The organism is Grimontia indica (assembly GCF_000333895.2).
GTDB lineage: Bacteria > Pseudomonadota > Gammaproteobacteria > Enterobacterales > Vibrionaceae > Enterovibrio > Enterovibrio indicus.
The window spans coordinates 1-57,671 of the sequence record NZ_ANFM02000003.1; the positions used below are offsets into that span (position 1 = coordinate 1).

At 47.8% G+C, this 57,671-nt stretch carries 51 protein-coding genes and 1 tRNA gene (1 of these 52 running past the window's edge); 17 read left to right on the plus strand and 35 right to left on the minus strand.

What is annotated here, in order from left to right; genetic code table 11:
* From dnaX to D515_RS01765, 3 genes are all read right to left on the minus strand, one after another.
* Positions 1 to 1,269 (minus strand): DNA polymerase III subunit gamma/tau (gene dnaX, locus D515_RS01755; RefSeq protein ID WP_152442337.1); only part of this gene is annotated, 1,269 nt, incomplete at its 3' end.
* 105 nt (positions 1,270 to 1,374) lie between these two features.
* Positions 1,375 to 1,920: an adenine phosphoribosyltransferase gene (apt, locus tag D515_RS01760; protein ID WP_002535513.1), complete on the minus strand. Its 546-nt coding sequence runs from the start codon at positions 1,918 to 1,920 to the stop codon at positions 1,375 to 1,377.
* Positions 1,921 to 2,022: 102 nt separating this feature from the next.
* Entirely contained in the window at positions 2,023 to 2,421 is a 399-nt protein-coding gene (locus D515_RS01765) for a YbaN family protein (RefSeq protein WP_039849478.1), read from the minus strand.
* Between the two features lie 335 nt (positions 2,422 to 2,756).
* On the opposite strand from D515_RS01765, the gene D515_RS01775 reads away from it, so the two are divergent.
* The gene (locus D515_RS01775; protein WP_039849479.1) at positions 2,757 to 3,104 is read left to right on the plus strand and encodes an RNA polymerase-binding protein DksA; all 348 of its coding nucleotides are present in this window, start codon (positions 2,757 to 2,759) and stop codon (positions 3,102 to 3,104) included.
* Positions 3,105 to 3,125: 21 nt separating this feature from the next.
* Here the strand turns inward: D515_RS01775 and D515_RS01780 are convergent, their stop codons facing one another.
* Complete coding sequence (locus tag D515_RS01780; protein ID WP_039849480.1) at positions 3,126 to 3,761, minus strand: YccT family protein; 636 nt, start codon at positions 3,759 to 3,761, stop codon at positions 3,126 to 3,128.
* Between the two features lie 78 nt (positions 3,762 to 3,839).
* Positions 3,840 to 4,880, minus strand: a complete 1,041-nt coding sequence (locus D515_RS01785; protein WP_039849481.1) for a porin — start codon at positions 4,878 to 4,880, stop codon at positions 3,840 to 3,842.
* 517 nt (positions 4,881 to 5,397) lie between these two features.
* On the opposite strand from D515_RS01785, the gene dinG reads away from it, so the two are divergent.
* The 6 genes from dinG (at position 5,398) to D515_RS01815 (ending at position 11,748) form a co-directional block, all read left to right on the plus strand.
* A complete protein-coding gene (gene dinG, locus D515_RS01790; protein ID WP_002535521.1) occupies positions 5,398 to 7,473 on the plus strand; it encodes an ATP-dependent DNA helicase DinG in 2,076 nt (691 codons plus the stop codon).
* An 11-nt stretch (positions 7,474 to 7,484) separates the two neighbouring features.
* The gene (locus tag D515_RS01795) at positions 7,485 to 8,258 is read left to right on the plus strand and encodes a sulfite exporter TauE/SafE family protein (protein WP_002535522.1); all 774 of its coding nucleotides are present in this window, start codon (positions 7,485 to 7,487) and stop codon (positions 8,256 to 8,258) included.
* A gap of 21 nt (positions 8,259 to 8,279) precedes the next feature.
* Positions 8,280 to 8,828, plus strand: coding sequence for a primosomal replication protein PriC (gene priC, locus D515_RS01800; protein WP_002535524.1), 549 nt, complete (start codon positions 8,280 to 8,282; stop codon positions 8,826 to 8,828).
* Between the two features lie 7 nt (positions 8,829 to 8,835).
* On the plus strand, positions 8,836 to 9,756 hold the full coding sequence (locus tag D515_RS01805; protein WP_002535525.1) for a histone deacetylase family protein: 921 nt from the start codon (positions 8,836 to 8,838) through the stop codon (positions 9,754 to 9,756).
* Positions 9,753 to 9,914 carry a pleiotropic regulatory protein RsmS gene (gene rsmS / locus D515_RS01810; protein ID WP_002535526.1) on the plus strand — a complete coding sequence of 54 codons (162 nt, stop codon included), beginning with the start codon at positions 9,753 to 9,755 and terminating at the stop codon, positions 9,912 to 9,914. Before D515_RS01805 ends, rsmS begins: the two co-directional genes overlap by 4 nt.
* A 415-nt stretch (positions 9,915 to 10,329) precedes the next feature.
* Positions 10,330 to 11,748 carry an alanine/glycine:cation symporter family protein gene (locus tag D515_RS01815; RefSeq protein ID WP_002535528.1) on the plus strand — a complete coding sequence of 473 codons (1,419 nt, stop codon included), beginning with the start codon at positions 10,330 to 10,332 and terminating at the stop codon, positions 11,746 to 11,748.
* A 76-nt stretch (positions 11,749 to 11,824) separates the two neighbouring features.
* On the opposite strand, the gene D515_RS01820 is transcribed toward D515_RS01815, so the two are convergent.
* The 3 genes from D515_RS01820 to D515_RS01830 form a co-directional block, all read right to left on the minus strand.
* Positions 11,825 to 12,067 carry a TIGR02647 family protein gene (locus tag D515_RS01820; RefSeq protein WP_002535529.1) on the minus strand — a complete coding sequence of 81 codons (243 nt, stop codon included), beginning with the start codon at positions 12,065 to 12,067 and terminating at the stop codon, positions 11,825 to 11,827.
* A 130-nt stretch (positions 12,068 to 12,197) separates the two neighbouring features.
* Complete coding sequence (locus tag D515_RS01825; RefSeq protein WP_338035026.1) at positions 12,198 to 13,385, minus strand: MFS transporter; 1,188 nt, start codon at positions 13,383 to 13,385, stop codon at positions 12,198 to 12,200.
* A gap of 159 nt (positions 13,386 to 13,544) precedes the next feature.
* Entirely contained in the window at positions 13,545 to 14,438 is an 894-nt protein-coding gene (locus D515_RS01830; RefSeq protein ID WP_002535532.1) for a Tim44 domain-containing protein, read from the minus strand.
* Between the two features lie 279 nt (positions 14,439 to 14,717).
* Here D515_RS01830 and D515_RS01835 point away from each other — a divergent pair, with 279 nt between their 5' ends.
* From D515_RS01835 to D515_RS01845, 3 genes are all read left to right on the plus strand, one after another.
* A complete protein-coding gene (locus D515_RS01835) occupies positions 14,718 to 15,113 on the plus strand; it encodes an NINE protein (RefSeq protein ID WP_039849496.1) in 396 nt (131 codons plus the stop codon).
* Positions 15,114 to 15,234: 121 nt separating this feature from the next.
* A complete protein-coding gene (locus D515_RS01840) occupies positions 15,235 to 15,834 on the plus strand; it encodes a TetR/AcrR family transcriptional regulator (protein WP_002535534.1) in 600 nt (199 codons plus the stop codon).
* A gap of 17 nt (positions 15,835 to 15,851) precedes the next feature.
* Positions 15,852 to 17,717 carry an MFS transporter gene (locus D515_RS01845; RefSeq protein ID WP_002535535.1) on the plus strand — a complete coding sequence of 622 codons (1,866 nt, stop codon included), beginning with the start codon at positions 15,852 to 15,854 and terminating at the stop codon, positions 17,715 to 17,717.
* Here the strand turns inward: D515_RS01845 and menE are convergent.
* The 6 genes from menE to D515_RS01875 are packed head-to-tail and all read right to left on the minus strand — an operon-like array spanning position 17,708 to position 24,720.
* Positions 17,708 to 19,057, minus strand: coding sequence for an o-succinylbenzoate--CoA ligase (gene menE, locus D515_RS01850; protein ID WP_002535537.1), 1,350 nt, complete (start codon positions 19,055 to 19,057; stop codon positions 17,708 to 17,710). The two genes, D515_RS01845 and menE, sit on opposite strands and share 10 nt — an antisense overlap.
* Positions 19,039 to 20,019, minus strand: a complete 981-nt coding sequence (gene menC, locus D515_RS01855) for an o-succinylbenzoate synthase (RefSeq protein WP_002535538.1) — start codon at positions 20,017 to 20,019, stop codon at positions 19,039 to 19,041. The genes menE and menC overlap by 19 nt, the downstream gene beginning before the upstream one ends.
* A 12-nt stretch (positions 20,020 to 20,031) precedes the next feature.
* Positions 20,032 to 20,898, minus strand: a complete 867-nt coding sequence (gene menB, locus D515_RS01860; protein ID WP_002535540.1) for a 1,4-dihydroxy-2-naphthoyl-CoA synthase — start codon at positions 20,896 to 20,898, stop codon at positions 20,032 to 20,034.
* Positions 20,899 to 20,922: 24 nt separating this feature from the next.
* Positions 20,923 to 21,717 carry a 2-succinyl-6-hydroxy-2,4-cyclohexadiene-1-carboxylate synthase gene (gene menH / locus D515_RS01865; protein WP_002535542.1) on the minus strand — a complete coding sequence of 265 codons (795 nt, stop codon included), beginning with the start codon at positions 21,715 to 21,717 and terminating at the stop codon, positions 20,923 to 20,925.
* Positions 21,701 to 23,407: a 2-succinyl-5-enolpyruvyl-6-hydroxy-3-cyclohexene-1-carboxylic-acid synthase gene (gene menD / locus D515_RS01870; RefSeq protein ID WP_002535543.1), complete on the minus strand. Its 1,707-nt coding sequence runs from the start codon at positions 23,405 to 23,407 to the stop codon at positions 21,701 to 21,703. The genes menH and menD overlap by 17 nt, the downstream gene beginning before the upstream one ends.
* Positions 23,404 to 24,720, minus strand: coding sequence for an isochorismate synthase (locus D515_RS01875; RefSeq protein ID WP_002535544.1), 1,317 nt, complete (start codon positions 24,718 to 24,720; stop codon positions 23,404 to 23,406). Before D515_RS01875 ends, menD begins: the two co-directional genes overlap by 4 nt.
* Positions 24,721 to 25,109: 389 nt before the next feature.
* Here D515_RS01875 and D515_RS01880 point away from each other — a divergent pair, with 389 nt between their 5' ends.
* On the plus strand, positions 25,110 to 26,324 hold the full coding sequence (locus tag D515_RS01880) for a pyridoxal phosphate-dependent aminotransferase (RefSeq protein ID WP_002535545.1): 1,215 nt from the start codon (positions 25,110 to 25,112) through the stop codon (positions 26,322 to 26,324).
* A gap of 107 nt (positions 26,325 to 26,431) precedes the next feature.
* Here the strand turns inward: D515_RS01880 and rrtA are convergent, their stop codons facing one another.
* Positions 26,432 to 26,989: a rhombosortase gene (gene rrtA / locus D515_RS01885; RefSeq protein ID WP_002535547.1), complete on the minus strand. Its 558-nt coding sequence runs from the start codon at positions 26,987 to 26,989 to the stop codon at positions 26,432 to 26,434.
* A gap of 49 nt (positions 26,990 to 27,038) precedes the next feature.
* On the opposite strand from rrtA, the gene D515_RS01890 reads away from it, so the two are divergent.
* The gene (locus tag D515_RS01890) at positions 27,039 to 27,665 is read left to right on the plus strand and encodes a tRNA-uridine aminocarboxypropyltransferase (protein WP_039849482.1); all 627 of its coding nucleotides are present in this window, start codon (positions 27,039 to 27,041) and stop codon (positions 27,663 to 27,665) included.
* A 175-nt stretch (positions 27,666 to 27,840) separates the two neighbouring features.
* Here the strand turns inward: D515_RS01890 and D515_RS01895 are convergent, their stop codons facing one another.
* The 10 genes from D515_RS01895 to D515_RS01940 all read right to left on the minus strand — a co-directional run bounded on the left by D515_RS01895 (position 27,841) and on the right by D515_RS01940 (position 39,859).
* Positions 27,841 to 29,196 carry an anti-phage deoxyguanosine triphosphatase gene (locus D515_RS01895; protein ID WP_002535551.1) on the minus strand — a complete coding sequence of 452 codons (1,356 nt, stop codon included), beginning with the start codon at positions 29,194 to 29,196 and terminating at the stop codon, positions 27,841 to 27,843.
* Positions 29,189 to 29,785: a 5'-deoxynucleotidase gene (gene yfbR / locus D515_RS01900; RefSeq protein WP_002535553.1), complete on the minus strand. Its 597-nt coding sequence runs from the start codon at positions 29,783 to 29,785 to the stop codon at positions 29,189 to 29,191. The genes D515_RS01895 and yfbR overlap by 8 nt, the downstream gene beginning before the upstream one ends.
* Positions 29,786 to 29,931: 146 nt before the next feature.
* A complete protein-coding gene (locus tag D515_RS01905; RefSeq protein ID WP_002535554.1) occupies positions 29,932 to 30,216 on the minus strand; it encodes a ComEA family DNA-binding protein in 285 nt (94 codons plus the stop codon).
* A 319-nt stretch (positions 30,217 to 30,535) separates the two neighbouring features.
* Positions 30,536 to 32,428: a peptidylprolyl isomerase gene (gene ppiD / locus D515_RS01910; RefSeq protein ID WP_002535555.1), complete on the minus strand. Its 1,893-nt coding sequence runs from the start codon at positions 32,426 to 32,428 to the stop codon at positions 30,536 to 30,538.
* A 250-nt stretch (positions 32,429 to 32,678) separates the two neighbouring features.
* Complete coding sequence (gene hupB, locus D515_RS01915) at positions 32,679 to 32,951, minus strand: nucleoid-associated protein HU-beta (protein ID WP_002535556.1); 273 nt, start codon at positions 32,949 to 32,951, stop codon at positions 32,679 to 32,681.
* A gap of 197 nt (positions 32,952 to 33,148) precedes the next feature.
* Positions 33,149 to 35,521: an endopeptidase La gene (gene lon / locus D515_RS01920; RefSeq protein WP_002535557.1), complete on the minus strand. Its 2,373-nt coding sequence runs from the start codon at positions 35,519 to 35,521 to the stop codon at positions 33,149 to 33,151.
* A 159-nt stretch (positions 35,522 to 35,680) separates the two neighbouring features.
* A complete protein-coding gene (clpX, locus tag D515_RS01925; protein WP_002535559.1) occupies positions 35,681 to 36,961 on the minus strand; it encodes an ATP-dependent protease ATP-binding subunit ClpX in 1,281 nt (426 codons plus the stop codon).
* Positions 36,962 to 37,100: 139 nt separating this feature from the next.
* Entirely contained in the window at positions 37,101 to 37,724 is a 624-nt protein-coding gene (gene clpP, locus D515_RS01930; RefSeq protein ID WP_002535561.1) for an ATP-dependent Clp endopeptidase proteolytic subunit ClpP, read from the minus strand.
* A 107-nt stretch (positions 37,725 to 37,831) separates the two neighbouring features.
* Positions 37,832 to 39,133 carry a trigger factor gene (gene tig, locus D515_RS01935; protein ID WP_002535563.1) on the minus strand — a complete coding sequence of 434 codons (1,302 nt, stop codon included), beginning with the start codon at positions 39,131 to 39,133 and terminating at the stop codon, positions 37,832 to 37,834.
* A gap of 649 nt (positions 39,134 to 39,782) precedes the next feature.
* Positions 39,783 to 39,859 (minus strand) — tRNA-Arg (locus tag D515_RS01940).
* A 309-nt stretch (positions 39,860 to 40,168) separates the two neighbouring features.
* On the opposite strand from D515_RS01940, the gene D515_RS01945 reads away from it, so the two are divergent.
* The 4 genes from D515_RS01945 (at position 40,169) to folD (ending at position 44,283) form a co-directional block, all read left to right on the plus strand.
* Positions 40,169 to 40,666 carry an MgtC/SapB family protein gene (locus D515_RS01945; RefSeq protein ID WP_002535565.1) on the plus strand — a complete coding sequence of 166 codons (498 nt, stop codon included), beginning with the start codon at positions 40,169 to 40,171 and terminating at the stop codon, positions 40,664 to 40,666.
* Between the two features lie 181 nt (positions 40,667 to 40,847).
* Entirely contained in the window at positions 40,848 to 42,035 is a 1,188-nt protein-coding gene (locus D515_RS01950; protein ID WP_002535566.1) for an MFS transporter, read from the plus strand.
* A 544-nt stretch (positions 42,036 to 42,579) separates the two neighbouring features.
* Complete coding sequence (locus tag D515_RS01955) at positions 42,580 to 43,290, plus strand: trypsin-like peptidase domain-containing protein (RefSeq protein WP_002535567.1); 711 nt, start codon at positions 42,580 to 42,582, stop codon at positions 43,288 to 43,290.
* 138 nt (positions 43,291 to 43,428) lie between these two features.
* Complete coding sequence (gene folD, locus D515_RS01960) at positions 43,429 to 44,283, plus strand: bifunctional methylenetetrahydrofolate dehydrogenase/methenyltetrahydrofolate cyclohydrolase FolD (RefSeq protein ID WP_002535569.1); 855 nt, start codon at positions 43,429 to 43,431, stop codon at positions 44,281 to 44,283.
* Between the two features lie 56 nt (positions 44,284 to 44,339).
* Here folD and cpsG read toward each other — a convergent pair whose 3' ends face one another.
* From cpsG to rfbB, 4 genes are all read right to left on the minus strand, one after another.
* Positions 44,340 to 45,704 carry a phosphomannomutase CpsG gene (cpsG, locus tag D515_RS01965; protein ID WP_002535570.1) on the minus strand — a complete coding sequence of 455 codons (1,365 nt, stop codon included), beginning with the start codon at positions 45,702 to 45,704 and terminating at the stop codon, positions 44,340 to 44,342.
* Positions 45,705 to 45,709: 5 nt separating this feature from the next.
* The gene (locus D515_RS01970; RefSeq protein ID WP_002535572.1) at positions 45,710 to 47,131 is read right to left on the minus strand and encodes a mannose-1-phosphate guanylyltransferase/mannose-6-phosphate isomerase; all 1,422 of its coding nucleotides are present in this window, start codon (positions 47,129 to 47,131) and stop codon (positions 45,710 to 45,712) included.
* 154 nt (positions 47,132 to 47,285) lie between these two features.
* Positions 47,286 to 48,185, minus strand: a complete 900-nt coding sequence (gene rfbA, locus D515_RS01975; RefSeq protein WP_002535574.1) for a glucose-1-phosphate thymidylyltransferase RfbA — start codon at positions 48,183 to 48,185, stop codon at positions 47,286 to 47,288.
* Between the two features lie 20 nt (positions 48,186 to 48,205).
* Positions 48,206 to 49,267: a dTDP-glucose 4,6-dehydratase gene (gene rfbB / locus D515_RS01980; RefSeq protein ID WP_039849485.1), complete on the minus strand. Its 1,062-nt coding sequence runs from the start codon at positions 49,265 to 49,267 to the stop codon at positions 48,206 to 48,208.
* A gap of 494 nt (positions 49,268 to 49,761) precedes the next feature.
* Between rfbB and wecA (D515_RS01985) the strand changes: the two genes are divergently transcribed.
* A complete protein-coding gene (gene wecA, locus D515_RS01985) occupies positions 49,762 to 50,838 on the plus strand; it encodes a UDP-N-acetylglucosamine--undecaprenyl-phosphate N-acetylglucosaminephosphotransferase (RefSeq protein WP_039849487.1) in 1,077 nt (358 codons plus the stop codon).
* 2 nt (positions 50,839 to 50,840) lie between these two features.
* Here the strand turns inward: wecA (D515_RS01985) and D515_RS01990 are convergent, their stop codons facing one another.
* The 6 genes from D515_RS01990 to D515_RS02015 form a co-directional block, all read right to left on the minus strand.
* Positions 50,841 to 52,007 carry a nucleotide sugar dehydrogenase gene (locus D515_RS01990; protein WP_002535577.1) on the minus strand — a complete coding sequence of 389 codons (1,167 nt, stop codon included), beginning with the start codon at positions 52,005 to 52,007 and terminating at the stop codon, positions 50,841 to 50,843.
* Between the two features lie 85 nt (positions 52,008 to 52,092).
* Positions 52,093 to 52,485, minus strand: coding sequence for a hypothetical protein (locus tag D515_RS01995; RefSeq protein ID WP_039849490.1), 393 nt, complete (start codon positions 52,483 to 52,485; stop codon positions 52,093 to 52,095).
* A gap of 209 nt (positions 52,486 to 52,694) precedes the next feature.
* Entirely contained in the window at positions 52,695 to 53,774 is a 1,080-nt protein-coding gene (wecA, locus tag D515_RS02000; RefSeq protein ID WP_002535579.1) for a UDP-N-acetylglucosamine--undecaprenyl-phosphate N-acetylglucosaminephosphotransferase, read from the minus strand.
* A 307-nt stretch (positions 53,775 to 54,081) separates the two neighbouring features.
* A complete protein-coding gene (galU, locus tag D515_RS02005) occupies positions 54,082 to 54,906 on the minus strand; it encodes a UTP--glucose-1-phosphate uridylyltransferase GalU (protein WP_002535580.1) in 825 nt (274 codons plus the stop codon).
* 103 nt (positions 54,907 to 55,009) lie between these two features.
* Entirely contained in the window at positions 55,010 to 56,440 is a 1,431-nt protein-coding gene (locus D515_RS02010) for a phosphomannomutase (protein ID WP_002535582.1), read from the minus strand.
* 10 nt (positions 56,441 to 56,450) lie between these two features.
* Positions 56,451 to 57,671, minus strand: partial view of a mannose-1-phosphate guanylyltransferase/mannose-6-phosphate isomerase gene (locus tag D515_RS02015; protein ID WP_002535583.1) — the 3' portion only. Its footprint extends 207 nt past the window's final position; only the last 1,221 of its 1,428 coding nucleotides appear in the window; its start codon lies off the right edge, out of view; its stop codon occupies positions 56,451 to 56,453.

Here is a 57,671-nt window from a genome sequence, read left to right on the forward strand (position 1 = left end):
AGGAGCAGGAGCAGGAGCAGGAGCAGGAGCAGGAGCAGGAGCAGCCTTACTCACTGTACGACTAGCTTCAACCTGTGCTTTTAACGTTTCAAGCCTGGAGTTGGACTGAGGTGCAGACACCGCTGGTGCTTTCCCTACTTCATTCGTAGGGACGCTAACCACAGAAGGCTGATATTGCTGAGACGTGACTGGCCTAAATGCCAGCATTCGCAGCAACACCATCTCAAGACCTGCACGCCCATCCGGTGCATAAGGCAAATCCTGACGTCCCTGCAACGCAATCTGGTAGTAAAGTTGTACATCTTGCGGAGAGATGGATTGACCCAGCATCAAAATACGTTCTGCATCCGGAGATGAAGCATAAACAGACTCAGGTAAGGCTTGCGCCATGGCCACGCGATGCAATTGCCCCGCTATTTCTTTTAATAGTCCATCCCACTCAACACCCACTTCGGCTAAGTGCGTCAAGCACTGCATCACATGGTTTGCATGGCCTTCTGCCAACGCTTCCAGCAGTAAGATCGCCTGATCGGTGCTCAAAGTGCCCAGCATTTCTGTTACTTGGCCTTCGAGAACACTGCCATTACCTAAAGCAATCGCTTGATCAGTCAGCGATAGCGCATCACGCATACTGCCTTCAGCCGCACGTGCGATAAAGGACAGTGCTCTAGGCTCTGCTGAAACCGTTTCTTGCTCGAGAACGTGTGACAATTGATCTTTTATCTGCGTGGCGTCCAAATGCTTCAAATGGAATTGCAGACAACGCGACAGAATGGTGACTGGCAGCTTTTGTGGATCAGTGGTCGCTAGCAGAAATTTTACGTACTCAGGCGGCTCTTCGAGTGTTTTGAGTAACGCGTTAAAGCTGTGGCGCGAGAGCATGTGCACTTCATCTATCAGATAGACTTTGTAGCGACCACGAGCGGGTTTGTACTGAACGTTGTCTAGAAGGTCACGCGTGTCTTCTACTTTGGTGCGAGATGCCGCATCAATCTCCAACAGGTCAACAAACCTGCCCTGATCGATTTCCTGACAGGTTGAGCACACACCACAAGGCGTTGAAGTCACACCTTGCTCACAATTCAAGCCTTTGGCAAAGATGCGGGCAATAGTGGTCTTACCCACACCGCGTGTGCCGCTGAACAGATAGGCGTGATGCAAACGATTGTGATCGAGCGCATTCGCTAAAGCGGTCAATACATGGGATTGGCCAACCACATCTTGGAACTGGTGTGGTCGCCATTTTCTGGCTAGTACCTGATAACTCATGCGTTATAAATTCTTCCAATAGTCTGCTGCCATGCTAGCACAGACGTAAAAAGAGCGCGATCTTGACGATCACGCTCTTCTCGCTCCAACGGTTTGAACGCTCGATTAATGACCGTCAAATTGGCAGATGCTGTAAACGTCAATGCCATTCTCTTGAAGACGTTTTTCTCCGCCAATTTCTGGCAGATTGATGATAAATGCAGCATGGGCGACATTACCACCCAAACGGCGGATTAGTTTAGTGGTTGCTTCAATCGTACCGCCAGTCGCAAGCAGGTCATCAACCATCAGTACTTTGTCGCCTTCAACGATAGCATCCGTGTGAATTTCGAGCTTGTCTGTGCCGTATTCCAGTTCATAGCTTTCGCTGATCACTTCACGTGGCAGCTTTCCTGGTTTACGAACAGGAACAAAACCGACGCCTAATTCCAGTGCCAATGGTGCTCCGAACAGAAAGCCACGAGACTCAGTACCCACAATTTTTGTGAAGCCCTGATCTTTGTATTTTTCCACAAGCAAACCAATGGTCGCTCGATAGGCTTCTGCGTTTTCCATCAGACTAGTGATGTCGCGGAACATAATGCCTGGTTTTGGATAGTCAGGAATGGTTTTAATGCTGTCTTTGATAAATGCGATTTTGTCTTGGCTCATAATGACTCACCACGGTATGTGGCTTCCGGTAATGCTGGAAGTAAATGACCCCATTTACGCCCGCTTTCAATAGCCAGCCGATGGGGAGACGAAGCGCTCATGTTATGTATTTTCTGAGGCTCCGGCAACAGGTTCGATTTCACGCAAACGGTTAAACCAAAATAAAAGTGCGACACACATGGTCACTAGCATGACCTTGTGCCAAAGCTCGGGAACAATCGCGATAGAGAGTGAGAAGCTGAGCACGATAAAGACAGTTGCCCGTCGCTTAATTTTCTTATCAATAGCCCGGTGCTCATTCCAGTTATTGATGGCCGGACCAAAGGTTGGATGGTTATGGAGCCAGTGAGCGATACGGGGAGAGCCACGCATGAAACATGCGCTCGCAAGAAGCATAAAGGGGGTTGTTGGTAATAATGGAAGGAAGATGCCAATCACACCTAACAGTACACAGACCCATCCGATACTCAGAAGCAGTATGCGTTTAATCGATTCTTGCACTCTTCCTCCCAAACAAGGTTTTATCTGCTTAGCATGCCAATCCAGGTCAAGGTGGCTGGCAGCGTAGGAATGAGCAGTACAGCAATCATTCCCAAGAAATAAGCAAAGTTAAACGGGTCTTTAAAGTTAGTGTCCATCTCGTACATCCTTTTTGTTCTGACTTTTGTTGAGCAGGTTGCAAATATAACCGTTTAGCGTACGGCTAAATACCGACAAACTGCAGGGTCAATATACGCATTGCTCAAACCTAACTCGTTTTGTCTTGATATATATCAGAACAAATAAGGCTGGTATCACTACACTGATCCGGTTACAACGCGCACCGAGAGATCACAATGATTGATACAGAAACTGTAGCACAGCTACAACAAAAGCTCGCGAATGAGAAGGAAGCGGTACGCAGCAGATTGGAAGATGCACTGATCACATTGACGGGGTTAGACGTGTCCAATGTCCCAACAGCGCATCTGATTAAGTTATGTAGAAGGGAAAAAAGCACAAAATTACATGACGATGGCTTACGACTAGAGAAAATCGATGCCGCACTTTGTGCTATTCATACTGGCCTATTTGGGCTGTGTGCAGATTGTGAAGAAGAGGTTGAAGTCGAGGATATTCTTTCTGACCCTGCTGAATCACGCTGTCGAGCTTGCAGAGAACACAGTCGATATCATCACACATAAAAAACGCCTTTCGGCGTTTTTTTACTCTTGGTCAATCACCCACTTACGGAAGGCTTTACGCTCTTCTTTTGACGCTTTTGTGTACCAGAGCTTGAGCTGTGCTAGCGCGTCGCCTGTCAGTTCTACTTTGCCAGTTTCAGAAACAGCGACGACAACCTCTTCATTAAGATCTTTAATTTCCTGACCTTCAAAGTAGATACCGTTTTTCTTGTTATACGCTGTTACTGCTTTAGGAAGATCCGCATAAGGGAGAAAGCCTGGGTTGCCGGGAAGCTCATCGAACTGGAAAGAGACCTTTTTATCCGCACTATCTTTAATGAACCACTCTACAGTTCCTTTCTTAAATGCTTTCTCAGCCTGGATATGTTTCCGGAAACGCTCAATAGATATAGAGAGATCTTGTCCCATATTGGTAAATTGAAACACATAAGGTTTAGATTCAAAGAACTTAGTGTTTGAACCATCGTTTAGAATGGATTTGTAACGGACAACCAATTGATTGCTTCCATCAACTAAATTGAGCCTATCACCACTACTAGCATCCACTTCCTTTCCGTTTAAAACATACGCTTGTAGATCTGTACCAATTTCAATTTCAGTCGCCGCAACGACAGAAGTACAAACTAATAAGGCACTATATACGGCTAACAGTCTCATTAACTTCCCTTATCCTGATAAAAAAAGAGCTGCCACATAAGGGCAGCTCCGGCAATATTTTCAAAGTTAGAAGTTATATTAGAATTTAACTTCCATACCTACTAAGAAACCAGTCGCATCGCCGAAATCCTTAGTATTGGTGTTTCCGCTTGCGTCCTTTTTCTCAGCCCAGCCCAGTTCTACATAGGTTTTAACATTGCTGTGCATCTTATAAGTAGCATTTGCGTAGACGTTGCTACCTTCAGAGTTATCGTCGTTCTCGCCGAAATTATAACCCAAGTAGTATTGGAAATCGCCAACGCCATAACCAGCAAGCAGCTCTACATAATGACCAGAATGCGCTTTGTTCTGAGCGCCGCCAATTTTCTCTTCAAAGTCAGTGTAAGAAGCGCCTACAGTGAACGCATCAAAATTGTATACTGCGCTAACTTGGAATGCGTCTGACTTGACTTTGCTACCTTTAGTACCGTTAGTAGTATCAGTCTTCTCAGCAGCCAAGAAATATGCTGACAGATCAACACCAGCGAAAGACGCACCTACGCCTGCATCAGTGTGTGATGCTTCAGTGACTTTTACGTCACGCACCAGAGTGCCGCTTACGTCTTTGAAAGTTTCTTCTTCAGCACCGCTTTGCTTGAGGTTGTGTGAAACACCAAACCAAAACGCATCGCCATCATAGCGATACTTGATTACGTCGTTACCGCTAGCTGGAAGGCTACCGTTTACACCCTCGAGACCAAGCTCGATATCTTCGTTGATATTTGTATCATCCCAAAAAGTGTACATACGACCAGCAGTCAACTGACCGAAATCGCCTTTAAAGCCAGCCCACAGTTCGGTGTTCTTTACAGAACCGCCTTCGTTTTCGAAGTCAAAGTAGCCAAGTGCTGTGAGGCTTTCGCTAACTGCTACATCGATGCCAAAGTTCAGCTCGCCATCGTCAAGACGTACATCCAAATCGACGTCTTGCTGATTAAACTCATATTCTTGAATGATCTGTACTTCAGCAGCACCGCCGATAGTTACAGTTACACCGTCTTGATCGTAAACGGTTGCTGCATTTACTGCACCAGCAGCCAGCAGAGCTGGTACTGCCATCGCTAGGATAGTCTTTTTCATGTTAATCCACTGCCTTTTCTTTATTAGATTGGAATTCCTGTTCCAGGATCCCTTTTATGTTTGTACATGTCACAACGTCACTAAAACACCACAACAAGTACGCTTAAACTTCGAAACTTAGAGTGCAGAGAAATCTAAAATCTGTCAAATCAACCAAAATCAATATCAAAAAACAAAAATACTCTTTAAATACATAAGGATAGAAGCACCCCTTCGATAGGGGTCACGGAAACGAAACCACATTGTCAAAATTCTGTAAAGTTGTTTGCAAAGCTTTATCAGAGTATTAGTCTGATAAAAACAATAATGCACCCGTAAATCAGGATTATATTCTACATGTAAGCAATTTGTGCAGTGAATGGCATTCCCTTTGGATTTCATAGTGATAGCTAATATTAGTTCAATTGATATTCGTGATCTAAATCGCATAAATTGGAATAAATGATCGAATACTTGAACTCTTTCACATTCTCCGAGCGTGATATACTGCGGCCCTACCACTCAGATTGTGACAAACATGCTTAGCCCATCAACCAAAAAAGACATCCGCTCCAGCTACGAGAATTTGAGAGCCCAACTACAGAATTTTATTCCAAGGAAAGCCCAAAACTACCTCGTTGCTGAAATTGCAAAAACACTCGCGGGGGAATACAACCCTAAAAGACGAATTTTGGTAGCGGAAGCGGGAACGGGTATCGGTAAGTCAATGGCTTACCTGATGGGCTCCATTTGTTTCGCCCTCAACAACAATAAAAAGGTGGTGGTTTCCACTGCCACAGTCGCTCTGCAAGAACAGTTAATAGAAAAAGACCTGCCTCTGTTTCGCCGAGTGGTTTCCCGGGAGTTCAGCTTTGTGCTGGCAAAAGGTCGTCAGCGCTATTGTTGTGGGGAGAAGCTCGCAGCCGCTGCCAGCGCTGAAGGACATGGGCAGCAAGCCTTGTTTACAGAGAAACCTAAAAAGGCAGATATCGACATGGTTAACACCATGTATAGCGCTTACTCCCGCGGAAAATGGAATGGTGACAGGGATGCTTGGCCTAAGAGTATTCCTGATCACCTGTGGCAAACCATTGTTTCAGATAAGCACACATGCCATTCAGGATTAGCCGCTCACCGCAACTGCCCTTTTGCAAAAGCCCGCGAACATCTGGATAAAGCGGATGTCGTTGTTGCTAATCACAGTTTATTGATGGCGGATTTAGAACTTGGCGGGGGGGTTATCCTGCCTGAGCCAGAGCATGCCCTTTATATGGTCGACGAAGCGCACCACTTGCCCACGGTAGCGCGAGATTTCTCCGCTGCATCTGCAAGCTTAGTTGGCGCTGCTTCCTGGCTGGAAAAACTCAATCAAAGCGCATCCAAGATTGCCAATGGCGGCGACATCAAACGCAGTGGGCGTTTTTTAGATGCGTTGCAGTCAGGAATCCAAGTGCTTATTCCCGGGCTTCGAGGCATCCGCGACATGCTGATTGATTTCCCTCTTAATAATGATGGCGTCTATCGTTTTACTGATGGTGAGTTGCCAGAAACCTTGCATTTAGAATCTAAAGAAATGCAAAAAGCAGCAAAAAAAGCTAATCAGTCGCTCGCAAAACTCCACGACCTTATCTCAGAGCGCGTAAAAGACGGTGAACTGGCCTCAAGGCTTGCCGACCCACTTCTTGCTGAATCCGCCTTTTTCTTACAGCGCTTAGAGAATCTCGAAAAAGTGTGGACGCTGATGGCGCAACCTAATTCAGATAAAGGTGCGCCACTGGCTAGGTGGATTCAAAAATGTCCCGAGCGCGAATCTGACTTTATTGTTCATGTATCACCGTTAGAAATCGGTTGGCGGCTGGACCAACTGCTTTGGTCTCGCGCTGCAGGAGTGTGCCTTCTTTCAGCCACATTACGTGCCCTAAACTCATTCACATACTTTTGTCGCCAGGTGGGATTGGACGAAAACGATGGCACACGTTTTCTTGCTTTGCCGTCACCGTTTGATTATCAGGAAAACGCGCGTCTGGTCGTCCCAGCTATGCCTTGCGAACCGCAAGACGAAAAGTTCACCAGCCACCTTCCCGATATCTTGATGGAATACCTCGAAGGTGAAACTGCCAGCTTGGTACTTTTTTCCTCTTACTGGCAGATGAATCAGGTCGCTGAAAAGATGCGCGCCGATATCAAAAAACTTGGCTGGCACCTTCATGTGCAGGGAGAAGCATCACGCACCTCTATATTGGATGCGCACCGCAAGTGTTGTGAAAAAGGCCAGATCAGCATCCTTTTCGGAACGGGCAGCTTTTCTGAAGGTCTCGATTTGCCCGGAGAACAGCTGACCAACCTTATCATCACCAAAATTCCGTTTGCGGTACCCACCTCTCCGGTGGAAGAAGCTCATGCTGAGTATCTAGAGCGAAAAGGCGGTAATGCATTCCTCCAGATCTCCGTGCCGGAAGCCAGTAAAAAGCTTGTTCAATCAGCAGGTAGACTGCTGCGCAAAGAACAGGACTCTGGTAGAGTCGTTTTGCTAGACAGACGAGTTGTTACAAGGCGTTATGGAAAAGCCTTGTTGGATTCATTGCCTCCCTTTAAGCGTGTTATCGAACACTAAGAAAAATAAAAATGCTCGAACTTCTGGATCCAAATACCCTCATTATTTTGGGAATGGTCGCACTTGCGGCAGGTTTTATCGATGCTGTTGCTGGTGGTGGTGGCATGTTAATGGTTCCTGCGTTGCTTTCCATTGGCTTACCGCCGCATATCGCATTAGGTACCAATAAGCTGTCAGCAACGTTTGCCTCCTCGACGGCTGCGTTTACCTATTACCGGAAAAAGCTGTTTTCGCCTTCATTTTGGATTCATGCCTTTGTCGCCACTTTCATTGGCGCAATTTTGGGTACCTTGGTCGTGGACTATATTTCCACCGAGTGGCTGGAAAAAGCCCTGCCGCTAGTGGTGCTGGCAACCGCCGCCTACACCATCTGGCATCGCCAACCAAAAGCAGAGAATCACAATCTGCCGAAGGATGAGCCTCACCTAAAAGAAAAGCAGTGGGCTCAAGGGCTCACCTTAGGATTCTATGACGGGGTTGCAGGGCCGGGAACCGGCGCATTCTGGACCGTGTCTTCGATGTCGATGTATAAAATGAATATTCTGCTTTCGTCAGGTTTGGCCAAAGCGATGAATTTCGTCAGCAACATTACATCACTCGTTACCTTTATCATTTTGGGTCATGTGAACTGGGCGCTTGGGCTGACTATGGGTGTCTGCCTGATGGTAGGTGCTTACATCGGCGCACATTCTGCTATTAAGTTTGGCGCTAAGTTTATTCGCCCTGTGTTTGTTACTGTGGTTGTGGTGCTATCCGTTAAACTGGCCATCGACGCTTGGCTTTAAGCCCAATAGGTATTAAGAGCTATGGATTTATCATCCCTCAGAACCGAGCTTCAAACGCTGGCAAACCGCGCAGCGGAGATTGACCGAAAGCGCGGTGAGAGTGCAAAGCCGTTGTTCGATGAACGCCTGTTCTCTTGCCTAGCAAGGCTGCTTACGCCTTGTGTGTCTGAAGCAAAAAGTGTCGTTGATACCATTGAACGCGAGCAGGCAAGCGGGCGCCTTTCAGCAATGCGTGCCGAGCATCTATGCGAAAAACTGGTGAATCAAATCGGTGCGCTTCAGCGTGAAATGGCAACTCTGGCTATTCGACAGCAAGAAAAAGCCATGGCTCCGAAAACCGGCGCTTCCATCAGCCAGCTCTATCAGGATCTCGCACAGCACCAAGGGTGGGAAAGAAGGCTGGAGGATATGGTTCGCGATGCGGAGGCCAAGATGGGGCAATACGCCAGCTTTGCGGAACAGCAGCAAGCCCAGAAGCAGCTACTGGCGCTGGAAAAGCGTTTATCACGCTGTCGTGAAGCCAGACAAAAAATCGAATCCCGTATCTCTTTCCGTGAGCGCAAAGGCTAAAGCTCTGATGTTGCCGATTATTTATCATCCGATCTATTCTGACTTTCCATTGCCTGAAGGTCACAGGTATCCGCTACAAAAGTACCGGCTGCTCAAAGAACACATTGATGAAATGGGCTGGCCCGTAACAACGTTTCAGCCAACACGTCTTGATCATCAACATCTAAAGCGTTTCCATGACAATGACTATGTCGATGCTTTGGTGAGCGGCTCCTTACCTCTGGTAAAAATGCGACGTATTGGCTTTCCCTGGAGTGAAGCACTGATACAACGCAGCCTCACATCACTGGGAGGAACCACTCTCACCGTCGATAAAGCGATTGAACATGGTGTCGCTGTTCACCTTACCGGTGGATACCATCACTCGCATAAAGACTTTGGCAGTGGTTTTTGCCTATTCAATGATTTGATTCTCGCAGCCGACCACGCGCTTTCCTATCCGAATATAGACAAGGTACTTATCGTCGATTGCGATGTTCATCATGGCGATGGCACAGCGACACTCGCTCAAAAGAGGGAAGATATCATTACCCTTTCGGTGCACTGTGACAAAAACTTCCCATCACGAAAGCCAGACTCAGATATTGATATCCCGATGCCTATAGGAGTCGAATCAGACACTTACCTCTCCGAGTTTGTGCCAGTCCTAACCCTTGCTATCGCCCAGCACCAACCGGATATGGTCATCTATGACGCAGGTGTTGATATTCACGTCGACGACGAGCTTGGTTATATGAATGTTTGTCAGCGCGGTATCGCCGATAGAGATAAAGCCGTCATGGAAACTTGTCATCAAAATGGTATTCCTGTCGCCGCGGTTATCGGCGGCGGATATCGCACCGAACAGAGCGCTTTGGTTCCGCTTCATGCCGAATTGATAAAAGCAGCATTCAAAATCTATTTCCCAAATAGGAGTAAAGAATCATGAGTCAATCAGGACTGGATAGTGCCCCTGATGAAATCAAACTTGCTGTTGATTTAATCTACCTTTTGGAAAGCAATGAGGTCGACCCTGAAACCGCGTTAAAAGCGCTGGAGATCGTCAGATCTGACCTTGAACGAAAAGTGTCGAAAGCAAACGATTAACTCTCCGTAACGTCTTCTAACTCCCTCGATTGAGCGACCAGATCCCCCCTTTAAAAATGTTAACTTTGATAGTAAATAATGTTGTAAAAACATCCTTTTATTAAACTATTTGCCTAACATTTAATCTTTTAGTGAAATTTACAGATGCCAGAAGATCAAATTTGGAGTATTATCCCGCCGCTTTATTTGCTTATCTTGACGTCAAGTGAGCAAAAAACGGCCACAGATCATGCTCAAATGGATTTGTAAGTAGCGCAATCGACGCGCAAATCTGCTGGCTGGAATCTCTGCACGGAAGCGTCGCCAGGACAAGTTATTTGTCCGGGGCAGAGAGCTGAAAAGGAAGTTTCAGATCCCTTGTCTCCTCCTTCTCACTCAACTGCCATTTTAAATTTGACGACAGTAGAGTTTGTATATGACGGAACTAAAAGAACTATTCGTTTCCTTTGTCGACGCCGGGAATGGCTTGTTGTGGGGAAGCGTGCTTATTTACCTTTTGATCGGCGCTGGTCTTTACTTCACTTTCCGCACCGGTTTCCTCCAATTCCGCTCTTTCGGGCACATGTTTGAGCTCATCAAAGGTAGCCGTGAAGGCGCCGACGGTGGTATCTCATCATTCCAGGCATTCAGCACCAGTCTCGCAGCCCGCGTAGGCACAGGTAACATGGCAGGTGTTGCTGTGGCGATTTACCTTGGCGGTCCTGGCGCAGTGTTCTGGATGTGGATTACTGCACTGGTCGGTATGTCTACCAGCTTTGTAGAATCGACACTGGCACAGGCATACAAAATCAATCACAAAGACAACACCTTCCGCGGTGGTCCGGCTTACTACATTGAAAAGGGTCTGGGTCAACGCTGGTTAGGTATCGCCTTTGCTATCTGTTTGATCATCGCGTTTGGTCTGGCATTCAACGGCGTACAGTCAAATTCTATCGCTGCGGCGATGAACACCGCTTTCGGCACTGATAACACTTGGGTAGGTGTAATTCTGGCGCTGGCAACGGCACCTATCATCTTTGGTGGTATGCGTTCTGTCGCCAAAGTGGCCGAGCTGATTGTTCCGTTTATGGCGATTGGTTACCTCGTTGTGGCCTTCTACGTTATCGGTATCAACATCACGCTGCTTCCAGACGTTTTCGGCACCATCATCGGCAGTGCGCTTGGCTTTGAGCAAGCAGCAGGCGGTGCGATTGGTGCAGCCATGATGCAAGGTATCAAACGTGGTCTGTTCTCAAACGAAGCAGGTATGGGTTCTGCGCCTAACGCAGCAGCAACAGCAACCACCCGCCCTAACCACCCAGTGGCACAAGGCTATGTACAAATGCTGGGTGTGTTTATCGACACCATCGTTATCTGTACCGCAACCGCATCTATCATCCTGCTATCAGGCATGCTGGACACTGACAGCGGTGTCACCGGCATTGCGCTGACTCAAGCGGCTCTGGTCGAAGAAGTGGGCGCATGGGGTGCAGGCTTTATTGCTATCGCCATTCTGCTGTTTGCATTCACCTCATTGATTGCCAACTACTCATACGGTGAATCAAACATCGAGTACATCTTCAAAAGCAAAAAGGCCATCAATGTCTACCGTGTTGCTGTTCTGGCAATGGTAGTGATCGGCGCTGTTGTTGACTTACCGACGGTTTGGGCATTTGCAGACCTTTCTATGGGTATGATGGCCCTCATCAACCTTGTGGCAATTCTTGCGCTGTCTGGCATCGTGTTTGCGCTGCTTAAAGACTATGAAACCCAGCGTAAAGAAGGCAAAAAGCCGACGTTCGATCGCACCAAGTTCCCGAAGCTGGACAAGCAGATCGACAAAGACGTTTGGTAAAAAACACCTAAAACACACAACATCAAAAAGGGAGCCGATGGGCTCCCTTTCCTTTTCTTTTTAGGTACATTCCGGTTTATTCAGGGTGTGACCTTAATATGCGCAGCGCTTCTTTTGCATGCTCAACCGCATCTCGACCAATCGAAGTTAAGTAACCACCGTCTTTTGCTGTGATCAGCTTTTTGTCATAAAGGCGTTCTGTTGCAGCCACAAGATCAGGGTCCGCATCACTGTGGACCTTGATACCCATGAGATCAGAAGAACGAGAAAACTTCACCAGGACGTTCATTTCGTCAACCAGTTCAGACGTAAATGGCATAGCGCCTCCAACATTTATCCGTGTTTCGTTACCCTTGAATATAGTTGGTCGTGCCACATAGAATTTGTGCCGAGATCAAGAACTGATCGATAAGCACAATCAAGCAGCTACAAATAGACAGAAGTTTGAATCACGCCACATCCTGAGCACGTTTTCGACCTAAGAAACTGACTTCATTACCGGATTCTGGTGCCAAAGGCACCATTCTAGACAAAGTCAGCGACCCCAAAGCAAGGCCAGTGCCGACTAAGAAGACTGTTGTTGGTGAGTACAACCACACCACACCCAAAGCAGCAGGAATCACTACTGCCGCAATGTGATTGATGGTAAAGCTCACACCCGCCGTAGATGCAATGTCTTCCGGATCGGCAATCTTCTGGAAGTAGGTTTTAATCGCGATCGCCATGGCGAAGAAAAGATGGTCCACCACGTATAACACACCCGCCATCGTTGCACTTTCCACAAAGGCATAGCCGGTAAACACACATGCCAGCCCAACATACTCCACGGTCAGGGCGCGTCGCTCACCCACTCTGCCAATCCAAGCACCAATTTTGGCCGCAAACAGCATGTTGAAGAGGTAGTTAATGATAAACAGCAGACTGACATCACCCACGGAATACCCAAACTTCTCAACCATCATGAAGCCGGCAAAAACAATGAAGATCTGACGACGGGCACCACTGAGGAAAGTCAGGCCGTAATAAAGCCAATATCTTTTGCGAAGGATCAGCTTTCGAGTCTGAACGTGTGGGCTTTCAAAGGAAGGAAATATTGCCCACAGCGCAAGTACCGCCACCAAACTGACAAAGCCAAACAGCATATACACGATGTTATAGCTGACCTCCATCCACTCCATTAACAGCCAAACGGCAGCGTAAGCGATAAGGCTTGCTGCGCCCTTCCAGGCAAGAACCTGTCCCATAAAGTGTGCGCTTTTATCTTTATCTATCCACTGTAAAGTCAGAGACTGATTAACGGTTTCAAAATAGTGAAAGCCAATCGACATCACAATCGTGGTTAAATACAGCCCCCATACCGTTGGAAACCAACCTGTCACCGCAACACCGAGACACATCACAGCCAGAAACAGCAAGGCAAAGCGCTGCTCTTTGATAAACAACAAGAGATAAATCGCTGTAAACGCCAGGAAGCCAGGGACTTCACGCAAACTCTGCAACATGCCGATTTCTTTACCGGTAAACGCGGCTTTTTCTACCACAAAGTTGTTGAGTAATACGTTCCAGACAGAAAACGCCATGGCCATGATAAAAGCCATCGCGATAAGAAGATGGGCGGGAGTTCTAAAGCGTTCCACGTTGTTGTTTCTCGATATTTATTTGAAGTTGTTTCCGCCAATGTAACTGCGAATCAACAAATAAGCTAACGGGAATCGTTGAAGTCATTGTTCAAAAATCATGAACAAAAAAAGAGCAGCCACTTGGGCTGCTCTTTTCAGGGGGAATAATTCTAGTGATTAAGCTTGAATACCAACAATCAACCAAGGTGCATTTGGTTGTGTCATATCACGCTCAAGGTGCCAGATATCAGTAATGTCTTCTTCAACACCTTCCTGACGGTCAGTGTAGCGGCCGCTGAACTGCAGACTCAGTTGAGCAAGTTTGCCGTCGTAATCAGCACGGACGATTTCCGCATCGACATACATGACTTCTGTGTGCTGCTCGCCTTCCAGCTTACGACGCTCTTCAGCCAGGTCGTTATATAGCTCAGGCGTCACGTATTCCTGAATAGTTTCAAGCTGGTTGTGGTTCCATGCACCTTGCAGAATACGGTAATGCTCACGCGCACCGTTTACAAAACCAGCCATATCGAAGTTCGGCGGGAAGTTAAACGGTACATCGTTATTTACTGCACCAAAACCTCCTGTCGAAGATGTCGCCGCTGACTCACGGAACTGAGGCTGTTGTTGCTCGTGGTAGTAACCTTTGTTTTGCGGCTCTTGGCCACCGGCGTAAGCCTGTTGATGCGGTCGGTTCATCGAACCGTTCTTCGCCGCCATCAGGCTCTTGAAGATCTTAAACAGCACGAATGCGATCAGTGCGATGATCAGGAAATCCATGATTTGGAAGCCTTCAAATGCACCACCCATCATGGCTGCGATCAGACCACCAGCTAGCAGTCCGCCCAGCAAACCACCCATCAAGCCTTTCTTAGAAGACGACTTCGCTGCAGCCGCAGGATCGTTTTGCTTATTGATTGAGTTGGTGTTGGTCGGTTGTGATTTTGGTGCTGGCGCCGTCTTAAAGCTTTTGCCGAAAGACTTACCGCCACCAAACTTCTTCGCCTCAGCGTGTGGTGCAGATACCACCATCACGAACATCAGCGCGAATAGAGTAAAAAAGCGTTTCATTGCAAACCTTTTGTTTCAATGTCAAATAACGCAACAAGCGTAAGGTACTTTCATGCTATGTCAGCGGCACGGAAAGTCAAACCCTGTTACGGCCGAATATGTTACCAATCGTTTAAATTTTGCTTAAACAGCAATACATAACTGCGAGCAAGATTTCTCCTTTTGGCGACTTTTTAATAAAAATGCGGTAAACCGTTGAGGAGATAGAGCTCTTAATGGAACGACTGCCTTACAATGCAGTCCATATTCACAGAGAGAAAACAATTAAAGGTTGATGCGATGAACGATACACACAGTAAAACCGTCGGGTACATTTTATGGATCTTCGGTTTTCTCGGTGCACACCGTTTTTATTATGGTAAGCCTGTGACAGGAACCATCTGGCTGTTCACATTCGGACTTTTGGGGATTGGTTGGTTGATTGACCTGTTTCTGATCCCATCCATGGATCGCGAAGCAGACCTCCGCTTTAACAGCGGACAAGTCGATTACTCTGTCGCTTGGATATTGCTGACCTTCCTAGGCATCTTCGGTATTCACCGTATGTATATGGGTAAATGGGTGACTGGCATCATCTATCTCTTTACTGGCGGATTCTTCATTGTTGGTGTTATTTATGATTTTTGGACACTGAACGATCAGGTTTCGATTAAAAACGCCGAACGTTTCAGCTAAGCTTTTGCTTTCAAAGCCTCTCAGTTGTTGGCATTTAGCTAAACTGAGAGGCTCGTAACTTGCCCTTTCCCGACCCCACTCCTAAAATATCGAACATTGTTCACTATTTGCAGCAGAAGTAATGGCACGCAGGAACGACCACAGCCGCGAAGAGCTGGTAGAAATGACGCTTAACTGCGTTGAAAAGTATTTAGACACCCAGCCTTACCATGCCCTGAGCTTGCGAAAAATCGCTGCTGAAATCGGGTATGTCCCAAGTACCTTGGTCAATGTCTTTGGCAGTTATAACATTCTGCTACTACATGTTGTCGCTCGGACACTGGACGATCTGCGTCATCAGGCCCAACAAAAGCTGACCGACACATCAAACTGCCGTGAAGCCCTGTTTACACTCGCGCATCTTTACCTCGAGTTCGCATCGAAAAACCCTTACCGTTGGCAACTGGTGTTTGAGCACAGCATGAAAGGCGACAAGCTTCCTGATTGGCAAAGTGACCGAATCCAGAGTATGACGGGCATGCTGGAACGCCTGCTTAAGCAACTTTCTCCCACCAAAAACGATGAGGAAGTGGTAGAGGCAAGCCGCGTACTCTGGGCAGGAGTTCATGGCATCACGCTGCTCGCAGTTGACGACAAGTTCTTCACCTCAGTGCCAGTCAATGGCGCAGAGCTTATCGATAACCTGCTGACAGGCTACCTTAAGAGCTGGATTGACGCTTAGGAGCCGGGAAGGAAAGGATGACAAGCCAAACCGGGCTCCTGAAACAGCGACGTTTTCTGCCTTATTTTATCACCCAAGCACTCGGCGCGTTTAACGACAACGTCTACAAGAATGTCCTGTTGATCCTCGTTGCCTTTGCTGGTCCCGGCGTCATCGGGATAAGTACCGACCTTTTCATCAACCTCGCTGCTGGCCTGTTTATTCTCCCCTTTTTTCTGTTCTCAGCTTTCGCCGGTGAGCTCGCGGATAAATTCGAGAAATCCCAATTTATCCGCGGCGTGAAGTTACTGGAAATCGGCATTATGAGTCTCGCTGCCATTGCTTTTATCTACGAAAGCTACATGGCGCTTTTAGTTCTTCTTTTCTTGATGGGTACGCAATCTGCTTTCTTTGGCCCTGTGAAATACGCATTACTGCCTCAAACCCTAAAACCTCAGGAACTGGTTTCGGGCAATGCTTTGGTTGAAACCGGTACATTCCTAGCGATTTTACTTGGCACCATGGTGGCCGGGGTTATCGCGAATATGGATGGAGCGCGAGATATTGCTGCTATCTCTGTGGTGATGTTTGCTGTGCTCGGTTATTTGAGCGCCCGTTCTATTCCTGAGGTAGCTGCCGGAAACCCTTCTCTCAAAATCCGTTTTTCTCCTATCCGACAGATGAAGACCACGCTGGCGATTGCCCGAAAAGATAAAGTCGTGCTGCAGTCAATTCTCGGGATCAGTTGGTTTTGGTTTCTCGGTGCCAGTTATCTCACGCAATTCCCCAATTACGCCAAGCTTCATCTTGGTGGCAATGAAGCGACCGTTTCGTTTCTACTGACGCTTTTCTCCGTCGGTATTGCCATTGGCTCTTTGCTTTGTGACAAGCTTTCCGGCCATCGTATTGAGCCTGGCATTGTGCCAATTGGTGCACTGGGATTGACTATTTTCGGCATTCACCTGATGTTCTCGACACCTGCAATGCCTTCAACTGCTGCAAACTTTGTAGAATTTATTGCCGACCCGTCACTGTGGTGGGTGTTTGTCGATTTACTCTTGATTGGCATATTCGGAGGAATTTTCATTGTTCCTCTGTATTCCATGATGCAGGCACGTTCAGAAGATAGTGAGCGCTCACAGGTCATTGCCGCCAATAACATTTATAACGCTCTCTTCATGGTGACCAGCGCCATTCTCGCCATGATTCTTCTTGGTGCCATGGGCATCAGCATCCCTGAATTTTTCCTTATACTCGCCCTGCTGAATCTTGTTGTCACCCTCTATGTCGGCAAGCAGGTTCCACTCTTCGCGTTGCGCTTTGTTATTTGGTTCTTGAGCCACAGCTTCTATCGCGTGACCCACAAGAATCTCCAAAACATTCCAAAAGAAGGCGGCGCATTGCTGGTATGTAACCATGTCAGCTATGTCGATGCCTTGATTCTGGCAGGTGCTTGTCCGCGCCCCATTCGTTTTGTGATGGACGAAGATTACTACCACCTACCCGTGCTGAATTATTTCTTCCGAGCCAGTCGCGTCATTCCTATCAAGCTCACCAGCGGCTCCATCCGCTGTGCACTCAAGGAAGTAAAAAAGCAACTGAATGACGGCGAGATTGTCTGTATTTTCCCTGAAGGCCAGCTCACTTCTGATGGTGACATGCAGCCTTTCAAACGTGGCATAGACCTAATTCTGAAGCAGTCACCGGTTCCCGTAATACCTATGGCATTGAAAGGTTTATGGGGAAGTTATTTCAGCCGTGAAGGTGGCCGTGCCCTGCTCAAATTACCCAAGCGGTTTTGGTCAAAAGTGGAAGTCGAGGCAGGAAGTCCGGTTCAGCCAGAAGATGCAAGATGCGACCGATTATTTAGTGATGTGAAAACGTTAAGAGGCGATTATCGTTGAACCAGCTTTTCGTTAGCCAGCCAATCAGCTAACGCGCGGCGGGAGATTTTTATCCCGCCATCCAGCAAATGCTTCGGAATCGAGTATGCGGCTTTAGGCACCTGGTGGGACGGCAGCAACGACTTGGCGTAAGCCAGAAAGTCACCTTGATTGACATTGCCCATCACCAACGCAACAGGAACCTGTCCCCACTTGGCATCCACTACGGGCAAAATAAACAATTGCTCAATCCCTTCAAAGCCTGAAAGCACCCTTTCAATACTTTCCGGCTGCACATTTTCCCCGCCACAGATAAACATGTTATCTAAGCGGCCAAGAATCTGAAGTTCGCCCTCTACCCATTCACCTTTATCTTTAGTCGCAAACCATCCGTCCGACAAAGGCTCCAACTTTCCGCCAATGAGGTAACCCGATGAAAGCGTGTCTCCTTTCACCATGATTTCCCCAAGGCTGGAAAGCATAAGTTCCCGATGCGGAAGCGGACGACCTACTGAGAAGCATCCATCCACCCGTTTTGCCGTGATGGTCGATGCCATTTCTGTCATCCCATAACCGCACCAACAACCAATACCTTTTGCTTCAGCTTCATCCACCAGCGCTTGCGGAATCACTGCACCGCCTAAAAGTACGGATGTTAACGAAGAAGGAAACTCCACCTTTAGCAATCGCTGCAATTGCGTTGGTACCAAGGAAGCGTGTGTTACACCTTCTAGAGCCGAGTGTAATGCGTCACCTTTCGTCTCTGCAATCTTCAGAGTCGCCCCGCATTGTAACCACCGCCAGACAATGGCAAGACCGGAAACATGAAATAACGGCAAGGAAAGAAGCCAGCAATCACTTTCACCAAAAGGCATCAGTGAAAACAATCCGCTGGCGCTAGCTAAATGAGCGTTAGCATTGTGAGTGGCCGCTTTGGGTGTCCCCGTCGAGCCGGAAGTCAGCACGAGGGTCAGGATGTCATTGGTATCAAATGGCACCACATCAGACTGCTGCCATTTACTAGAAGAAAATGCGGTATGCGGGTCGATAACCATCTCAATCCCCGCGTTCTCGAGCACTTCTTTTTGGAGTGCTGGAGAGAAAGCCGGATTGATCAGCAGCGTTTTCAAGCCTTGTTGCCAGGCAGCAAGGATAACTAAAAGGGTTTGGTAATCATTTTGAGAGGAGATGGCTACATAGCGATTATGCGGTTTGGGCAGCAACGGCATACTGCCTATATCTGAAACAAGGCGCTGCCAACTAATAGCCTCGCCTTCCAGATATAAAGCAGTATGCTGGGGTTTTACCTCACCCCAGTAAAGCCAAGGCCAAGTATCAAAACTTATGGGTGCGCCTGCCATACCACTTCACAGTCAGTCAGCGTTTTCAGTGGTAACTCACAGCCAGGCCACGCTTGCTCTAGCTGCTCACCAAACAATGAGACCGTATCAAGCCCCGGTAAGGTTTCCGGCGTTAGCCAGTGGGCGATGCGCGCCAATGTATTGAGGCCAAAACTGGATTCAATACTGGAGCTGATCACCACTTCCATCCCCATGGTATGGGCATGCTCAACCAGTGATTTCACTGTTTGAAGTGAGCCCACCAAAGTGGGTTTAATCACGATCGCAGACAATCCGGTTTTGTATTCTAGCGAAAAGCCTTCATCGCGCAGGGTTTCATCCCATGCAATGGCAATTCCGGTTTCTTCACTGAATGCGAGGCTTTGCTCGGGCGTCTGACAAGGCTCTTCTAAAAAGGCGATGCGGGAACGGAAAGCGGGATTCACATAATTGGCAAACTGCGCTGCTTTTGCCGGCGTCCACTGGCGGTTGGCATCCAGTCGAAGGCGCAAATCTGGAAGGATTTCCAGAAACATGTTCACCACCATGCCGTCGCGAATAGGCTCGTAGAGGCCCACTTTAATTTTCGCGACTTTCTCGCCCGGCAATTCAGCGAGCTTTTCAACCAGCTCATCTGGATCGCCGCTACACAACGGCGCAGCGAGGAAATTACCTTCAGCCGGGATTTCACCATCAAGTTCCGCAAGTGCAACGGACAAACCAAAAGCGACGGATGGATAGAGCGTGTCCCAATCTATTTCGTCGCCTTCCAGCCACTGCGCTAAACAAAGCTCAATCTGAGTTTGTGCTTGCTCGATGGTTTCAGCACTGAACTCTGGCAAAGGTGCAATTTCGCCTCTGCCAGATTTCTCACCATCTTTAAGTTCGACAATCAAGCCATCTCGCTGTGCCAGACGGGTGTGACGCAAAATCACACCACTGTCCATCGGCAACGAATAACGGTAAAGCGTTGCGTGCTTCATCTTCCCACCCTGCTATGGGTTACGTGGGAATTTGTCGAAGTCTGGGCGACGTTTTTCATTGAAAGCGTTGCGGCCTTCCTGACCTTCTTCGGTCATGTAGAACAACATGGTGGCGTTACCCGCCAGCTCTTGCAGACCCGCCTGACCATCACAGTCAGCATTCAGAGCCGCTTTCAGGCAGCGCAGCGCCATTGGGCTATGCTGTAGCACTTCACGACACCAACGTGCAGTTTCACGCTCAAGCTCCGCGTAAGGCACTACGTGGTTAACCAGACCCATATCCACCGCTTCTTGCGCATCGTAGAAGCGGCAAAGGAACCAGATCTCTCGGGCTTTTTTCTGACCCACGATACGTGCCATGTAAGACGCGCCCCAACCGCCGTCGAAAGAACCAACTTTCGGGCCAGTCTGACCAAATTGCGCGTTGTCTGCTGCGATCGTCAAGTCACACATCATGTGAAGCACATGACCACCACCCACAGCGTAGCCCGCTACAGAGGCAATCACAGGCTTAGGACAGGTACGGATTTGGCGTTGGAAGTCCAGCACGTTCAAGTGGTGTGTACCTTCGTCATCACGGTAGCCGCCGTAGTCGCCACGGATCTTCTGGTCACCACCGGAACAGAACGCATGCTCACCCTGGCCACGCAGCACAATCACACCCACTTTTTCGTCGTAGCGTGCATCGGCCAGCGCTTTGATCATCTCTTTCACTGTTTGAGGGCGGAATGCATTGCGGACTTCAGGACGGTTGATAGTGATTCGCGCGATACCGTCTTCCGATTTTTCAAAAAGGATATCTTCATAGCCTTCAGAGCAATCATTCCACACCACTGGTGCATACAGTTCCTGTTCGGTTAAACCTGTTGTTCTAGCCATAGCATTACCATCTAAATCATTAAGTTAATTAGGTTCAATCAGCCGCTTAATCGACTGGCAATACAGCAAAGGCTGCTCTGCATGAATGTTGTGGCCGGCGTCTGGGACAATGGAATAAGACAGTCCCGAATGCATCGCCAATGCCAGAAACTTATTGTCCTTCTCACCACATAGGTAATGCACCTTTGCTGGCAACATTCTGAGCAAATCGCCCAGAAAATCCTGTTGGGATAAGGATGTAGCACGCAGCATACTTGCCACTTTTGTACCGAGGTTATCACTGCGCTTAACGATCAAACTTTGTCTTTGCGCATGATTTAGTGAGGAAAATACAGGTTGTTGGTACCAATCTTGAAGCACATCAACAATGGGCTCATTTTCAAAACGCACCGCCCATTTTTCATCATGTTCACGCCTTGCCGCTCTCTCGGGTTCAGGTAAACCTGGATGCCCATTTTCGATAATAAGCCCAGCGAAAGGAGCACAGATTACCCTCAGAGAGCTTGAATAGTGGGTGGCGAGATACATAGCAATGCGTGCGCCCAGCGAATAGCCGACAAGCCAAAAAGGTGAAGACAATGTCTCGCTGATCGTTGCTATTACTTTGATGCAGGTATCTTCAAAGCCGACCGCTTCAATATGTTGGCTACCACCGTGTCCCGGCAAATCGATAGCCAGGCACAGATACTCTTTGGAAAGCTCATCAATGACAGGTTGCCAATCCCTATGATCGCCAAGCAGGCCATGAAGGAAAACAAGGGCAGGTTTGTCCGCCTGCCCTTGGAGGGAATAATTCAATCTTTCAGAGCAGTTCTGCATTGGCAATTTCACCAAACATCGCTTTAAGTGCCTTGCCGCACTCGCCCGCCCCAACCTTGAGTTCAATCACCGTAGTTCCCGGCGTAGACTGCGCATCAATGCATTGTGCTCGCGCGGTTTCCAGCGATGAAGGGCAACCATAGTTGAACCCGAACATCGCCGCCGCGTGTGAGAAATCAGTGCCATGCGGCATGCGATAGAAGGTTTCTTTGTTCGCATCCGGCACCGGTAACATATCGAAAATGCCGCCGCCATCATTGTTAATAATGATCAGCGCAAATGGCTGCGGATTGTTTGCCAGTAACGAAAGGCTGTTGAGGTCATAAAGCGCGGAAGTGTCGCCCATCAGCATCACCATCGGACGCTGTCTTGCACGCTGAACGCCAGAAGCCGTGGCAATCAGACCATCGATACCCGATGCACCGCGATTGGCAAACACGGCTTTTTCTGGCAGGTGACTGCACATATCCAACAGACGGATTGCCATGCTGTTTCCAATAAAGAGGTCGCTCTCTTTCGAAAGCCAATGGCTGAAGTCAGCAGCTAAGGAGACTTCTGACAGCGATTCATCAGACGCCGCCAATCGCTCAAAATATTGTTGGCTTGCCACAACCAACGCATCAGCCCAACGTGCGTGTTCGTTATCACGAGTGATTTCCGTCATGGCCAACGCCACATTTGCCAGTGGCGCATTGATGCGCAACCCCTGTTTATGACTTGGGTCCAGCCTTCCTGGATGTTTCTCTACCAACCAGTACGTCCCCTCAAACTGGTTGATAAACTGGCTGAGGCGCTTTGACACCAAACGGCTGCCAAATTGAACGATAATATCAGCTTGGTTCAGCACTTCAGCACACGCAGGGTTTTGTAGCCAAACATCAAAACCTGCGAATGCAGAGCCTTGGCTCGCTTGCGGGTCGCAGAGAAGAGGCCAGTGAAGTTTCTGAGCCAGCGCATCAATAGCTCGGCGCTCTCGTAAAGAGGCCTTACCCACCACCAACACACCTTTTTGTTGCTGGAGCTGAGCCCAATCGCGCAAAGGCTGGCTTAAATCTGCGCGTGAAGGCGTGAAGGACAAGTAAGGCTCATCACTCTCCAGCCAGGTTCGTACTGGCTCAAGGTATACCGAAGCGTCTTCCATTTCCCCGTATAAAGGTTCAGGGAACGGACAGTTGATATGATAACTCCCGCCCAGTTCTGACTGACAATGCAGCCCCTCTGACACTGTCGACAATAACCAAGCTGGCGAAATGTGTTCTGTGGGTGACGGCAGGAAACTCGTCACTTCTGCATGCTCGCTGAAAATGCCCTGCTGGCTGATTGCCTGGTTGGCGCCACATTGAATAAGCTCAGGCGGACGGTCAGCAGTCAGAAGCACTAATTTTTCGCGGGTTAAACGGCTTTCTGCCACAGCTGGCAGCAAATTCGCCACCGCTGTACCGGACGTAACAATCACAGCAACAGGATTGTCAGAGGCTTTGGCCAACCCCAGCGCTAAAAAGCCTAAACCACGCTCATCGAAATGGGTATGAAGGCAAATAGAGGAATCAAGGCTTTGGAGTCTTTCCGCTTCCAACGTTAGCGGTGTTGAACGCGAGCCCGGTGCAGTACAAATGTCTTTCACACCCGCACGTTGCAGCGACATCAAAATCAGTCTCGCCCAGATACGGTTGATGGTTGAAGGCTTCATCCGGCCTTTTTCTCCATATGTTTGTCGGGCGAAGGGCCTAGCAGGTTTCTGAGAGTCGCCATTTTCCGGTCAAGCTCTTTCCACTCGCTTTCCGCCACTGAACCCGGCACGATGCCTGCGCCCGCAAATAGATGCACCTTGTTATCAACAATCAGGGCGCTGCGGATAGCGACACAGAATTCACTTTGCTCAGGGCTAAGGTAACCCACCGAGCCGCTGTACCAGCCGCGAACGAAGGGTTCATTCTCAACGATAAAATCCACTGCTTTCTCGCGGGGTAAACCTGCCACCGCAGCGGTTGGTTGTAACAAATCCAGCAATGTGGAAGAAGGTACATCAGCGACTAAATTCGCCTCAATATCGCGCTTTAAGTGCTGCACATTGCGAAGACGCACTAAGTGAGGCGTGACTTCAACATCCAATTGCTCGCTATGCGGATTCAGTCGCTGGGTGATGTCTTCCACCACCAAGCGGTTTTCATAGATATTTTTGCTGTCATTGAGCAGCCAGGTCGCCAGTAAAAGGTCTTCCTCGGCGTCTTTGCCGCGACCTATGGTACCTGCGAGTGCTTCAGTATAGAGTTCGCTGTCATCGCGCCAGAATAAGCGCTCCGGCGTCGAGCCAACAAAACAGTGCTTTTCATCCAGCGCCAACAGGAAGTGAAAGTTGGACTTATTTATCTCGACAGAGGCTTTAAGCAGGCTGGCTGCGGGTAAGGTTCGGTCAAGCTCAAGCGTTGTCTTACGCGCCAGTACTACTTTCTGCAGTTCGGTTGTTTCAATCGCCGACAACGCATCCCCAATCATGGTCGACCATTGGCCAAACTCTGGCTGATGTTGGGTTGCCAACACGTCGCAATCCGGATGGGATAAGCGTTGGGATTGAGTGATTAGCTTAGATAATGCCGCGCGAACTTTTAACAGGTCATCACAAAGATTCAGCGTGATTGACCACTGACCCTCTCGGCAAGCCATCTCGATCTGCGGCAGGAAAAAGAAAGACTGAAGACAACGCTGATTGCGCTCCGTACGTCCGTCAAAAGAACGTCCGCCCCAAATGCGCTGACCTTTGACAAGTTGACGCTCAGCAGAGGCAGGATCAGAAAAGGTTTTAACCTGACCAAGTGCCAACACCTGCTCTGTACCGTCTCGGGTTTGCCAATAGAACTTAGGGAATAATGGCTGGGTATGTAGCCAGTCGATAGGATCGGTACGCTCAGGCCATTGGAATGGCAGCGTGATCTGCTTGGGGAGTGGCGACACTGTCGACAGGGATTCAACAAGCCTGGCGATAGCTTGGCTTAAATCGGTCAAACTAACCTCACTTACACTCACAACCTGAAAGGTAATGTCCGATTCCCTGGGAGACCCAAATGCTGCATGGCGTGGCTGCGAAGACTTTCTTTTCTGTGTTTGTCAGAACATCCTGCGATGACGAATGCGCAAAATACCATCACTTCGGTTAATTTCGCATCAAGCTCCGCCAATTTACGACAAACTCGATAAAATTTCCTGTTGGAAAGCCATTCTACAACCTTATTGATTGTGATGAAATCCGAATGTTCTAGAATAATATTCCAACAAATAAGGATTTAATTGCTTATATTTCTTCTTTTCCTCATTTTTTACTATTCACTACTTATATATGCCCTTTCGTTAGTGTAATTTACTGGAAACACTTAAAAATAAGCTCAGGAATCATGATGCAAGAAATCGGGATGTCGACGAAGCTGGACAACGTTTGCTACGACATTCGTGGTCCAGTGATGAAAGAGGCAAAACGCCTCGAAGAAGAAGGCCACAAAATTCTCAAACTGAACATCGGCAACCCAGCCCCATTTGGTTTCGACGCACCGGATGAAATTCTGGTCGACGTGATCCGAAATCTGCCGACTTCTCAGGGTTATTGTGATTCCAAAGGAATTTACTCCGCGCGTAAAGCAGTGGTTCAGCACTACCAAAAGCGCGGCATGTTGGATTTGGATGTTGAGGACGTTTACCTGGGTAATGGCGTCTCTGAGCTGATCGTGATGGCAATGCAGGCGCTGCTGAATGGCGGTGACGAGCTGCTGGTGCCTTCTCCGGACTATCCGCTGTGGACAGCAGCAGTCTCTCTGTCTGGCGGTAAGCCCGTTCATTACATGTGTGATGAAGAATCGGACTGGTACCCAGATCTGGATGACATCAAAGCCAAGATCACGCCAAATACCAAAGGCATTGTGCTGATCAACCCAAATAACCCAACGGGTGCGGTTTACAGCCGTGACTTCCTGCTGGAAATTGCGGAAATAGCCCGTCAAAACAACCTGATCATTTTCGCGGACGAAATCTACGACAAGATCCTCTACGACGGTGCTCAACACCATTCTATGGCACCGCTAGCACCTGATGTCTTCTGTGTGACCTTCAGTGGCCTGTCGAAATCCTACCGTGTGTGTGGTTTCCGCTCTGGCTGGATGATCCTGTCAGGTCCTCGCCATCTGGCGAAAGGCTATATCGCAGGGCTGGAGATGCTGGCGTCAATGCGCTTGTGTGCAAACGTACCCATGCAGCATGCAATCCAAACCGCGTTGGGTGGTTACCAAAGTATCAATGAACTGATTCTGCCGGGTGGCCGTTTGCTGGAGCAACGAGATAAAGCGTGGGAATTGTTGAACCAGATCCCGGGGATTAGTTGCGTGAAACCAAAAGGCGCGCTGTATCTGTTCCCGAAAATCGACACTAAGAAATACAGCATTCATAACGATGAAAAGATGATGCTGGACTTTCTGCTGCAAGAGAAAGTACTGATGGTTCATGGAACGGGCTTTAACTGGCACAAGCCGGATCACTTCCGAATTGTCACTCTGCCTCGTGTGGATGATTTGGAAATGGCTATCGGCCGCTTCGAACGATTCTTATCGACGTATCGTCAGTAAGGTAATAGGTCCTAGGGTCCTAGGGTCCTAGGGTCCTGCACAGATTTCATAGGCCTAGATTCAGATTCAAGCTATTTGCTCTCCCTAGGACCTTCTTTTCCTAGGATCTAGGGCCTGCTCTTCTCAGGACCTTCTTTCCACACCAGCGCGAACGCCAGCCCGACGCAAGCCCCGGCTAAATGCGCCTGATAGGCAACGCCTGCGTCGATTAAGTCCGCAGTCATCGAGTCCCCGCCTGTGTAGGCTTCATATCCCAGCTTCAAAATCACGCCAATGAGCATCACCCACCCCAACGGCATTTTGTTTTGAATATCCCGCACCACGCCCCAAACAAACAAGCCATGTAACACACCTGAAAGCCCGGCATACCAATCAAAAGGGCTGACGAACATGACTGCCCCTATCACTGCCATCATCACCCAAACCATTGGGATAAGACTTCGGCTGCCGTAGTATTCGCGATGAAGAAAAGCGAGCACCACCAGCCCCGCTAGATTCATGGCAAGATGGATACCATTGGTGTGTGTTAGGTTTCCTGTTACGATTCGCCACCATTGCCCTGCAAGAATATCCGTGCGATCCCATACCATGATTTGATGGATAGTAGGGAATTGGGCAATGAGTATGATGATGGCGAGTAAGCCAACAAACCTAAGATGAGCCAATATGTGCTCCAAGCTTCGTGATATTAGTAAGTTATAGCGTACCGTGGTCATGAACCAGAAAGCCAGTCGATATTGTCCGCAGTGCGGAAAAGCCAACAAAGCCTGCATTTGCGCTTTCATCCAGAGGATTGAAAGTGATGTGCCTGTGATCGTCCTCCAGCACCCTTCAGAGGTTAAGCAGCCCATCGGTACGGCGCGTATTCTTTCTCTGTCGCTCCCAAACTGTCGAATCATCGTGGGAGAAGACTTCAGCGACAATGATGAGCTGAACCAACTTTTGGACAACGATGTTCATTACGCCCTGCTCTACCCGGCTGAAACGTCAGAGCCGATTGGGGACTGGCACGTTGACGCTGGCAAACAACGCGGTTTAATTTTACTCGACGGCACCTGGCGAAAAGCCTTTAAAATGTATCAGCTTTCCCAAAATTTGCAGGCGCTTCCTTGCGTGAAATTGGATGATATCCAGAGCGGAAATTACCGCATCCGAAAATCCCCAGTCAATGGTGGCCTTTCAACGGTTGAAGCCGGCTTCCATGCCCTTTCAGCCATGGCAGGGGACAGTGAGCCTTTCGAGCCGCTAATGAATGCCTTCAATGAAATGATTGAGTTTCAGATAAAACAAATGCCGCCCGGTGTGTTTGAGCGGCATTATGGCGGGAAAGATAGGTCCTAGGGTCCTAGGGTCCTAGGGTCCTAGGGTCCTAGGGTCCTAGGGTCCTAGGGTCCTAGGGTCCTAGGGTCCTACAAAGATTTTAAAGTTGCAGCTACGAATTCAAGCTGTTGCTTTCCCTAGGACCTAGGATCGCTCTTTGCTCTTCCTAGGACCTTCTTCCCCTAGGACCTAAAATCTATCGAATCGGATACAGCGGCCCCTGACTTGACGCGGTAAACATGGTGGCGTGAAGACGTTGCGCATAACCATCTGTCATTCCTGATATGTAATCGGCGATAGCGCGACGACCACTTTTACCCTCAGCGATTTCTTGTTGCCACTGACTTCGGATCGCGACGGGTAACAATCTTTGCGGATCAGCATCGAACGCGTCGAACAGCTCCATCACCAATTGCTGCCCCTTGTATTCGACTACCTGAAGCTCTGGTTTTTGCACCACAAACTCGCTGACAAATGCTTTTAGCACTGACAGTACTGAGTGCATGGTATCCGTCAGCTTGGCGTTCCATTGAAGCAAAGGGTTTCCGAAACGGTTTACCCCATCTTGCACAGATGGCTCGATGGCTATCGAGGTGAGTAGTGTGTTCACCAAAGCGCCGATGGCATCTTTTCGCTCATAGTGCGGACCAAACATTTGATCACTCAAATGCCCGATATTGGCTTCCAACCATGGATCTCCGCATTCCGCGAGTTTGCTGGCTACTGCTTCCTGCCATTGGTCACGCTGAACAATACCCATCACAATGGCATCTTCGAGGTCGTGGACACCGTATGCGATGTCGTCTGCCAGTTCCATGATCGAACAATCAATGGATTTGTATTGTGTGCGGCCATGCTGTTCTTTCGTTGGTGCCAATTTCAACGAGGTAAACAGTTTAGCGTCGTTTTCAGACATGCCACCCAACACCCAGTTAAACCTTTCCAGGTCATCTTGATAGATACCCTTGGCTGGGTGCCACTCAGAGGCTTTCAGGTGACGAAATTCGACAACATCAGGCGGAAGCGCTGAGCGCAATATGGATGCAATCGGCGCCGGATATTTCAATAACCCCAGCAAGGTACGACGGGCGAGGTTCATGCCGTCATGTTCGGTATAAGGTTCTAGTAAGGTAACGATGCGAAAGGTTTGCGCGTTTCCTTCAAAGCCGCCGTCTTTGCGCATCATATAGTTCAGCGCGATTTCACCACCATGACCGTAAGGCGGATGGCCAATGTCGTGTGCAAGGCACAAGCTTTCCATCAAGCTGGTTGAAGGCAAGATATCGCGAAACTCAGGTTGCTTTTCTTTGATTTGAGCGAGGATGCCCGTCCCTATCTGGGAGACCTCAAGTGAGTGTGTCAGACGCGTGCGGTAAAACTCGCTATGTTCTGCGCCGAGTACCTGTGTCTTCGCCTGCAAGCGTCGGAACGCGGCAGAATGCAGTATCCGAGCCCGATCCCGCTGAAACACAGAACGCTTGTCATTACGGCGTTTTTTGTTTTCTTCAGCGAGACGCGCTTCCCAATCAAGTGATAGTGCAAACTCAGTCATCGCTGATTTCATCCAAAGAAAGCTCAAAACTTGGCGCAAACGTCGTCATAAAATATTCCGTCGCCTCACTGCCACGCTCGCTCATGGTTTTTTCCAAGCGACGTTTGGCTTGAAGAAACTCATGATTGCCCGCAGAAAGCTCTTCAAGACATTTAAGATAGGCGCAAATGGCATCAGCCTGCTTCACCAAACGATAGTCGCCCTCATCGATAGCTTCGCTGTCGATGAGTGGTCGGTAATCTTCGCGGAACTCCTCCGGCAGCATGCCAACCAGCTTGTCTTCGGCTATTTGCTCGATTTTTTTGTATTCATCAGCGATGGCTGGGTTGAAGTACTTAATTGGTGTCGGCAGATCGCCTGTCAGCACTTCACTGCAATCATGAAACATCGCCAGCAGTGCAACACGTTCCGGCGAGTATTGCCCGCCGAATTTTTTGTTTTCTATCAGCGCGAGCGCGTGAGCAACAAAGGCAACCTGGAGGCTGTGCTCTGAGATATTTTCATTAGAAACATTGCGCATCAACGGCCAACGGTAAATAAGCTTCATACGCGCGAGATGGGCAAAGAAATGGCTGGTTTTCTGACTCATGGCTTCCTTGACGTCATTAGAACAGTTCTTTACTCATTCTGTTGTCGTCAGGCGGATTTCTCAAGCCTTATTCTTGATTTGCGGGATTTGGGGAGAGCGTGCTCCCCAGCACACAGCGGTTGAGATAGTAAATTGACTTTGGGGTATCAGAGCACGATACGGTCGCGGTTTTTCTCAACAATTGAGTCGCCAATACCTTTCACGCCCTTCAAATCATCTGCCGATTCAAATGCGCCATTAGTGTTTCGGTAATCTACGATTGCCTGCGCTTTCGCCTTACCTATACCGTCCAAATACTTATCCAGCTCTTCTACTTCAGCAGTGTTGATATTCACTTCAACCGGTACACCTTGCGCACCATCCTGTGCTGATGCCAAAGGCGAAAGTATTAGTGAGATGGCAAAAACGATTGCCGATACCATTGATTTCATGTCTTTTCCTCTTTTGAGTGATTAATCCAATCGTAGTAAATATCTGCTCATCCTAGCTTGTTAAAATACTCGATAACTGCGTTGGAAAATTTGACTGTAGAATAACTACTTATCGAAATTTTCCGCCTTGTTCTCGAGTATTTTTCCTACGCTATTTCTGATCACCTACTTACTGTGATTGGTATAACAAAGGCCACCATAAAGGCTAAGGAAAAAGGTGCGAGTTGAAGGGCTAAAAAAACGACGGGGGACGTAAAGTCCCCCGTCGATGCAACTTATCAATTACAGTCGCCTTGCAATCATATCAAGTTGGATTGATTTATTGCTCAACAGCGTCCAGTGTGTAAGTCACTTCAGTGCTTTCTTTCAGCTGTGCGATGACAGATTCCAGATCGATGTTAGCGGTGTTACGCGCAACACGCTCCGCCATCTGGCTTTGTAAGCTGATTTCTTCCGTCGTCGGCTCTTTCACCGCATCCAGAGCAACAACCAATACATCACCGTTGAAGGTACGGGTATAGCCGTACTCAGCTTTGCCTTCCGCTGGTGTTGCCATAGTGAACGCAAGTTCGACCACTTCACGCTCTTGAGAAACGCGCGCCAACTCGGCTTCTTCACCAAACGTATAGCCTGATGTATTCAGACCTGCGTCGTTGCCTTCACTCAGCTCTGACACTAAGGTGTTTGCTAACGCTTCAGCAGCCTTCTCGCCTTCCTGACGCTTCAGCAAATCTGTCACTTGAGTTTCTACCTCTTCGAAAGGCAGCACAGTCTCAGGGCGAACTTCGTCTACACGCACAACCACAACATGCTCAGGAGCAATCTCAATGATGTCAGAGTTCAGACCGTCTTCACGCACTTCCGGTTGTTGCAGAGCCTGAGCAACAAGAGGGTTGGCCAGTGCACCTTGCAACTCGCTCAGAGATACGAAATCGGTTTTCTCTACTTTCGCATTCACCGCTTCTGCTGCAGTTTCCAGATTGTCTGGCATTTCGAACGCTTTCTCTGCCAGCTCGTTGGACAGAGCGTAGAACTTCTCAACCGCGTGGTTTTGCTTCAGTTGTGCCATGATGTCATCACGTACTTCCGCAAAAGGCTTTGCATCAGATGGCTTGATATCATCCAGCTTGATGATGTGGAAACCAAACTCAGACTGAACCACTTCAGACACATCGCCGTTGTTTGCCAGCGCAAATGCCGCTTCTTCGAATGCTGGATCCATGACACCTTTATCGAACCAATCCAGCTCACCGCCTTGTTCAGCACTGAAAGTATCATCAGAACGGGTTTTCGCCAGCTCAGCAAAGTCAGCACCGCTATTCAACTCAACCAAGACTGCTTCTGCTTTTTCTTTTGCTGCGTTGTCATCACCCTGAATCATGATGTGGCTGACTTTACGCTGCTCAGCAGTGCCGTAATTGGCTTTGTTTGCTTCGTAGTAGGTCTTCGCTTCTTCTTCCGTCACGTCAGCAACGTCAGCGATACCTTCACCAGAGAGCTCAACATAAGAAATCTTGAATTGCTCAGGACGAACGAACTGCGATGGGTTTTGCTCGTAGTAAGCCTGCTTTTGCTCATCAGTGATATCCGCTTTGTCAGCGAAATCTGCTAGCGGCAGAGTCAAAGTGCGAACCATGCGCGTTTGACCTTCAAGCTTGTACAGTGCTTCCAGCTCACCTTCCAGCGCGAATTCACTGCTGATAAGGGCATTAACGAACTGTTCGCGAACCAGATCCTGGCGCACATACTCAGCAAACTGGTCAGGAGACAGACCATTGCGGCGAAGTGCTGCCAAATATAAATCGTTGTCAAACAGACCTGTTGGGCCTCGGAATGCTGGCATATCACGAATGGTTTGTTTGATTTGTGCATCGCTCACACGAAGACCTAAATTCTTCGCTTCCTGATCCAACAACGCCTGGTTCACCATACGATCCAGAACATTGCGGCGGAATTGCGCGAGATAGCTAGGGTCACTCAACAGAGTAGAGAAGAAGTCACCGGCCTGTGCTTGCATCTGTGCACGCTCATTTTGGTAAGCTTGCTCGAATTGATTACGGCTAATTTCTTGATCACCTACCGTTGCCGCAGGTACCACGGTGCCACCTGCCAGGTAGCCGCCAACACCAGCGAAAACAAAGGAAAAGATAATAAGGCCTAAGATGATCTTAACCGCGATGCTGTTTACGCCTTCGCGTAGTCGCTCCATCATAACGCGCCGTCACTCCTGCTTATTGAAACGTTCGTCTTTCATACAGCTTCTCTTGCACAGCAAAAAGCCAATGCACTGATATGCACACAGTCAATTTGTATCAAGAGGAGTTGTTTCGATTAAAACTAAAAAAGCGCATCGAGAGATGCGCCTTTACACTCTGATTGAGCCTGATTATACGCTGATGTCGCACACTTTACAGCTTAAAACTAGGACTGGTGCGACAAAGAGCAAAACGAAGCGTTTAAGATTAGTTAACCGCGTCTTTCAGAGCTTTACCAGCTTTAAAGCCTGGGACTTTAGCAGCTGCAATTTTAATTTCTGCACCAGTTTGTGGGTTACGGCCTGTACGTGCTGAACGCTCACGAACAGAGAAAGTACCGAAACCAACCAGAGCAACTTGATCACCGTCTTTCAGGCTATCTGATACTGCTTCAATCAGTGCATCCAGAGCGCGACCCGCTGACGCTTTAGACAGGTCAGCATTTTCTGCAATTTTATCGATTAACTGCGACTTGTTCACTTTTTCATCCCCTTTACAAACGAACCACAAATCCCATTTTTTGCGGCGGCAACCGATTAATGGCGCCAATAGTTATTAAAACAAGACTTAAAAACGCTGTAGCTGTTATGAATTAAGGGCTTGCAGCGTTTTAATTAACTTAGCCCTCAAAAAAAACGCTGACAAGCCTTTTACCGACTGTCAGCGCTTTACGTTGCTTAATTTTGCTGCACGTCACTCTTTTGCGACGAAACCAGCTCTATTCCGAGAGGGTTGTCTTGTAGCGCCAGAGTCAGAACTTCGTCGATCCAGCGCACAGCATGGATGTCGAGGTCTGCTTTGACGTTTTCAGGGATCTCTTCCAGATCACGTTCGTTCTCTTTTGGAATGATCACCGTTTTGATTCCGCCACGGTGAGCAGCCAACAGCTTCTCTTTCAGACCACCAATTGGCAGCACTTCACCACGCAGGGTTATTTCACCCGTCATGGCAACATCTGCACGCACAGGGTTGCCCGTCAGGCTAGATACCAACGCCGTACACATGGCGATACCGGCACTTGGGCCATCTTTTGGTGTTGCACCTTCTGGCACGTGTACGTGGATATCACGCTTCTCGTAGAAGTCGTTATTGATACCCAGTTTCTCAGCACGAGTACGAACCACTGTCATTGCTGCCTGAATCGATTCCTGCATCACATCGCCCAGAGAACCCGTTTGTGTCAGCTTGCCTTTGCCCGGCATGGACTCGGTTTCGATGGTCAGCAGATCGCCGCCCACTTCCGTCCACGCGAGACCGGTGACCTGGCCAATACGATTGCTCTCGTCCGCTTTGCCGTAGTCAAAGCGTTGAACGCCCAAGTAATCTTTCAGATTGTCCTGATTGATAACGATGGTTTTCGTGTCTTTATTCAGCAGAATTTCTTTCACTGCTTTGCGGCAAAGCTTGGAAATTTCACGCTCGAGGCTACGCACGCCCGCTTCACGGGTGTAGTAACGAATGATACCAATGATGGCTGAATCTTGGATTTCAACCTCTTTCGGCTTCAGACCGTTGCGCTTCACTTGCTTATCAACCAAGTGCTGCTTAGCAATGTTCAGCTTCTCGTCTTCGGTGTAACCCGACAGACGAATCACTTCCATACGGTCAAGCAACGGGCCAGGAATGTTCATTGAGTTCGATGTCGCCACGAACATCACGTCTGACAGGTCGTAGTCCACTTCCAGATAGTGATCGTTGAACGCATTGTTTTGCTCTGGGTCCAGCACTTCCAACAGCGCAGAAGATGGATCGCCGCGCATGTCAGAAGACATCTTGTCGATTTCATCAAGCAGGAACAGTGGGTTTTTCACACCGACCTTGGCCATTTTCTGGATAAGCTTACCTGGCAGAGAGCCAATGTAAGTACGACGGTGACCGCGGATTTCCGCTTCATCACGCACGCCGCCCAGCGCCATACGGGTGTACTTTCGGCCTGTTGCCTTGGCAATCGACTGACCCAGAGAGGTTTTACCTACACCAGGAGGCCCTACAAGACACAGGATTGGCCCTTTAAGCTTGTTCACACGGTTTTGCACCGCCAAGTACTCAAGAATGCGTTCTTTCACACGCTCAAGGCCGTAATGGTCTGAGTTCAGAATCTCTTCAGCTTTCGCCAAATCTTTCTTCACTTTCGAGCGCTTCGACCATGGCACGCTAACCATCCAGTCGATATAGCTGCGAACCACCGTTGCTTCTGCTGACATCGGAGACATCATTTTCAGCTTCTGCAGTTCTTGCTCAGTTTTCTCTTTGGCCTCCTGAGGCATTTTAGATTCTTCAATCTTCAGCTTCAGGCTTTCAAATTCGTCAGGCGCGTCATCCAGCTCACCCAGCTCTTTCTGGATGGCTTTCATCTGCTCATTGAGGTAGTACTCGCGCTGGCTCTTTTCCATCTGCTTTTTCACGCGGCTGCGAATACGTTTCTCAACCTGCAGCAGATCGATTTCTGATTCCATCATGGTCATCAGGAATTCAAGGCGCTCAGCGATATCAATGATTTCCAGCACTTGCTGTTTGTCATTGAGCTTCAATGGCATGTGTGCAGCGATGGTATCTGCCAGGCGCGCAGCCTCGTCAATACCATTCAGTGACGTCAGCACTTCCGGTGGGATCTTTTTGTTCAGTTTGATAAAGCCTTCAAACTGACTGATCGCCGTGCGCACCAGCACTTCTTGCTCACGTTCGTCCATTTCTGGCGTTAGCATGTACTCGGCATCAGCGGTGAAGAAGTCGTCTTCACGGAACTTCTTGATTTCTGCACGCTGTAAGCCTTCCACAAGCACTTTCACTGTGCCATCTGGGAGTTTCAGCAGCTGGAGAATAGAAGCGACGGTACCGACCTTATATAGGTCAGAAATGGATGGGTCATCAGTAGCGGCGTCTTTCTGCGCTACCAAAAGAATCTGCTTATCATTGTCCATCGCTGCTTCAAGGCAACGGATGGATTTATCCCGTCCCACAAACAGCGGGATGACCATGTGAGGATAGACAACTACGTCACGCAATGGCAGGACCGGAATCTCAATGCGCTCGGAACGCTCCAAGTTCATATTTTTCTCTCTTCCGTTTTCGTTATTACTGAGTATATGGGGATAGATTGTCAGGATTCAACGGCATATCCGGCAGAAAGTAAAAAAGGGAGCTAATGCTCCCTTTTTTTCGGTAATTTGTTGGTTAAATAAGCAATTTAACCCTAAGCAACATGCGCCTTATTCCGCGCCTGCCGCCTGATTTTCTGATGCTTCATAAATCAGCAGTGGATCAGACTCACCTTTGATCACAGATTCATCAATCACCACTTTGGTGACATCTTTGCTTGAAGGCAGATCGTACATGGTGTCCAGAAGCACCGCTTCCACAATTGAGCGCAGGCCACGAGCACCGGTTTTACGGTCCATCGCTTTCTTAGCAATTGCAGTCAGGGCGTCATCACGGAACTCCAGTTCAACACCGTCCAATTCCAGCAAGGCTGCATACTGTTTGGTGAGCGCGTTCTTAGGTTCACGAAGAATCTGCACCAGTGCATCTTCATCAAGCTCGCCCAAAATCGCCGTGACTGGCAGACGACCGATAAATTCCGGGATCAAACCGTACTTCACCAAATCTTCTGGTTCCACTTTGCTGAACAGGTCGCTCAGTGTCGCTTCCTGATCTTTTGTACGAACTTCCGCACCAAAGCCGATACCACTGCCTTTCGCCACACGCTGGTCTACCACTTTGTCGAGACCGGCAAATGCGCCGCCACAAATGAACAGGATTTTTGAGGTATCAACCTGCAGGAATTCCTGTTGCGGGTGCTTACGGCCACCTTGTGGTGGAACAGAAGCAATCGTACCTTCAACCAGCTTCAACAGCGCCTGCTGAACACCTTCACCGGAAACGTCACGGGTGATAGATGGGTTGTCGGACTTACGAGAAATCTTGTCGATTTCATCAATGTATACGATGCCGCGTTCTGCTTTTGCTACGTCGTAATCACACTTCTGAAGCAGTTTCTGGATGATGTTTTCAACGTCTTCACCCACATAACCTGCTTCGGTCAGTGTCGTGGCATCTGCCATGGTGAACGGCACATCCAGAAAACGCGCCAGCGTTTCTGCCAACAGCGTCTTACCACTACCGGTAGGACCAATAAGAAGAATATTACTTTTACCCAGCTCGACGCCATCAGCCGTTGTGTCGCCGTTACGAAGGCGTTTGTAGTGGTTGTATACCGCTACAGACAATACTTTCTTCGCACGATCTTGACCGATAACGTAATCATCCAGGTGCGCGCGGATCTCTTGCGGAGTTGGAAGCTCGTTACTGTCGCGCTTAGGCATGACCTCTTTTATTTCTTCACGAATGATGTCGTTACACAGGTCAACACACTCATCGCAGATATAAACAGAAGGTCCAGCAATTAACTTGCGTACTTCATGCTGGCTTTTGCCGCAGAAAGAGCAGTAAAGCAGTTTGCCGCTGCCACCGTCTTTTCGCTTGTCTGTCATTCGCTAACCTCTTTAGGCCTTAGCCCATGTTTACCATGATCTGAGTCTATAACATCTCGGGGAAATTTTCCGAACACCGAGAGACTCAATTCCAGGACGGTTAGTGTTAAGTAAACCTAACCGTCTCAGAATTAATAAATTAATCGCGCTTATTCAGTACCGCGTCAACCAGACCATAGTCAGCCGCATCCTGTGCAGCCATAAAGTTGTCACGATCAGTGTCTCGTTCAATCACTTCCAGCGGTTGACCCGTGTGCTCAGCCAACAGGGTGTTCAGCTTTTGCTTGATGGTCAAAATTTCTTGCGCGTGGATTTGAATGTCAGACGCCTGACCTTGGAATCCGCCAAGTGGCTGGTGAATCATGACACGGGAGTTTGGCAGACAGTAACGCTTACCTTTTGCGCCACCCGCCAACAGGAATGCACCCATTGAGCAAGCCTGACCCATACATACCGTGCTCACGTCTGGTTTAATGTACTGCATCGTATCGTAAATAGACATACCTGCAGTCACCGAACCACCCGGTGAGTTAATGTAGAGGAAGATATCTTTATCAGGATTTTCTGATTCCAGGAACAGCAGCTGCGCAACAACAAGGTTCGCCATATGATCTTCAACCTGACCAGTCAGGAAGATCACACGCTCTTTCAAAAGGCGGGAATAGATGTCATACGAACGTTCACCGCGGGAAGTCTGTTCAACCACCATCGGCACCAATGCATCCATGATAGAAGGCATTCCGTTTTTTTCTTGAAAGCTCATAGTGTTATATCCCTAAAATAAATGGCCCGGATGAAATTACTTCATACGGACCATTGTTATCAGAAGAGTGAATTCTAAGTCAATTGTCCACTCAACAATTCTAGCACTTATGCTTGAGCTGGGTTCATCAGCTCAGAGAAAGCTTGCTCTTTTTCAGAAACTTGTGCTTTACCCAGCAGTGCGTCGATTGCTTGTTCTTCAAGAGCAACGTTGCGCATGTTTTCCATCAGGCGCTGGTCTTTCTCGTAGTAAGCCACAACTTCTGATGGATCTTCGTATGCAGAAGCCATTTCTTCGATCAGTGCTTTCACGCGGTCTTCATCAGCTTTCAGCTCTTCAGACTTGATCACTTCACCCAGGAGCAGACCAACAACTACGCGGCGTTTTGCTTGTTCTTCGAACAGCTCACGTGGCAGTTCTGGTGCGTTTTCCATGTTGCCACCGAAACGCTGAACTGCTTGCTGACGCAGAACGTTAACTTCTTGGTCGATCAGTGCAGCAGGTACATCGATGTCGTTGTTAGCAACCAGACCATCGATCACTTGCTCTTTAACCTTGTTCTTAACCGCTTGCTTCAGTTCGCGTTCCATGTTTTTACGAACTTCAGCTTTCAGGCCGTCAACGCTGCCGTCTTCAACGCCGAAACGTGCAACGAACTCTTCAGTCAGTTCTGGCAGTTCTTGCGCTTCAACTTTGCTCAGCTTGATGTCGAACTTCGCTGCTTTACCTTTCAGGTTTTCAGCGTGGTAGTCTTCTGGGAAAGTCACGTCGATAGTGAACTCTTCGCCCGCTTTCTTACCAACGATACCGTCTTCAAAACCTGGGATCATGCGGCCTTGGCCCATAACCAGTGCGAAGCCTTCTGCTTTACCGCCTTCGAACTCTTCGCCGTCGATAGAGCCAGAGAAGTCCATTGTTACGCGGCTGCTTGCTTCAGCTGCTGCGTCAACTTCTGACCAAGAAGCCTGCTGCTTACGCAGAGTCTCAATCATTTCAGCAACGTCTTCTTCTTTAACGTCAGCCAGTGGCTTAACCACTTCTACTTTGTCCAGATCTTTCAGCGCGATTTCTGGGTAAACTTCGAAAGAAGCTTTGAATACCAGATCTTTGCCTTCTTCAGTGTCAACTGGAGTGAAAGTTGGCGCACCCGCTGGGTTGATTTTCTCTTTGATGATCGCTTCGATGAAATGACGCTGCATCACTTCACCCATCACGTCGTTACGTACAGCTTTACCGTACATACGTGAAACCATCTTCAAAGGCACTTTACCTTTACGGAAACCATCGAAACGACGATTTTTAGCAATGTTGCGAAGCTCTGCAGTTACTGCGTCTTCGATGTTTGCTGCTGGAACGGTGATAGTCAGGTGGCGCTCTAGGCCTTCTGTGGTTTCAACGGTAACTTGCATTGTATTAATAACCTCAAAACTTACTCAGGGTCGCTGAGTGATGTTGCCCGGCTCCTGCCGGTAGCATCCTTTCGTGCTACAGCGAATCGTTCGCCATAGCGCCTGTGAATCTGGATACACAGCGCGTTGGCGCGGGTATCGATTAGCCTCAAAAGACGAGGCATGATTTTTAAGACGCGCCATTATAGCGGCACCGCCCTGTCGAGTCGAGACGGGCTAGGTCCATCGTCATGTTTCTGTGAGATTGGGGCGAGAAAATGGATTTCAAGGGGTGGAAGGAAAAAGAAAGGTCCTAGGGTCCTAGGGTCCTAGGGTCCTAGGGTCCTAGAAGACGATACTTGTGAGGTTTTGATGTCAAGCGGGGATATTCATGTATCCACGCAATTGATAGAAAATCTGAGTAAAGAGGTCCTAGGTCCTAGGTCCTAGGTCCTAGAGAAATATAAAAGTGGTATGTCAACTTTAAGATAAAAAATGATTAGCAAACCCGCTTGGCTCTTTGCGGTTGGCTTTTCCTAGGACCTAGGCCCTGCTCTTCCCTAGGATCTTCTTTTCCTAGGATCATCTTTTCAATCAACGTCGAGAATCTGCAGTGCGATGCGTTCGGGAAAAATTGCGATGAGAATATGTACGAGGGAGAAGTAGAAAGTGGCACGCCCTACAGGATTCGAACCTGTGACCCACGGCTTAGAAGGCCGTTGCTCTATCCAACTGAGCTAAGGGCGCACTTCATTCACACAGTGTGCGAACGCAGGGCAGGATTATAAAGGCCCGAGTTTCTTCGTCAACGCTTTTCCTTGTGCTTTGCTGTTAAATGCCTAAGAAACAAACATAGTTGTTACCCTAACGCGAAAAATCCCCTTCTTTTTTTTCCTCTGTCTCTGTCGGTAAACAACGTCTGTTCTGACGATAAAATGATTTCATCGTGCTCCCTATTGTTCTTTTTCTCGCTAAAGCGGATATTTCTGCGCCACAAATATCCCAGGGTCTGCAGACCCGAGGGGTTAAATTTTTTCTAGCCCGGAAGTAAAGAGAATGAATGAGTTTTGGGATATCACCCCGTTTAGCTGGGAAGGCGTACTCACCTGTGCCGCCTGCGGATGGATTTTAGGCCTTGAGCGCCAACTTCGCGGAAAGCCCGTGGGTATCCGTACGGCGATCCTCATTATTCTCGGTACCTACCTTTTTATGCGTCTGGCAACATCCCTTTCAGATAACTCGCTGGATCATGCGCGAGTACTCGGTCAGATAGTTACAGGTGTCGGTTTTCTGGGTGCAGGCGTCATGATGGCACGAGATGGTCAAATCCAAGGCGTGACCTCTGCAGCCGTCGTTTGGTTGATGGCCGGCCTTGGTATGGTGATCGCTTTTGACTACGGACGCCAAGCACTGCTTCTTTGTGCGTTTGTGCTTTTTGTCCTTGTTGGTCTGGATAAAGTTGAAACAACGTTTTCTTCCCTGACAAAAGGCGTGCATAAACGCTGGGAGAAGAAGCGGAAAAAGACCGGAAAACATGCAGATATCATCGACTAGTAAGTGATCATTCTGCACAACCATTTCCATCAAAAGATTTTATCGTCACCACAAAATTATCTCTCTTTACGTTTGAGGGTGGCGAAATAATAATCGCGCCTGAACGCACCTTTCTCTGCGTTAAAACCTGCACTTCCTGTGCAGGTTTTTTAATTTCAATTCAGACGATTAAGGAAAAACATTGCAACAGAACCCTGTTATGCAGGCTGATCGCAACAGTCCTCTTGTGCCTGTTCTTAGCCTAAGCCTTTTTGCCGTTGCGTCAGGTTTCCTGATGAGCCTCATCCCGCTTGCGCTTGACGCACGTGGCATGTCGGTGAATCTTGCCTCCTGGCTCGCGAGCGTGTTTTACGCAGGCCTGCTTGGCGGTGCGTTGATCAGTGCACGCATCGTTGGCAAGTTTGGCCATCGCAGTGCGTTAGTTGCGTTTTTGCTTATCGTTGTCAGCACCGTGGGTTTGATGGCATTCAGCGCCTCACCGGCTGCATGGCTGTTTGCACGTTTTGTTGCAGGCATCGCGGTTGCCGGTGTGTTTGTCGTGATCGAGTCTTGGCTGCTAATGGCAGACACAGAAAAAGCCCGCGCCAAGCGTCTGGGCCTTTACATGGCATCGCTTTACGGAGGCTCTGCATTGGGTCAGCTTGGTATCGGCATGTTCGGTACTGAAGGCGCGATGCCACTGATTGTCGTGGCCAGCCTATTCTCAGCGGCGATTTTGCCACCACTGGTGTTCAAAAGGGGCCGCCCGAAAGCGGTTGGCCACGCGAGCATCAAAGTGAGCGAGATGAAAACCCTGCCAGCAGCGGCTTACATTGGCTGTATTGTGTCTGGTCTGGTGCTTGGATCAATCTATGGCCTATTGCCGCTGGAACTTGAAAGCAGTTACAGCCACGATCAGGTCGGCGCATTGATGGCTATCGTGATCCTTGGTGGCATGGTGGTGCAACCGCTGGTGAGCTGGTTGAACTCACGCATGGAAAAAGCACTGTTGATGGCGCTATTCTGCTTCCTCGGTTTGCTTTCCATTGCCATGATTGAAATCGCTACCGTATCAGCGGGCGCGATGGCAGGCATGTTCCTGTTGGGCGCATCAGCATTTGCCCTCTACCCTGTTGCTATCACGCTGGCTTGCCGCAATGTGGATGAGTCAAAAATCGTCGCTGCCGCAGAACTAATGCTACTCAGCTACAGCGTAGGTTCAGTGATTGGTCCGATCGTGGCCGGTGAAGCCATGTCCATGAAAGGCGGTTTAATGTTCTACTTTATGGTCTGCTTCGCTGCAACTCTGCTTTACATGCTTGGCTCAACCAAGCGCAACCGCTCAACCGGCACTGATGGTGTTGACGAAGCGGTATCGATAGATATCTGATTCAAAAAGTTATTTAAGCAAGGTGCTCACTGGTAGCGCCTTGCCTTCCCCCTTCTTGCCTTTTTGGTTTCACATCCTTCTCGCTGCAAATTTTCTATACAAAAAGCCGCAAAAACGCATTTAAGGTATGAAGTACGCCTAATTACTGCCGTATTTTTTTGACGTTAATCACACAGAAACAATGCCCAACGCTAACTCACTCATTTATTGATAATTTACTTTATTAGCGCTTCTAAATATCTTTCGGCACATCATACAGTTAGTGGAGTTTTGGCCAAATAAGGAGGCAGTTAACAACGTGTTTTAACAGAATTCCAAGACATCTTATTGGAAAAAGAACAGACGACGGTATAAATCTGTCGCAAACCCAATTTCTTAGTCATTCCCACAATTAAAGAGCGGTTATTAATACTTACATTTCAATAAGTTATTATTTTTAGTGACTAATTAATCAATAGCATTTTGTACATCATTTAAACCCTTCCTACGCTCAATTTGCGGGTCTAGAAATTGAGACTCGTATCACAGCGTAGGAGGTGTCGGCATGTTCCAAGCGTTTTCGAAAGTGATGGGCAGTGTGTTTCTTTTATTTAGTCTACAAGGCTGTATCTTGATAAACGGGCCTTTGGATTATGCAGATACCTCCAATGAGCACGACGTCAACTATCTCGCCGTAGGCATCCCCTTCATTCTCGGCGGGCATGGCACCAGCGTTCCCCTCACGCCAGAAATCAGCTTGACTGCAAAGCATGTCGCCAAACTTGATTACAGTGAAGTGATTGCATATCACCCGGATTGCGACGTTGCCCTTATCAAAGAAGACAATACTGACAAACGCTTAGCCTCCTTGGGTACTGTTCAAACAGATGGTGGCATCACTACCGTCGGCATGGGGTTAACCGGCAAAGTGCTGCTCGGTAAAGGTAAGTACTATCGTGATGTCAATTTTGTCGACAGCACTTTATTTGCAAGGTGCCCGGCAAGTATTACCGATGCCCCCATCCAGTCTGGCATGAGTGGTGGTGGGGCGTTCAACGAAAACGGTGAATTGGTTGGGATCATTTCAGGCATGTCCAGCTCCGGTTTCCGTATGCTCGATGGCAGTACTCTTGGCAACGAAAGAACCAGTGTGTTTGTTTCAACACTTTACGTCAGAGGTTGGCTTATCGAATCTATCGAAACCTACTATGGCGACTCCATTGACAACCTCACCGCCGGCACACCAAGTTTTTCCGCTGCCTATCTCAGTGAATAGCCGTTCTATTTCGTTAAAAAGCGCCTGCGTGCGCTTTTTAATACATCACTGACGCAAACGTTTGCCCTATAGCCATGTCACACTTTTTTTGTCAAAATAGCGCCACTTTCCCGTCTATCTCTTTGCCAAAGGAAAAACATGGCCGCTCAAATCATTGATGGAAAACTTATCTCTCAAACTGTTCGTCAGGAAGTTGCTGCACGTGTAGAAGCCCGAAAAGCAGCAGGCCTCAGAGCGCCGGGCCTGGCCGTGGTGTTGGTGGGTGATGACCCAGCTTCCCAAGTTTACGTTGGCAGCAAACGTCGCGTGTGTGAAGAAGTGGGTTTTGTCTCTAAATCCTACGACTTACCATCAACCACCAGCGAAGCAGAACTGCTTGGTTTGATTGATGATTTGAATGCAGACCCTGAAATCGATGGCATTCTGGTTCAATTGCCGCTCCCTGCACAAATGGACCCGACTAATGTCCTTGAACGCATCCACCCAGAGAAAGACGTCGACGGCTTCCACCCATACAATGTTGGCCGCCTGTGTCAGCGCATGCCGAAACTGCGCTCATGCACACCGAAAGGCATCATCACACTGCTTGAGCGCTATAACGTGCCTTTACGTGGTAAACATGCTGTTGTGGTAGGCGCTTCAAACATTGTTGGCCGTCCAATGACGATGGAGCTGTTACTTGCAGGCTGCACCACCACCACGTGCCATCGTTTTACCAAAGACTTGGAAGGCCACGTTCGCCAAGCTGATCTTTTGGTTGTTGCTGTGGGCAAACCAAACTTCATTCCAGGTGATTGGATTAAACCTGGCGCAGTCGTGATTGATGTGGGTATCAACCGATTGGAAGATGGCAAACTGGTAGGTGATGTGGAATATGGCGTTGCTGCAGAGAAAGCCAGCCATATTACCCCAGTACCCGGTGGTGTTGGCCCAATGACAGTGGCAACGCTAATTGAGAATACCCTGCTGGCTTGCGAGCAATACCATTCTTAAACGAATATAGAAAAACAGCGGCAAATTAAGCCGCTGTTTTTTACCTCTCTACTCTACTATTTCCGCAATAGAGCGAGTATTTCTTCGGTTTTAGCCTGCATAAGCTCAACATCCTGTTTAGACTCGACATTCAAGCGAACAACAGGTTCAGTATTGGAAGATCGGAGGTTAAAGCGCCATTCCTCAAATTCGAGACTGATACCGTCAGTGGTGTCTTTGACTTTAGCTTCAGACTCATAAGCCTGTCTTACTCTCTCAATAGCCGATTGCGGGTCTTCCAGCTTAGAGTTTATTTCACCTGAAGATGGATAAGCAGCAATTCGCTCTTTAACCATGTCGGAAAGAGACATATTTTTCGTTGAGAGAAGCTCTGTAACCAATAGCCAAGGGATCATCCCGCTGTCGCAATAAGCAAAGTCTCGGAAGTAGTGGTGAGCACTCATTTCACCGCCATAAATAGCGTCTTCTTTTCGCATTCTTTCTTTGATAAATGCGTGACCTGTTTTAGACATAATGGGCTCACCGCCCGCCTTTGTCACAACATCAATAGTGTTCCAGCTCAAGCGAGGGTCATGGATGATTTTTGCCCCAGGATTCTTCTGGAGAAATGCTTCTCCAAGCAGCCCAACGATGTAGTAACCTTCGATGAATTCACCTTTTTCATCAAAGAGAAAACATCGGTCAAAGTCTCCATCCCATGCAATACCCATGTCTGCACTGTGCTGTTTTACAGCTGAGGCCGTGTCTTCGCGACACTCAGGCAACAGAGGGTTCGGGATACCATTCGGGAAATTGCCATCTGGATGATGGTGAACTTTTACAAACTCAACCGGAATTCCAAGCGTTTTAAAGCGGAGCTCAAGCTCGTCGATCACATGCCCAGCGGCACCATTACCTGCGTTTACAACCAGTTTTATCGGCTTGATGTTTGCCGGAGTAATGTATGTCAAAAGATGGTCGACATACGCTTCCAAGTTTGAGGTTTTTGTCAATTGCCCTTTGCGATCAACGGATTCAAAGTTGTTCTCTTCAGCAAGCGTTTTTATATCGAATAAGCCAGTATCACCACTGATAGGTTTTGCGTCTTCGCGAACCAGCTTCATACCGTTATAGTTCATAGGGTTGTGGCTAGCGGTGACTTCAATACCACCGTCCGTTCCCAGAAACTTAGTCGCGTAGTAGATTTCTTCAGTGCCTGTCATGCCGATATCAAGCACATCGACGCCGGCGTCCATCAGTCCTTCAGCGACGGCCAATTTAAGAGACTCAGAAGTCAACCTGACATCCCCACCAACGACAACCGTTTTCGGCTTCAAATACTGGCCAAATGCGCGGCCAATTCTATAGGCGATATCTTCATTCAGTTCAGGGCCTAATTCACCACGAATATCATAGGCTTTAAAGCAGCTAAGCGTCGTCATTTCAATTAATATCCTTCACCAGGGGAGTCAATTCTTACAATGTCGTCTTCTTCTAAGTAAGCCCCTGTTCTAACTTCAATTAACTCTAAAGGGATCTTTCCTGGGTTTTCAAAAGAGTGCGCGGAACCAACAGGAATGTAAGTCGATTCATTTTCCGCAACAAAGTACTCATCATCACCGTTGCGAACTTTAGCCGTACCAGAAACCACAACCCAATGCTCGGCTCTATGGTAGTGAATCTGAGTCGCGGTTCTTCCCCCCGGTTTCACTATCACATGCTTCACGTGATAGCGCTCCCCGTCAGCGATCTGCTCATGGTAACCCCAAGGACGGAAAACTTCCCGATGCTGGAGATGCTCAGTTCGCTGTTCTTTCTTCAGTTGGTTAACAATGTTTTTCACACGTTGGACATGATCTTTATGTGTAACCAGAACTGCATCTTTAGTTTCAACAACAATCAAATCGCTGACACCGACTGTCGCCACCAATCTACTCTGGGCATTAATGTAACTATTTGTAGTTGTATCAGAAATCACATCTCCGATAACAACGTTCCCTTCCGCACTTTTGTCTTCTATATCCCAAAGTGCTGACCAAGAGCCAACGTCACTCCAACCAGCCTGCATAGGAACCACGGCCGCAAGGTTGGTTTTTTCCATTACTGCATAGTCGATAGAATCATCAGGACAGCGTTCAAATTCACTTTCATCCAAGCGAACAAAGTCCAGATCCTGACGCGCTTTTTCCAATGAAAGCCTACAAGCGCTCAAAATGTCTGGGCTAAACTTTTCCAACTCAGCGATGAAAGTTGAAGCTTTAAACATGAACATGCCGCTGTTCCAGTAGTACTTACCTGAAGCCACATATTCTTCGGCAGTAGCCAAATCAGGCTTTTCCACGAAAGCTTCTACAGTGTAAGCATCGTCGGTCACTGGTGTGCCATGCTTAATATACCCGAAGCCCGTTTCAGGTTTATCAGGAACGACTCCAAATGTCGTCATAAAGCCATTCTCAGCAGCCAGTGCTGCCGCTTTAACAACGTCCGTGAACGCATCGCTTTGCTTGATAACATGATCCGATGACAACACGAGCAAAATTGGATCTTCACCAGATTCGACGGCTTTTAGTGCAGCAATGGCAACTGCTGGAGCGGTGTTTCTACCAAATGGTTCCAAAATAATGGCTTCCGGATCGATGCCAGCGGTTCGAAGCTGCTCCGCAACGAGGAAGCGGTGTTCCTGATTACAAATAACCAGAGGCGGCAGGTGCTCAATATCTTCAAGCCGGAAAATCGTCTCTTGCAACATAGTGTACTTCGACACTAAAGAGAGAAACTGCTTAGGGAAAAATGTTCGAGACATTGGCCACAGTCGTGAACCAGAGCCACCAGCCATAACAACCGGCAGGATTTTATTTCTATTTTTCATAATCTTACCATCATATCAATTTTGCATATTGAGCATTTGATAGTTTTAATTCTTTTATCGGGCAGCATTAAATCGACAAATTATTCTTCTAAACCTTCTAATATCAGTGAAGGTTATCTCTCCATCTGAAAAGGCTTCGCATGGCTTTGGGAGTCTATTCCCCCAGCCGGATTTGGAGCTGTTTCGACTTTTCAGAAACCAGACGATTCAGGTACTGGCCATAGTCATTTTTCAACATAGGTCTTGCTATATCCAAAAGTTGAGCGTCATCCAGCCAGCCATTACGCCAGGCTATCTCCTCCAAGCATGCAACTTTGAGTCCCTGAACGTTCTCAATCGCCTGGACGTAGGAAGAAGCTTCATGCAAGCTCTCGTGTGTGCCAGTATCAAGCCAGGCAAAACCCCGCCCAAGCAATTCTACGTTTAACTCAGCTTGTTCCAGATACATTTGGTTGAGTGCTGTTATCTCCAACTCTCCACGCTCTGAAGGCTTTACTTTTTTTGCCAGATCTACCACACGGTTATCGTAGAAATACAAACCAGTCACAGCCCAGTTTGATTTGGGCTTTACGGGTTTTTCTTCTATAGAAAGTGCACGGTATTGCTCATCAAACTCAACCACTCCGAAGCGTTCTGGGTCTTTCACCATATAGCCAAAGACAGTCGCACCCTGATTATTGTTAACTACATTTCTCAGTGTTTTGGTAAAAGACTGACCATAGAAAATGTTGTCACCCAAAATCAAACAACAAGCATCATCACCAATGAAGTCTTCACCAATGATAAAGGCCTGTGCTAAACCATCTGGCGAAGGCTGAATAGCGTACTTAATATTGATGCCAAAGGACTCACCGTTACCCAGAAGTCTTTTGAATGACAGATTGTCTTCCGGAGTGGTAATAATGAGTACGTCTCGGATACCCGCCAACATCAACGTTGACAACGGGTAGTAAATCATGGGCTTGTCGTAAACTGGCAGTAACTGCTTTGATACGCCTTTTGTAATTGGATAGAGCCTGGTTCCAGCTCCACCCGCAAGAATAATACCTTTCAACCTAGAGTGTCCTTTTCAGCTCAGATATTTCCCAAACGTTGTCTTGAATAAGACCCATCTAGAACTCGTTCCCACCAATTTGAATTTTTGAGATACCACTGAACTGTTTTTCTAAGGCCAGTTTCAAAGGTTTCCTGCGGTGTCCACCCCAGTTGCTGCTCAATCTTGGAAGCATCAATCGCATATCTCAGGTCATGTCCAGGTCGGTCTGGAACAAAGGTGATAAGATCTCTAAATGCATCCAATCCTGCTGGTAATGGCACATTCATTTCAGTCAACAAATCACAAATCGACGTCACGACTTCCAAATTCGTCTTTTCGTTGTGACCACCAATGTTGTAAGTTTCACCAACTACACCTTTTGTTACAACGCTATATAGCGCTCTTGCATGATCTTCAACAAAAAGCCAGTCCCTAATTTGGCTCCCATCACCGTAAACTGGCAAAGCATTGCCTTCGATAGCATTCAGAATCACTAAAGGGATGAGCTTTTCAGGGAAATGATATGGACCATAATTGTTTGAACAATTAGTGATCAAAACAGGTAGACCATATGTCCGGTACCAAGCACGGACAAGATGGTCACTTGACGCTTTTGACGCAGAGTAAGGGCTGCTTGGAGCATATGGCGTCGATTCGGTGAACAACGCATCGGTACCATCTAAATCACCATATACCTCATCAGTAGAAATATGATGAAAACGAAATACTTCCCGACGGCTAGCATCCATGTTGTTCCAGTACTTACGGCTCACTTCCAGAAGTGTATATGTGCCGACAATATTGGTCTCAATAAACTCTGATGGGCCATCAATGGATCGGTCCACATGGCTTTCCGCAGCCAAATGCATAATCGCATCAGGTTGATGAATGTCGAAGACCTTTTCCAGAAAGGCACGGTCACAAATATCGCCGTGCTCAAATGAATAGCGCTCATTTTCGGCAACACTCGTCAGGGATTCTAAATTTCCCGCGTAAGTCAGCTTGTCAACATTGACGACACTATTGCCTGTATTTTCAATAATATGCCTAACAACTGCAGAACCTATAAAGCCCGCGCCACCTGTAATAAGTAATTTCACTGATAACTCTCTTTGGTGTTGTAGTTTATCGTGGTGCTGGGGCCACAATATACACGGAATTCAAGGTCAAACCGAGCAATTCTTAGGGCACTAAAAACGCCTCTGCCGTTGCTTTTGCACTTACCGCAAGACTCAACCAGAAGTCGTGTCACTTTGATAACGTCTTTTCCTTATAAATTCCTTGAATAGGATCAACGCAATACCAATCAACAAAACCCAACGACTTTGCTATGTAGCTTCTTCAGGGTCCGCCGCCAGGCAAACATTAAACGCAACAAAACCTCTCCCCAAACAACATTCATTAACAACCCCTCTGATGTTAGTCAATATATTGACACTCTGTCGCATTTTATAAACACCAGTATATGCATCAGCGTCACCTTCAATCAAAATTTCGCCGATTTATCCAATAACAAAGTCCATCGCGACCCACATTAAAACAACCACATGGTGTCGCTTAAACGTCAATCGGCAAGCAAATGTTGGTGATAAGGATGTTAACTCCATACATAGGAATATCTGTCCTTTCCTTTATAACACTCTACATATTCAGGAAGGTCGCACACCCCGTTGGCTTAGTCGATAAGCCTAACGAGAGAAAACAGCACATAGGAGCGATTCCTTTAGTCGGCGGTCTTACTGTATTCAGCAGCCTGTGTGTCTATTTAGTTTTCTTTACTGACCCTAACACTTCTTGGCTTCAAATCCTCGCCTGTCTTAGCATCCTCACTTTTGTGGGCGTGCTGGATGACAAATTTGATATCAGCTACAAGATCCGCTTCTTCGTCCAAATATGCCTTTCCATCATTATGATGACGATTATCGGCCTAAAGATAACCTATCTCGGCGATCTTATTGGCGTCGGTAGTATTTCCTTTGGATTCTTGGGCTATATCATTACTGTGCTGGCGGTATTGGGCGCTATCAACGCGTTCAATATGGTGGATGGCATTGATGGGTTATTGGGCGGGCTTTCTGTCGTGACCTTTGGTGCGCTTGCTTACCTTTTCTCTTCCAGTGGTCAAACGGCGCTTGCGGGCATATGTATTGCCCTCATTAGTACGCTTATCCCTTACGTGATAATGAACCTTGGGTTGTTCGGCAAAAAACGTAAAGTCTTTATGGGCGATTCAGGCTCGATGGTGATTGGCTTTACTGCGATTTGGTTACTGCTTGAAGCCACACAGGTGAAAGAGCAAGCGGTGATGCGACCCGTGACAGCGCTCTGGCTTATCGCACTGCCACTGATGGACATGGCTGCCATTATGGTAAGAAGAGTGAAGAGAGGTGATTCGCCGTTTAAGCCAGACAGGGAACATTTGCACCATATCTTTCAGCGAGCCGGCTTGAACTCCCATCAAACGCTCACCGCGATTTGCACGATTGCGCTGACCTTTGCCGCCATCGGCATTATCGGGGAGAACCTTGCGATTCCCGAATACATCATGTTCGGTCTGTTTCTCGGGTTATTCGGCATCTACTATCTGGCATTAGCCTACGTATGGAGATTGCTGACCTTCTTCCGTCGTCTGTTCAAGAAAGACAGCTTAAGCTACCAACAAGAAGGTTAGGTTCAGTCAGAACCAAAAAGATCCCGTGTGTACACCTTGTTCTCAACGCCTTTCAGGGCATCGTCCAATCGGTTGGAGACAATGATGTCCGCACGGGCTTTAAACTCAGAAAGGTCTTTGACAACCTGAGAGTTAAACAACACGTCTTCGTTCAGCACGGGCTCATAGACAATCACTTCAATACCTTTGGCCTTGATTCTTTTCATCACCCCCAGAATGGAAGAGGCACGAAAGTTATCCGAGCCTGATTTCATGATCAGCCGGTAGATCCCCACCACTTTGGGTTTTCTCTTTAAAATGGACGTGGCGATAAAGTCTTTCCGCGTGCGATTCGCATCAACAATGGCACCAATAATGTTATTGGGTACAGATTGATAGTTGGCAAGCAGCTGCTTGGTATCTTTCGGTAAACAGTAACCTCCGTAGCCAAAAGAGGGATTGTTGTAGTGATTGCCAATTCGCGGGTCCAGACACACGCCTTCAATAATCTCTTTGGAATTCAGCCCCAGCGATTCTGCGTAAGAGTCCAGCTCATTAAAATACGCCACGCGCATTGCAAGATATGTGTTGGAGAAAAGCTTGACCGCTTCCGCTTCTGTCGAATGAACAAAGAGAGTTTGAACATTGTCAGCCAGTGCGCCTTGGTTCATTAACGCTGCATACGCTTTAGCCTGATCAGAAAAATCACCCACGATGATTCGGGAAGGATAGAGGTTGTCATAAAGCGCCCGTCCTTCCCTCAAAAATTCGGGCGAGAACAAGATATTGTCAGCCCGGTGCTGTTTTCTAAGAGAATCAGTAAAGCCAACAGGAACTGTTGATTTAATGACAATGGTGATGGAAGGGTTCACTGACAGAATATCAGCGACGACAGACTCCACAGAGCTGGTATCAAAGAAGTTGGTTTCAGGATCGTAATCTGTGGGAGTGGCCACCAAAACAAGCTCCGCCCAGTTATAGGCTGTTTCGGCCTCCGTGGTGGCATAGAAGCTAAGTTCGGGATTTTGCAGAAACTGTTCTATCTCGCGATCAGAAATGGGAGACTGGCCTTGATTGAGTAAATCCACCTTTTCTTGAAGAATATCGACCGCAACGACCTCGTTATGTTGCGCAAGCAGCATCGCATTTGAAAGACCAACATAACCTGTACCGACGACCGCTACCTTCATCTACCGCCCATCCCCTTTTTATCCCTAAAGCAAAATGCGTCATTCGCTTCAGGTTAAGTATCAACAATGACACTTTTCTTATTATTCAGAGTATAGAAGATGAACGTTTCGCCCGACGGTGGGCAACACTGAGCGTCACCATGGCAGAAAACAAAGCAAAAACATTCACTAACGCGTCGAGCAAACTGCCCGATCTGCCAGGTATCAAATGTGCCTGTACATATTCAGATGCAATAGCAACCAGCAGTAAAAAAGTAAACGAGAGCACTTTCACGTGAAGTTGCAGTGGAAATAGCAGCACACCACTGAGGTAAAACAACCCAAAGTGGAACAGCAAATCGCCGTTTCCCCAAAAGAAAGTTTTACCTTCGATAGAAAGCTGCTTGAGGCCAAAGCCTGTAAAGAGTGACAGCATCGCTAAGGCGAGGAAACCTATCGCAAAAAAATACAGACCAAACCTGAGCGATGAAAATGACATGGGTTAAAAATGATTCCTAAAAAACAGGTAGCCGGATTACGGATTACGGATTACGGATTACGGATTACGGATTACGGATTACGGATTACGGATTACGGATTACGGAAGGCAACTTATCACTTTTTCCGTATAAAAAACAAAGGGCGATGGTTTCCCATCGCCCTTTGTTATGTCTTTGCTATTTGCCGTATGTATTCGCGAGGAAGAAACTAAGCGACCTCTTCCACTAACGGTGATTTACCGAGCCAGCTCCGCACCTTTGCCGTAATGCGGAAGATATGGCTAATCACACCAAAGTACACACTGAACAGGACAAGGAAACCGACAAACATTTTGGTTTCACTGACCATGTTTAACTCGCCGAGCACACCAACAAGCGCAAACAGCGACGCCAAGCCACAAATAAACACCAACGTCATGCGTGGCGATAAACCAATTCGCTGACAGATATGATGCAGGTGCTCACGGTCAGGTTTAAACGGCGACTGTCCTTTGCGAACACGGCGCACCATAATGGTCGCCATATCCATGAGTGGCAATGCGATAAACCACAGCGCTGTCACTGGTTTAATGTAAGTAGAATGATCGGGCTGAGAGCCGCGAATCAAGAACCACACCACAGTAAAGCCAATCAGCATGCTGCCCGCATCACCCATAAAGATCTTAAAACGTGGCCCTAGCGGAATACCCAGGTTCAGCAGTACATAAGGCACCAAAGCAGCGATAAACATCAAACAGTTAATGGCCAGTTCTGTGTTACCACCGAGATAAAACATAAACGCCAACGCCGCAAAGGTGACAGACGCCAAGCCACCGAGCAGGCCATCAATCCCGTCCACCATATTAAAGGCGTTAATGGCACCAATCACTGCTACCACAGTCACCGCATAACTTACCCAAGCAGGCAAGGCTACTGGCACGTTACCCGCAATGCTGCCCAAGCTTTCCAAACTCACATTGGCGGTGAAAATCATCGCCAGCGAGATACCTGCCTGCACAAACAAACGCACTTTAAAGCTGATATCGAACTTATCATCCAGCACACCGATAACAATCAACACAGCCCCGCAGGCCAAAAACAGCCAATCAGAAAAGTCCTTATCAAGGTACAACATTGTTGTAAGGAAAATCGCGGCATAGATAGACACGCCCCCCACCAAAGGGATAGCGCCCGTGTGCAACTTACGCGCATTCGGTTTATCAACTAAATTAACTCGCTTGGCGACTTTTCGGAAAATGAAAAGCAGCACAAACGAAAACATAAATGTAGAAAGAATTGGCAAAGACATTGTGGAGCTCACTATTTCAGGTAAAGCAAAGGCGGATGCCTATATGGTTGGGTTTAACGTTTTGGGGTTTTAGGGTCCTAGGGTTCTAGGAAGTTATAAACAAAGCGTAGGTATTGCGGGGAAATTACTGGGAATAAAGGTTTTAGGTCCTAGGTCCTAGGTCCTAGGTCCTAGGTCCTAGAGAGATTCGTTCATAACCTCGTCCTAGCTCTAGCCCTTTATAGGACCTTGCTCTTCCCCTAGGCTCTTGCTCTTACCTAGGATCCTAGGACCTATTTTCCCTAGTACCTCGCTCTTCCCCTAGGCCCTATCTTTGATAAACATTCTCAAAGCAGTAGTTCGTCGCTTCAATAAAGCCTTCTACACTGCCGCAATCAAAACGTTTACCTTTGAATTTGTAGGCCAGCACGCAACCGGTTTTGGCTTGTTCCAGCAAGGCATCCGTAATTTGAATTTCGCCGCCTTTGCCGGGTTCCGTTTTCTCGATGATGTCGAAAATATCCGGGGTCAGGATGTAACGGCCGATAATCGCAAGGTTACTAGGCTCAGTGCCTGGCGCTGGCTTTTCAACCATGTCAGTTACGCGAATAAGGTTATCTGTCAGCGCTTCACCAGCGATCACACCATATTTGTGCGCATCTTCCGCTGGCACTTCTTCAACCGCGACAATCGAGCAACGGAATTGCTTATATAGTGCGGTCATTTGCGCCAGCACGCCTTGCTCGAGGTTAATGCAAAGGTCATCTGCCAGCACAACCGCGAATGGGTTATCACCCACCAGTTCACGGCCAGTTAAAATAGCGTGACCCAAGCCTTTCATTTCACGTTGGCGAATGTAAGTGAAGTTGGCGGAATCGATGACTTCACGGATATCGGTCAGCAAAGCTTCTTTACTGGTACCCGAAATTTGATGTTCCAGTTCGTAGTTTTTATCGAAATGGTCCATCAGAGAATGTTTGCCACGGCCGGTAACAATACACATATCCGTCATGCCAGCTTGAATGGCTTCATCAACACCGTATTCAATCAGCGGTTTGTTAACGATAGGCATCATTTCTTTTGGCATGGATTTGGTGGCTGGCAAAAAACGTGTCCCGTAGCCAGCTGCGGGGAATAGGCATTTTTTAATCATTTTTAATAAAGGTCCTAGGGGGGAATAGGTCCTAGGCCCTAAGATCTTCTTTTCCTAGGACCTATCTTTTAAGGCGATATAAGTCTATTTACAGCACAGAGCTCTAATCAAAGCTAATCGCTTGGATATTCTCCAGCGCTTGATTAACGATTATCTGGGCTCGAATTTCGGATTCAGACTCTGCGTAACAACGCAGTTCTGGGGCATTGCCAGAAGGCCTGAAGTGAATAATGTCTCCATTAATCAGCGTCATTCTAAGCCCATCGGTCAGATCCACTAACTCAACATTCGTACTCTCGAATGACAAAGATTTGAGAAAATCTTCAGGTTCTTGTTTGGCTTTCTCCAGTATCGCTAGACTCTTTTCTGTCGCAAAATTCTGGATACGATCACTGTGTGTATACCTTTTAGGAAGTGACGAGACCAATTCCGATATCGGTGTTTGTTTCGATGCTGATAGCAGCATCAGTGCAGGCAGAACAGCATCTCGCGTTGGAAGCGCTTTAACAACAGAACCGTTAAATGAAACGTCAGAGCCCAGTAGGAAGCCACCATTAGCTTCAAAGCCAGCGACATTGCGATATTTCTTAGCTAAGTTATCAAACTCAGCAATCACATAAGGTGAGCCAATCTTAGTGCGCGAAGCATGTGCAAATTCACCGGAAAGCTCTGCCGCTGTGTTACAGCTGACGGGTAACGCCAATGCATCAATACCTAACTCTTTTGCGCACAGTAATCCCAGAACATCACCTCTCAGCCAGTTCCCTTTCTGATCTGACACTAATGGCCTGTCACCATCACCATCTGTCGAGAAAATAAAGTCCAGATCGTGCTCTTCGGACCATTTTAAGGCTTTTAGTTTGTCTGATTCTGATACCGCTTCCGTATCAATTGGGACAAAATGGTCACTACGTTCCAGTGGAATAACTTGAGCGCCTAAGCTTTCAAACATCTGAGCATACAGATCTCGCCCTGCACTCGAATGCTCGTAGATACCAATGCGTCTTCCTTTAAGAAACTGCTCATCAAAAAGAGAAACACTACGTTCTATGTACGCTTTTGCTGCTTTCGAAGAGACGACCAGTTCTGGTTCGTCGGCTGAGAGGGTGAACTCTACATTCGCTTTCAAAATGGCTTGTTCATCGCTTTTCGTTATTTCGCCATCTGGGCGATAGAACTTTAAGCCATTACGGTCAAATGGAATATGGCTACCTGTTACCATAATAGAGGGCATTCCATCTTGCATAGCGACATATGCCAGTGCTGGTGTTGGAACAACGCCATAATAAATTGGCTTTAGCCCCATATCTTTTACCGCGCGAAAAATGGCTTTGGCCATTTGAGGGCTGCTAGGTCGGTTATCTATCGCGATGGCGACCGAATCAAACTCAAACTGACTGCGAATAGAAGAGACAAACGCATGTGTGAAAGCCGCACACGCTTCAAAAGTAAATTGCTCTACCAAACCTCTGGCACCGCTTGTACCAAATTGTATACCTGATTTTTGAATAATATTTGAACTAGCCAATAACATATTCTGCCTCTTAGTAACCTTCACCTTCACAACCAATACGCTTGATGTCATCTTCCCCTAAATAGGCGCCCGTACGAACTTCGATAATTTCCAAATCAACGACACCTGGATTTTCAAATGAATGAGGGTTACCAATTGGGATATATGTTGACTCATTCTCTGAAACCAAATAAACGTCTTCGCCGTTAGTGACTTTTGCGGTACCAGAAACGACTATCCAATGCTCTGCTCGATGGTAATGAACTTGAGTCGCCGTTTTTTCACCGGGGCGAACAGTCACTTTCTTTACGTGGTACCGAGAGCCTTCTGCAATATGATCGTGATTACCCCATGGGCGATAAACAACGCGATGGTGTAAAAACTCTGAGCGGTCATCTGCTTTAAGTTTGTTAACAACGTTTTTAACATCTTGGACAGAATCTCTATGTGCAACGAGGACAGAGTCTTTCGTATCAACAATAATTAAATCTTCGAGTCCAACAGCCGCCACAAGTCGTTCTGGAGCATTGATGTAACAACGCTTGCTCTGTTCTGCAATAACATCACCACGGACAACATTCTGATCAGCGTCTTTGTCTGACACATCCCAAAGCGATGACCAAGCACCAATATCACTCCAACCGGCACTCATTGGCACAACAACCGCTGAATCTGTGTTCTCCATCACTGCATAGTCAACCGAATCATCAGGGCAATCATGGAATGCTTTTTCGTTGACTCTCGTGAAGTACAAGTCTTTAGAGGAAGTTGATAAAGCCTTTTCGACGGCTGATAAAATGTCAGGGCGGAATTTCTTGAGCTCTTCCAAATAACGAGATGCTTTGAACATAAACATCCCACTATTCCAGTAGTAATTTTCCGTAGCCAAATAATTTTGGGCCGTTTCAAAGTTAGGCTTTTCAACAAAAGAGTCTACAACATAAGCTTCGAACTCACCGAGAAAGCCTTCTACAGGATTGCCCCTATGTATGTACCCGTAGCCAGTTTCTGGAACAGTTGGAACAATGCCAAATGTCACAAGTCTACCTAGTTCAGCAAGAGACTTTGCAGACTGAACAGATGCTGTAAAAGTATCAACATCCTTTATCAGATGGTCTGCCGCCAAAACCAGAAGTACTGGGTCAATGTTTTCCTTGATTGCACTTAAAGCGGACAACGCAATGGCTGGAGCAGTGTTTCGTCCGAAAGGTTCTAAAATGATATTACTAAAGGGAATATTCTCACTTCTTAG

What these genes read in the sequence shown, in the direction of transcription:
- apt (WP_002535513.1), bottom strand. Translation starts at nt 1,920, where the DNA reads ATGAGCCAAGACAAAATCGCATTTATCAAAGACAGCATTAAAACCATT.
- D515_RS01775 (WP_039849479.1), top strand. Translation starts at nt 2,757, where the DNA reads ATGATTGATACAGAAACTGTAGCACAGCTACAACAAAAGCTCGCGAAT.
- D515_RS01780 (WP_039849480.1), bottom strand. Translation starts at nt 3,761, where the DNA reads ATGAGACTGTTAGCCGTATATAGTGCCTTATTAGTTTGTACTTCTGTC.
- D515_RS01785 (WP_039849481.1), bottom strand. Translation starts at nt 4,880, where the DNA reads ATGAAAAAGACTATCCTAGCGATGGCAGTACCAGCTCTGCTGGCTGCT.
- dinG (WP_002535521.1), top strand. Translation starts at nt 5,398, where the DNA reads ATGCTTAGCCCATCAACCAAAAAAGACATCCGCTCCAGCTACGAGAAT.
- D515_RS01795 (WP_002535522.1), top strand. Translation starts at nt 7,485, where the DNA reads ATGCTCGAACTTCTGGATCCAAATACCCTCATTATTTTGGGAATGGTC.
- priC (WP_002535524.1), top strand. Translation starts at nt 8,280, where the DNA reads ATGGATTTATCATCCCTCAGAACCGAGCTTCAAACGCTGGCAAACCGC.
- D515_RS01805 (WP_002535525.1), top strand. Translation starts at nt 8,836, where the DNA reads ATGTTGCCGATTATTTATCATCCGATCTATTCTGACTTTCCATTGCCT.
- rsmS (WP_002535526.1), top strand. Translation starts at nt 9,753, where the DNA reads ATGAGTCAATCAGGACTGGATAGTGCCCCTGATGAAATCAAACTTGCT.
- D515_RS01815 (WP_002535528.1), top strand. Translation starts at nt 10,330, where the DNA reads ATGACGGAACTAAAAGAACTATTCGTTTCCTTTGTCGACGCCGGGAAT.
- D515_RS01820 (WP_002535529.1), bottom strand. Translation starts at nt 12,067, where the DNA reads ATGCCATTTACGTCTGAACTGGTTGACGAAATGAACGTCCTGGTGAAG.
- D515_RS01830 (WP_002535532.1), bottom strand. Translation starts at nt 14,438, where the DNA reads ATGAAACGCTTTTTTACTCTATTCGCGCTGATGTTCGTGATGGTGGTA.
- D515_RS01835 (WP_039849496.1), top strand. Translation starts at nt 14,718, where the DNA reads ATGAACGATACACACAGTAAAACCGTCGGGTACATTTTATGGATCTTC.
- D515_RS01840 (WP_002535534.1), top strand. Translation starts at nt 15,235, where the DNA reads ATGGCACGCAGGAACGACCACAGCCGCGAAGAGCTGGTAGAAATGACG.
- D515_RS01845 (WP_002535535.1), top strand. Translation starts at nt 15,852, where the DNA reads ATGACAAGCCAAACCGGGCTCCTGAAACAGCGACGTTTTCTGCCTTAT.
- menE (WP_002535537.1), bottom strand. Translation starts at nt 19,057, where the DNA reads ATGGCAGGCGCACCCATAAGTTTTGATACTTGGCCTTGGCTTTACTGG.
- menC (WP_002535538.1), bottom strand. Translation starts at nt 20,019, where the DNA reads ATGAAGCACGCAACGCTTTACCGTTATTCGTTGCCGATGGACAGTGGT.
- menB (WP_002535540.1), bottom strand. Translation starts at nt 20,898, where the DNA reads ATGGCTAGAACAACAGGTTTAACCGAACAGGAACTGTATGCACCAGTG.
- menH (WP_002535542.1), bottom strand. Translation starts at nt 21,717, where the DNA reads ATGCAGAACTGCTCTGAAAGATTGAATTATTCCCTCCAAGGGCAGGCG.
- menD (WP_002535543.1), bottom strand. Translation starts at nt 23,407, where the DNA reads ATGAAGCCTTCAACCATCAACCGTATCTGGGCGAGACTGATTTTGATG.
- D515_RS01880 (WP_002535545.1), top strand. Translation starts at nt 25,110, where the DNA reads ATGCAAGAAATCGGGATGTCGACGAAGCTGGACAACGTTTGCTACGAC.
- D515_RS01890 (WP_039849482.1), top strand. Translation starts at nt 27,039, where the DNA reads ATGAACCAGAAAGCCAGTCGATATTGTCCGCAGTGCGGAAAAGCCAAC.
- D515_RS01895 (WP_002535551.1), bottom strand. Translation starts at nt 29,196, where the DNA reads ATGACTGAGTTTGCACTATCACTTGATTGGGAAGCGCGTCTCGCTGAA.
- yfbR (WP_002535553.1), bottom strand. Translation starts at nt 29,785, where the DNA reads ATGAGTCAGAAAACCAGCCATTTCTTTGCCCATCTCGCGCGTATGAAG.
- D515_RS01905 (WP_002535554.1), bottom strand. Translation starts at nt 30,216, where the DNA reads ATGAAATCAATGGTATCGGCAATCGTTTTTGCCATCTCACTAATACTT.
- ppiD (WP_002535555.1), bottom strand. Translation starts at nt 32,428, where the DNA reads ATGATGGAGCGACTACGCGAAGGCGTAAACAGCATCGCGGTTAAGATC.
- lon (WP_002535557.1), bottom strand. Translation starts at nt 35,521, where the DNA reads ATGAACTTGGAGCGTTCCGAGCGCATTGAGATTCCGGTCCTGCCATTG.
- clpX (WP_002535559.1), bottom strand. Translation starts at nt 36,961, where the DNA reads ATGACAGACAAGCGAAAAGACGGTGGCAGCGGCAAACTGCTTTACTGC.
- clpP (WP_002535561.1), bottom strand. Translation starts at nt 37,724, where the DNA reads ATGAGCTTTCAAGAAAAAAACGGAATGCCTTCTATCATGGATGCATTG.
- tig (WP_002535563.1), bottom strand. Translation starts at nt 39,133, where the DNA reads ATGCAAGTTACCGTTGAAACCACAGAAGGCCTAGAGCGCCACCTGACT.
- D515_RS01945 (WP_002535565.1), top strand. Translation starts at nt 40,169, where the DNA reads ATGAATGAGTTTTGGGATATCACCCCGTTTAGCTGGGAAGGCGTACTC.
- D515_RS01955 (WP_002535567.1), top strand. Translation starts at nt 42,580, where the DNA reads ATGTTCCAAGCGTTTTCGAAAGTGATGGGCAGTGTGTTTCTTTTATTT.
- folD (WP_002535569.1), top strand. Translation starts at nt 43,429, where the DNA reads ATGGCCGCTCAAATCATTGATGGAAAACTTATCTCTCAAACTGTTCGT.
- cpsG (WP_002535570.1), bottom strand. Translation starts at nt 45,704, where the DNA reads ATGACGACGCTTAGCTGCTTTAAAGCCTATGATATTCGTGGTGAATTA.
- D515_RS01970 (WP_002535572.1), bottom strand. Translation starts at nt 47,131, where the DNA reads ATGAAAAATAGAAATAAAATCCTGCCGGTTGTTATGGCTGGTGGCTCT.
- wecA (WP_039849487.1), top strand. Translation starts at nt 49,762, where the DNA reads ATGTTAACTCCATACATAGGAATATCTGTCCTTTCCTTTATAACACTC.
- D515_RS01990 (WP_002535577.1), bottom strand. Translation starts at nt 52,007, where the DNA reads ATGAAGGTAGCGGTCGTCGGTACAGGTTATGTTGGTCTTTCAAATGCG.
- D515_RS01995 (WP_039849490.1), bottom strand. Translation starts at nt 52,485, where the DNA reads ATGTCATTTTCATCGCTCAGGTTTGGTCTGTATTTTTTTGCGATAGGT.
- wecA (WP_002535579.1), bottom strand. Translation starts at nt 53,774, where the DNA reads ATGTCTTTGCCAATTCTTTCTACATTTATGTTTTCGTTTGTGCTGCTT.
- galU (WP_002535580.1), bottom strand. Translation starts at nt 54,906, where the DNA reads ATGATTAAAAAATGCCTATTCCCCGCAGCTGGCTACGGGACACGTTTT.
- D515_RS02010 (WP_002535582.1), bottom strand. Translation starts at nt 56,440, where the DNA reads ATGTTATTGGCTAGTTCAAATATTATTCAAAAATCAGGTATACAATTT.